A 55,418-nucleotide genomic window follows, 5' to 3' on the forward strand; every position below is an offset into this window, starting at 1 on the left:
GCCCAGCAAGCAAGCAGCAGGAGCGTCCCGCCGAGGTCAACGCCACACTCCTCGGCTTCCTCGCCCGCCTCGACGACTCCACATCCTCGGCTTCCTGAACGGCCGACCCACCCCAACCAGATGGAGGACACGACAATGTCGGAGCGCAATCCCATGGACAAGAACACGACATCGCGACAGCGGGCCCTGGTGGTCGGCCTCGGGATCAGCGGGACCGCCTCCGCGCTGCGACTGCATCGCGCGGGCTGGGACGTGGTGGTGCTGGAGAAGGCCCCCGAGCGGCGCCGCGGCGGATACTTCATCGCCCTGTTCGGGACCGGGCTCGCCGCCGCCGAACGGCTGGGCATCGCCGATGCGGTGCCGAATCGCTTCGCTCCGGAAGGCGTGAGCTACGACGTCGACCGCACGGGCCGGCGCCGCCGCGGTGTGGGCTACGCCGATGTGTTCGGCGGGTCTCGAATGGTGATGCGGGGCGACATCGAAGACGCGGCCTTCACCGCCCTGCCCGACGAGGTCGAGATCCGGTACTCGACCGTGCCGATCGCGCTGGACCAGTACCTCGACGGGGTGGACGTCGAGATCCGCGACCTGACGACGGAGACGACGACCGTCGAACGGTTCGACCTGGTGGTCGGGGCAGACGGACTGCGCTCGACGGTGCGCCGGCTTGCGTTCGAGCCCGAGCAGAGCCCGATCCGTCGGCTGAACTACATGATCGCCGTGTACAGCCTGCCCGAGCCGGTACCCGGCTACCGCCTACAGGACGGGCTGTACATGGCCGAGGCGGGCCGATCGGTGTGGGTGTTCTCGTTCGCCGACCGTCCGTCGTCGGTGCTGTTCTCCTACCGCACCGACGACGTGGACGCCGAGTTCACCCGGCCGGCCATCGACTCGCTGCGCGCCGCCTACGGCCCCGAGCCCACCGGCTCCACGCTCGGTTGGCTACTCGACCAGTTCGAGAAGGCCCCGGACCACCTGTTCGACTCCGCCGAGCAGGTGCACCTCGACCACTGGCACCGCGGCCGAGTCGTGCTCGTCGGCGACGCCGCGTGGTGCCTGACCGTTTACTCCGGCATGGGGGCATCCACCGGCCTGGCCGGGGCGGACCTGCTCGGCACCATGCTGGAACACCACCCGCACGACGTGCCACGAGCGCTGCAGGACTGGGAGGACCACCTGCGCCCGTTCATCGACCACCACCTCGGCAGCGGTGTGAGCATGCGCGGTTTCTTCACCCCAGGCAACCGCGCCGAGTTGCTGCTTCGGTCCGTGATGATCCGCCTCGCCCGGCTGCCGATCGCCAGCCGGCTGCTCGCCAAGATGATGACCAACAGGGCGCGGATGAAAAGTCTGGATATCGCCGCCGCTGCAGCGTGAGTGGAGTTCCTCGAATACAAGCGGGAGAACGAGGTCGTCTGGGCCCGCAACGACTTCGTCGAACGGATGCTCGGACGCAAGCCGCGCACTGAGGCTTTCCACGTAACGTCGTGTGACGGTGTGTGATCATCTTCCGGTCATGTGGTGCGGCCGTGTTCGTGGTGGAGCAGGACCAGGGCCGCAGCTGCGATGTCGCCGAGGCGCGGTAGCGGCGAAGCGCCTTAAAGGTGGTCTTGAGCAGGGAGTTGGCGCGTTCTCCCAGGCAGCGCAGGCCGCCGGGCGTTGTAGGCCTGCTGGTCGATGGTTAGTTGCCCGTCTTTGGGCTTCTTGAACGGGATCGTGAAGGTCTCGGGCGCGCCCTCGTAGCCCAGGTCCGCCAGCGCCGTCGCGCCGTCGCGGATCCAGTCGGCGATCCGGGCCGGCAGATCAGGGTCGGCACGGGCAGCGCTCATGTCATGCTCGCGACCGGGCCGCACGTCAGAGGTCCACAGCGGCTACCCGTCCGGGGCGGAGACGACCTGGATGTTCCCGCCGTGATGGCGGTGCTTGCCGCTCCATCACAAGTCCACCCCGCGGGAGGGGCCCGGCGTGGCGATCCGGTCGGTGCGGATCAGCGTGCCGTCCACGATCACATACGTGTGGCCGGCCGCTTTGGCCGCCAGCAGCGCGCCGTGCAGCGACGGCCGGCACGCGGCCAGGACCGCGATGCCCTCTAACTAATAACCCTGAGTTCAACTGGGCTTCTTTGGTCTCTGTAGCCCCAGGACCTGGCCCTATCTGCTGGCGCTCCGGCTTTTGCGAACGTTGATGAGACTTCGGGGATTCTGAAGGTCTATCGTCCTGTAGGTGTCGGCGACGTGGTGGTAGGCGATCCCGCCGGGCTTTCCGTACCGGACGCTGGTCTCGGCGAGCAGGTTGTTGAGGTAGGTGTCCATATGGGTGCCGTCGGCAGCCACAGTGGTGCCGTTGCCCCACACCCGCGACATGTCGAGCCGGGCGTGCGCGTTGACCACGTCCGCGATCGCCTCGTTCAGCTTGGAAATGGAGAAGTGCCGGTTGGCGGCCATGGACAGCTCGTGCCCGCTCACTCCGGGGATGTGCCGGGCGGCCTCGTACGGGCCCATGTTGGTGCCCTTGACGAACGTGGTGATCACGTACCGGCCGAACGGGTCGGCCAACTTGGGATCGCTGCCCGAGACCGGGCCGAAGCGGTGCCACCATTCGATCCAGTACGCGGTGCGGGCCACGATGCCCAGCAGCGAGCGTTCCGGCATCCGCGCCTTGATCGCCTGCTCCAGCTTGCGGGCCGAGGGCCGCTGCTCGTCGGCTCGGTGGGCGGCCAGCGTGGGCACGCCGGTCTTCGGGTCGATGAACAGGTCCTCGTTGCCGGGATAGCCACCGTCGGCCACGGCCGCCGCCGCGGTCAGCTTGGCGCGCAATTCGGCGGTGAAGGCGGCGGCGTCGAACGGCCGTACATCGCCAGCCTCGCGCAGGCCCACGTCCACCAGATACTGCGGCAGCTTGACCTCTACCGTCTCCCAGCTCAGCAGCTGCCGGCTCCAGTCGGCGTACTCCTCCGACCCGATCACCGCCACATCCCCGGTGCGCAGTTCCTCGGCCAGATAGCAAAACACCATCGCCTCGGGGTATGACGAGTATCCGAACGAAAAGTCCCGTTAGCAGAGCAGCGTTGAGCGGCTTGCCGTGACTTTCCGTTCGAATGCGTCTCGCCGAAGGGTTTCCGCAGGTCATGACCCATGCAGTCGGGTGGCCTGGACGGCTGTGACGCGGGCGGCGTACACCCGGTGCGCCTTGCGCTCGGCCGGGCCGCCATCGGCGAGGGCAGCGCTCTGCTCCAGCGCGGCGCAGTGGAGCGCAAGCGGGGCCACGATGCGCACCGAGTAGCCGTGGCCGCGGCGGATGGTCTGCCCGGAGGCGAGGGCCTGGCAGATGGCTTCGTCATTGGTGGTGCGCAGGTGATCGGCGAGCAGCCCGGGCAGATCAAGGGTCACATCCGGGTCCGGTGCGGGCGCGCTGCGCCGCTCACCGGTGTCAGCCGACGGCGCGTCGAGCTGGTCGGGCAGGTCGCGGGCGCCGGCGGCGTCCAGGACACGGCGGATGGTCTTGGGGGCGACCTGGTGCCGCCGGGCCAGGGCCTTGACGGCGGCACCCTGACGGTATTCCTCTACGACGGTGGCCGCCTTGCCCTGGTCGAGGGCGGCGGGGCGGCCGAGGGTCTTGCCAGCGGCCTTGGCGGCGGCGACGCCCTCGCGAGTGTTCTCGCCGATCATGTCGCGCTGGAACTCCAGCACGGCGGCCAGGACGGCCTTCGAGGAGGCTGAGTGCAGGGATTAGCGGTAGCGACCTGTGACTTCTTCGCCTGTTAGCGATCCGTGATCTGTTGATCAGTGAGTACGGCGGCGGGGTGCCAGGACCTCGGTGACCTTGGCGATGGCTTCGGCGCCGGGTTTGACGTAGCGCATGGCGGTGCGGGGGTTCTTGTGCCGGGTCTTGCCCATGATGAGCTGCAGCGGGATCTCGGCCTCGCCGAGGTGGGTGGCCGCGCTGTGGCGCAATTGGTGCAGGTCGAGGCCCGCGTACTTGTCCAGCAGGACGCGGGCGCGGTCGTAGCCAAGGCGGGCGCGGCCGGTGTGCGGGCAGATGTCGGCGGCCGCCGGTCGGCGGGCGGGCACGGGGCGGCGTTCGGACAGGAACAGCGGGCCGTGCGTACGGGGGCTGCCGTCGGGGAGCCGGAGGAGGCGGGGCAGCAGGTGGGCAGTGCCGCGGTCCCAGTAGACCCATTCGGTGGCGCCGCCCTTGGAGCGGACGGGCGCGCGCCGGTGCTCCAGGTCGAGGTCCTCGACGTTCAGCGCCAGGATCTCGGCCGCTCTGGCCGCCGTTTAATAGAGCATCCGCCACAGCGCCCGCTTCACGCAGGGGGATGTCACGGCGCGCCAGCCCCAGCACTCAGCTGACCTGCGGCTCAGCGCTTATCGAGAAGTCTCGCGAGAAGTCTCGTCGGAATATGACCACGACCTCGACATAGGCCGGATACCACATGTTGAACATGACGCCCTGACCGTCGATCTCGTAGAAGCGAGGCGTGAACGCCTGGGCGAAGACCCCATCGAGGTCTGCCGAGCGCCCGATCTGGTTCATGGGAAGCCCTTCTCGGGGGCCGCGACTGCGCCGGATGTCGGCGAGTTGTCGATCGCGGGGGCCGTGGTGGCGAGCAGCCTTGCCAGGTCAGCGGAACTACCCGACAAACGGGACGGCGGCGACCATTGACCATCGGATGTACTTCATACAATATATTGTCTATGGATCTGGAGCATTCAGTTACGTCAGCACGGGATGCGGCGTATGCGTACCTCCGCAGCGGGCTGGTAGAGGGACGCCTCCGCCCTGGGGAAATCCTCGACGACGCCACGATCGCCCAGGAGATCTCCATCAGCAGGACTCCGGTCCGAGAGGCGCTCATCCAGCTGGAGCGCGAAGGCATGGTGACCGCCGCGCCGCGTCGCAGGCCCAAGGTGGCCGGGGCCCAGCCGGATGACCTGGCATCGATCATCGCGCCGCTTGGCACGCTGCAGGCGCTGGCCGCTCAACTGGCCGCGCCGTACGCGACCGACGACGACGTGGTCGCTATGCGCAGCCACAACGACGAGCTGCTGCAGGCGATCGAGGACGAGGACACCCGCAGGGCACGCCTGGCGGACATGGCCTTTCATCGTGTGCTGGTGAGCAGGGCGGGCAACCGGTTCCTCACCTCCTATATCGACTCGCTGGAGATGCACACCAGCCGTGTCATGTCTCTGTATTTCCGCAACCGCGGACCTGATGGACAGTCCGCCCGCGAGCACGCCGAGATCATCCAGGCCGTTCTCGATCGTGACGCGGGCGCGGCAGCCAAGGCTACGCGCAGCAATTACCTGCGGGGGCTCAGCCTGGTCGGGGAGGAAGAATGACGGTTCGCTCAGTGATCAGGGTCGTCGAGGACTTGCGGGCCGATCGCCGCACTGACCCCGATGCCGTCAATCTATCCTCCGACACCCAGACCAGGCCGACCGGCGGCATGCGGCAGGCCATCGCGCAGGCGGTCGTCGGGGACGAGCAGACGCGCTCCGATCCGACGACTTTAGCCCTGGAGGAACGGGTCGCTGACCTGCTCGGCCATGAGGCGGCCGTCTTCCTGCCCTCGGGCACCATGTGCAACGAGATCGCGGTGCGGCTGCACGTGGGTCATGCGGGTGACGAAGTCCTGGCCGAGGCGTCGTCCCATCTGATCAACGCCGAAGCCGGCGGTCCGGCCGTGCTGTCGGGTGCGGTGCTCACTCCTGTTCAGGGTGAACGTGGCGTCTTCACTGGTGACCGATTGGCGAGCATGATCCGGCCGCCGGGCAACCGGTACGCGCCAGTCACTCGGTTGGTGTGCGTCGAGCAGACCGCCAACGCCGGTGGCGGGCGCGTCTGGCCGCTGGACGTCATGCGGCAGGTCGTCGAGGTCGCGAGGGAGCGCGGGATCGCCACCCACTTGGACGGTGCGCGCCTGCTGAACGCCTCAGTCGCCGACGGGGTCGACCCGCGCACATACGCGAGCCTCTTCGACACCGCCTGGATCGACTTCTCCAAGGGCCTGGGCGCGCCGGTGGGCGCGGTGCTCGCGGGCAGCGCGAGCCTCATCGAGCAGGCCTGGCGGTACAAGCAGATGTGGGGCGGCGCGCTTCGCCAGTCGGGCATGCTCGCCGCCGCGGCCCTGTACGCGCTCGATCACCATGTCGAGCGGCTGGCCGTGGACCACGCCAACGCCAAGGCGCTGGCCGAGGGGCTGGCCGGCATCGACGGCATCGACATTGACCCGGCACACGTGCAGACCAACATCGTGTATTTCGAGGTCGACGACGCCCCCGGCTTCGAGGCCGGGCTCGCCGCCCACGGTGTGCTCGTCGGAGCCAAGGGACCCCGCCGCGTCAGAGCCGTCACCCACCTCGACATCACGGCGGACGACATCGCCACCGCGATCGCGGCGGCCAGGAAAGTCATGGGAGAACGACGATGATGCACATGGCCCCGAGGCCGGATCCGGTGGCGAACCTGCCTCGCCTGTCCGCGCTGTTCGCGCAGGCGGGAGTGGACGCGCTGGTGGCCTCCAGCGTGGAGAACGTCATCTACCTCACCGGCTATGAACACTGGCCGCTGCACGTCTTCCGCGAGCATGACGTCTTCGCCGTGGTACGGGCCGACGGGCGCCGTGCCCTGATCGCGCCCCGCAACGCGGGCGAATACCTCGCCATGTGCCCGCCCGACGACTGCGACCTGTACACCTACGGCGACTTCTTCGTCGCGTCCGCCCCCTTCGAGGAGCTCTCGACGGTGGACCGGGCGCTGATGGCCGTCAGGCAGGAGCCACCGCACGACGACACGGCCGCCCTCGCACTCGCCCGAGCCCTGCGCGACCTGGGCGTGGACGGCCAGCGAGTGAGCATCGACGGCCAGGCCATGAGCGCGGCAGCGCGGGCCCGGCTGGCCGAAAGCCTCTCAGCGGTCTCCGAGGTCGACGGCAACGCGCTGATGCGCGCCGTACGGCGAGTCAAGACCGCGACCGAGATCGAGCGCCTGCGCGAGGTGGCGAGGGCCACCGAGGGCGCGATGCGCTCCATGCTGGAGAGCGCGCGCGTCGGCGACTCCGAGCCGGAACTGGTCCGCCGCTTCCGGCACGCGGCGCTGGAACGCGGCATCGAGCCGGGACACTGCGAGACCAACATCGGCGAGCGCGCGGGCGGCTGTTTCCCACCCGACCCCAACGTCAGGGTGCGTGAGGGAGTGGCGATCAGGTCCGACTGCGGCGGACGGTTGCGCGGCTACTGGGCCGACACCGGACGCAACTCCTTCGTCGGCGACGTGCCGAGCGAGCTGGTCAAGGCGCTGGACGCGACGCGAGCCGGCATGGAGACCCTGGCCGAACTGGTCAGGCCGGGCGCAGTCGTCTCGGAACTGGCGGCGGCGGGCATCGACGCCGTCCGCCGAGCGGGGCTCCCCGAATTCCGGCGTCACCACGTCGGGCACGGAATCGGCCTGGAGATGTACGAGCACCCCATCCTGAGCCCCCGGCCGGGCGGCGAACGCCATACCCTGATCGAGGGCGAGGTCATCAACCTCGAAGTGCCCTTCTACGCCGTCGGCATCGGCGGACTCCAACTGGAGGACACGGTGGTCGTCACCGCAAACGGCCCCGAGTTCCTCACCTCCGGGCCGAGCAGGTGGACGCCGTGAGCGGCCTGCCGTCCAGAGTCCTGCTCACCGGAGCCGCGGGCACCATCGGCACGTCACTGCGCGGAACCGTGCTCCGCGAGATCGCTCACGTCCGCCTCTCGGACCTCCGCCCCGTCGGCGCGACGGCGGCCCACGAGGAGTTCCTCCAGGCCGACCTCACCGACCTCGACCAGGTCAGGGCGGCTGTCCGCGGCATGGACGCGGTCATCCACCTCGGCGGCGTCGCCGACGAGACCGGTTTCGCCGCGATCAAGGGCCCGAACCTCGAAGGCGTCCGCAACGTGTTCGAGGCGTGCCGGCTGGAGCGGGTGCCACGGGTGATCAACGCCAGCTCCAACCGGGTCACCGGCTTCCACCCCGTGGACCGGACACTCGACGGGACGGAGGCCGTCCGCCCCGACGGCCTGTACGGCGCGGCCAAGGCATTCGGGGAAGCGCTCGCGAGCCTGTACGCCGACCGGTTCGGCCTCGACGTCGTCTCGGTGCGCATCGGCTCCTTCGAGGAGCGGCCCTCCGAACCGCGCCACCTGCATACCTGGTTCAGCCCCGCCGACGCGGCCAGCCTCTACGAGGCGTGCCTGGCGGCTCCGGCCGGGTTCGGCCACGTCATGATCTACGGGGTCTCACGCAACACGCGCTCGTGGTGGTCGCAGAACGCGGCCGCGAGGGCGCTCGGATACGAGCCGCAGGACGACGCGGAGCGCTTCGCGCACCTCCTGCAGCCGTACACCGAGCATCACCAGGGGGGTCAGTACACGCACTACGAATACGGAGGCTGGGCCGCCAGACCGGGCGCCGACTCCACTCTCTGATCGAAGGATCGCACCATGCTCACACCCCCCGCCCAACCCACTGCCACGCGTAAATCGCGGGTGATCGCCGCGGCTGCGGTCGGCACCATGCTGGAGTGGTACGACTTCTCCGTCTACGCCGCGCTGGCGACCTGGATCGCGGCCGCCTTCTTCCCCACCGGCACTCCCGGCGTCTCGCTGTTGAGCGCCCTGGCGGTGTTCGGCGTCGGCTTCCTGTTCCGCCCGCTCGGCGCCGTGGCCTTCGGCCACATCGGCGACCGGTACGGGCGCAAGGAGGCGCTCGCGCTGACCATCATCGTGATGGGCGTCTCCACCGCCCTGCTGGCCGTCGCCCCCACCCACGCGACCGCCGGCATCCTCGGACCCGTGGTGCTGGTCGTGGCCCGCTGCGGGCAAGGCTTCTCCGGCGGCGGCGAGTTCGCGGGCGGCGCCTCCTTCCTCATCGAGCACGCGCCGCAGGGCCGCCGGGGCTTCTACGGCGCCATCCACTACATGGCGCTCATCGGCGGCAACCTGGTCGGCGCCGGCATCGTGGCGGGACTGAGCTTCTCCCTCACCCAGGCGCAGATGGAGACCTGGGGATGGCGGGTGCCGTTCGTGATCGGGGCCGTCGCGGCCTTCGCCGGTGTCTACATCCGCCGCCGCCTGGGCGACACCCCGGTCATGGAGGGGGCCAAGAAGCAGGACGACATCCCCCGCTCACCCTTCATCGAGGCGCTGCGGAGCGACGGCCGCGCCGTCCTGCGCGGGATCGGCCTGGTCATCGGGTTCACCATCATGAGCTACACCTACGTCAACATGCAGTCCTACATCGTCACCGTCTCCGACCTGTCGCAGGGCGCGGCGGTGGCGCTCTACAGCCTCTCGCTGATCGTCCAGCTCGGGGTGATCGGCCTGTTCGGCCGCCTGTCCGACCGCATCGGCCGCAAGCCGGTGCTCATCGCGGGAGCGGCGCTGATGGTCGTGGCCACCTACCCGAGCTTCCTGCTCATCTCCTCGGGCTCCACCGGCTTGATCCTCGCCGGGCTGATGCTCATGGCGGTGGCGATCGCGGTCTACGCCGGCCCCTTCACCACCGTCATCACCGAGCTGATGTCCAGGCGCACCCGCTACACGGCTCTGGCGGTCAGCTACGGCTTCGCGGTGGCCGTCTTCGGCGGCACCGCCGGCTTCGTGGTCGCCTGGCTGCGGCAGGCGATGGGCTCCAGCCTCGCGCCCGCCCTGTTCGGCGTCGTGGCGGCGGTCATCACCCTCATCACCGCGCTCACCACCCGCGAGACCCGGTTCGCCCGGCTCGAAGACTAGGCAAGGCCCGCCATGACATCCGGATCGCCGGCCGGTGAGACGGTCATGACGATCGGTGGCCCCGTTCCCGCCGCCGACCTCGGCATCACCCTCATGCACGAGCACCTGTTCATCAACCAGATGCGGGAACAGCGGCGAGCGGGGCTCGTCAACGACCTGGACATGATCGTGCGTGAGGTCGGCAGGTTCGCCGGTGCGGGCGGCGGCACCATCGTCGAGCTGACCGTGGCGGAGCTGGCCGACGGCGCCGCTCCCGACCCGGCGGGCTCCCACAACCGCGAGGAGGCGGGCACCGGCTGCTCGTACGGCAGCGCCCGCCCCCTCGCCAACGTGACCGCGCTGGCCGAGGTCGCGGCCAGGACCGGCGTCCGCCTGGTGCTGGGAACGGGCCACTACCGCGACCCCTACCTGGACCGAGACTGGTTCGACCGGCACTGCGCCGACAGCATCGCCGACGAGCTCGTCCGGGACATCAAGGAGGGCATCCCGGGGACCGGCGGCGTACGCGCCGGCATCATCGGCGAGATCGGCGCCGACAAATGGTATCTGTCGGCCGCCGAGGAACGTTCCTTCCGCGCCGCGGCCCGGGCGCACCGCCGTACCGGTGTTCCGGTGACCACGCACGCCGCGCGGTGGCCGGTGGGCCTGGTCCAGCTCGACCTGCTGTGCGGGGAAGAGGGGGTGCCGCCGGAGCGGGTGATCATCGGTCACGTCGACACGGTGAAGGCGCCCCTGGAATACGCGCTTGAGCTGGCCGCCAGGGGAGCGTGGGTGCAATTCGACAACCTGCGCTCACGCCGCCCGCAGGACCTCGACCACCTGGCCTCCCGCGTCCTGGGCTTCGCCAGGTTCGGGCGGCTGGGCCGGCTGCTGCTCTCGCACGACCTGTGCACCACCGCCGACTGGCCGGACGAGGGCGGGGTCGGGCTCACCCACCTGCTCACCACCGTCCGACGGCACCTGGTCGCCGCGGGCCTGGAAGAAGAGGAGTTCGACCAGCTCATGATCGACAACCCGCGCCGCGCGCTGGCGGGCGCGTGATGGACGCCGCCACAACTGCCGTGTCCGCGCTGCGGGAGAACGGGGTCCAGGTCGAGACGGACGAGCGGCGGATCGCGGAGTACTCCTACGACGCGTCCAACTACCGCGTGCGGCCCGCCGCGGTCGCCTTCCCCCGCGACGCCGGCGAGGTGGCCCTGATCGCACGGCGGTGCCAGGCGGCGAACCTGCCCCTGACCGGCCGCGGCGGCGGCACGTCCATGGCGGGCAACGCGATCGGCCCCGGACTCGTCATCGACTTCTCCCGGCACCTGAACAGGATCCTGGAGATCGACGAACGGCAGGCGACCGCACGCGTGGAGGCCGGTGTCGTGCTCAGCGACCTGGCGCGCGAAGCGGAGGCCGCCACCGGCGGGCGGCTGACGTTCGCGCCCGATCCCTCCTCCAGGACCAGGGCGACCATCGGCGGCGCCGTCGGCAACGACGCCTGCGGCAACCGCTCCGTGCGGCACGGCAGGACGTCCGACCACGTGCTCTCGCTGGACGTGGTGACCGCCGACGGCCTGCGGCTGACCGCGCACCGCGGCGGCCTGACCGCGACCGACCCCGACGACACGGCGTCCGTGCGCAGGGCCGCCGAGCTGTCGGCCGGGCTCGGCGAGTTGGCCCGCCGCCACCTGGCCGCCCTACGCACCGAGCTGGGCCGGATCCCGCGCCAGGTGTCCGGCTTCCACCTGGGGCACCTGCTGCCGGAGAACGGCTTCGACGTGGCGCGCTCCCTGGTCGGCAGCGAGGGAGCGTGCGTGCTGGTGGTCGCCGCCACGGTCCGGCTGGTTCCGGTGGCGCCCGCGACACGGCTGCTGTGCCTGGGCTACCGGGACGTGGTGGAGGCGGCCATGGACGTCGAAACGATCTTGCGGTGCCGGCCCACCGCCGTGGAGGGCATGGACCAGGTGATCGTCGACACGATGCGGCGGCGGCGCGGGCACGAGTCGGTCAGCGGGCTGCCGGAGGGCGAGGCGTGGCTGTACGTCGAACTCGACGGCGACGACCTCGCCACCGTCGACAACTCCGCCGCCGACCTGATGCGCCGCCTGGCCGCGGCCGGCCGGCTCGTCGACGGGCGCGTGGTCGACAGCGCCGACGATCGCGCCTCGCTGTGGCGGGTGCGCGAGGACGGCGCCGGGCTGTCCAGCCGGCTGCCACCGCCGTCGCAAGACGAGCCGTCGCGGGATGAGTCGTGGCCCGGTGAGGAGTCATGGCCGGGGTGGGAGGACTCGGCCGTCGCACCGGAACGCCTGGCGGCCTACCTCGCCGATCTGCGCGAGTTGCTGTCCGAGCACGGGCTGCGAGGGGTGATGTACGGGCACTTCGGGGCCGGCTGCGTGCACATGCGGGTCACCTTCGACCAGCGCACGAGCCAAGGCAGGCGCGTGATGCGCGACTTCCTGCGCGCCGCGGCGGAGCTCGTCGTCTCCCACGGCGGCTCCCTGTCCGGTGAGCACGGCGACGGGCGGGCCCGATCCGAGCTGCTGCCGCTCATGTACTCCGCCGAGATGATCGCTGCCTTCGAGGAGTTCAAGGACCTCTGGGACCCCGACGGGCTGCTCAACCCCGGCACCATCGTGCGCGCGGGCAGCCCGACTGTCGGGCTCGTGCTCGCCGAGGTGCCGGACCGGCGCTGGGACACGGCTTTCGACTTCGCTCCCGCCCGCGGCGTCGCCCCCTTCGCCCATGCGGTCCAGAGCTGCGTGGGCGTGGGCCGCTGCCGTACCACCGGCGGGGGTTTCATGTGCCCGAGCTACCGCGCCACCCGCGACGAGAAGGACTCCACCCGCGGCAGGGCACGGGTCCTGCAGGAGATGCTCAGGGGAGGCACCGGCTGGCGCTCGGACGACGCGCGCGAGGCACTGGACCTGTGCTTGTCCTGCAAGGCATGCTCCAGCGACTGCCCCGCCGGGGTCGACATGGCGACCTACAAGGCCGAGTTCCTCCACCACTACTACCGGGGACGGCCACGCCCGGTCTCCCACTACAGCCTCGGCTGGCTCCCACGGTGGCTGCGTGTCACTGGACGGCTCGCGCCTGCGGTGAACGCGCTGCTGGCCACCCGGCTCGGACCCCACCTGGCCCGGCTCGGCGGCGTGGCGCCCGGCAGGGCCCTGCCCCGCTTCGCCGGAAAGCGAGAGCTGAGCCGCGCGCTCGGCCGGCCGGGCCCGTCCGGCGGGCGCGACGGGCTCGTGCTGGTCGTGGACAGCTTCACCAAGGGCTTCCGCCCGCACGTGGCCGGCGCGGCGGCGCGAGTGCTGCGCACCGCCGCGGACTCCGTCGAATGCCGGAGCGACGTATGCTGCGGCCTCACGTGGATCTCCACCGGCCAGTTGCGCGCCGCCGCCGAACGGCTCAGCCGGACGGTCGCGCTCCTCGACGACGGCACCGACCGGCCCATCATCGTGCTCGAACCGAGCTGCGCGGCGGCTCTGACCAAGGACCTGCCCGAGCTCGTCGGCACCGCAGCCGCCCGCAGGGTAGCCTCCCGCGTGCGCGGCTTCTCGGCGACGGTGACCGAGCTGGTCGCGGCAGGCTGGCGGCCCCGGCCCGCCGCCGACCGGGCGCCGGACGGCGTAGCGGTCCAGACCCACTGCCACGAGTACGCGATCCTCGGCGCAGCCCACCAGCGCCAGGCTCTCCAGGCGGCCGGCGTCACAATCGTGCAGGAGTCGGCCGGCTGCTGCGGCGTGGCGGGCAACTTCGGCTTCGAAGCCCAGCACTTCCAGATGAGCATGCGGGTCGCCGAGCAGTCCCTGGCCCCCGCCCTGCGCGCCACACCCGGCCTGCCGGTGCTGACCGACGGATTCAGCTGCCACATGCAGGTGCGCCAGCTCGACCCCGGCCGAACGGCCATGCACCTCGCCGAGCTGCTCGACCCCGCTCCAGAAGAAAGGCACCACCCATGACCACACACGGCCTGTTCATCGACGGCACGTGGGGCCCGTCCGCGTCCGGGCGGACCTTCGCCGTGGAGAACCCGGCGACCGGCGAGACCATCGCCATGGTCGCCGACGGCGACGGCACCGACGCCCGTCGCGCCATCGAGGTCGCGGGCGCACGGCAACTCGACTGGTCGCGGAGCGCACCGCGCGAGCGCGGAGAGATCCTACGCCGCACCTACGAGATCATCGTGGACCGCACAGACGAGCTGGCAGCCCTCATCACAGCCGAGATGGGCAAGCCTCTGGCCGAAGCGCGCGGCGAGGTGATGTACGGCGCCGAGTTCTTCCGATGGTTCGCCGAGGAAGCGGTCAGGATCGGGGGCGACCACACTCTCAGCGGAGACGGCCGCACCCGCATCCTGGTGACCAAGGGCCCGGTCGGGCCGTGCGTGCTGGTGACCCCGTGGAACTTCCCGCTCGCCATGGGCGCGCGCAAGATCGGCCCGGCCGTCGCCGCCGGTTGCACCATGGTGTTCAAGCCGGCCGAGCAGACGCCGCTCACCTCACTCGCCCTGACCCGCATCCTCACCGAGGCGGGACTGCCGGCGGGAGTGCTGAACGTCGTCACCACCTCCGGCCCCGGCGGCGTGGTCGGCCCGTGGATGCGCAGCGGCATCGCCCGGAAGATCAGCTTCACCGGGTCCACCGACGTCGGCAGGCTGCTGCTCGCCCAGGCCGCCGAGAACGTGATGCGCTCGTCCATGGAGCTGGGCGGCAACGCGCCCTTCCTCGTCTGCGAGGACGCTGCCCTCGACCGCGCCGTCGAGGGCGCCGTGACCGCGAAGATGCGCAACATGGGCGAGGCGTGCACGGCCGCCAACCGGTTCTTCGTCCACCAATCCGTGGCCGGCGAGTTCAGCGCCAAGCTGGGCGAGCGCATGTCGGCGCTCAAGGTCGCCGACGGCACGACCCGAGGAGCCGAGGTCGGGCCGCTCATCGACCGGGCCGGGCTGGAAAAGGTCGAACGGCTGGTGGACGACGCGGTACGCAGGGGCGCGTCGGTCGTCGTGGGCGGATCGCGGCTCAGCGGCCACGGCTACTTCTACGCCCCCACGGTGCTTGCCGACGTGCCCACGGACGCCTCGCTGATGTCCACCGAGATCTTCGGCCCCGTGGCGCCGATCATCCCGTTCGACGACGAGGACGAGGCCGTGCGGCTGGCCAACGACACCGACTGGGGATTGGTCGGCTATGTGTTCACCACGGACCTCGACCGCGCCTTCCGGCTCGGCGAGGCGCTGGACGTCGGCATGGTAGGTGTCAACACCGGCCTGGTCTCCAACCCTGCGGCCCCCTTCGGTGGTGTCAAACATTCCGGCCTGGGCAGAGAAGGCGGACGAGCCGGCATCGAGGAGTATCTGGAGAGCAAGTATCTGGCCATGCCCCGTTCCTGATGGCACCGTCAGACCGCTGCGAAGGAACACCCTCGAACAGCTAACAAGGCGAGCTGGGCTGGAACCGGGAAGCTGATTTCCCAGTTCAGGACCTATATGGCGGCTGGTGCCACGTTGGTTAACGACACCCCAACAAACACCTGGAACGCCCGCCGCGCCGCCGTACTGTCCTGGCTGGCCTGGTGCCGCGAGCACGGCCACACCGCACCAGCCGTACCCGCCTGGGCCAAGCGGCTGACCGCACCCGACAGCCAGACCCCCGCCCGCTCCAAGACCGCGATCGACCGGCTGATCATCCGCCGCGACGTCGGCGTCCGGGAGAAAACCCTCTACAGGCTCCTGTATGAGACGGCCGCCCGGGCCGAGGAAATCCTCACCCTCAACATCGAGGACCCGTGCCTGACGGCCCGCCAGGCACGGGTCAAGGCCAAGGGCGCCCACGCCAAGACCCGCCGCCGCGGTCAGGCCCGCGAGGACTTCGTGCTGGAGACCGTCTACTGGGACGCCGGCGCCGCTCGGCTGCTCCCTCGCCTGCTCAAAGGCCGCACCCGCGGCCCGGTCTTCGTCACCCACCGCCGCCCCGGCCCCGGCAAGGTCGTCAGCCCCCGCGACATCTGCCCCGACACCGGCCTGGCCCGCCTGTCCTACGGCCAGGCCCGCGCCCTGCTGGACGAGCACACCGCGCTGAACGGCCCCGGCACGGGGTGGGACCTGCACGAATTCCGCCACTCGGCGCTGACCCACCTGGGCGAGGCGGGCGCGAGCCTGCTGATGCTGATGGCCAAATCCCGGCACAAGAAACCGGAGAACCTGCGGCGCTACTTCAAGCCCTCACCGGACGCCATCGCCGAGATCACCAGCCTGCTCGCCCCTCGGACCAGCGGCTGACCCGCTCGACTTGCTCAACCAAGATCGCGATTGTGGGTTTTGGGCTTACCTTGGCTACACCCCTACTTGTCGTCTGAGGTTCTAAGCAACCGACGTTGACTATCGACGGCTAGTCAACTAGGGTTGCTTATATGCCGGTCGAAGACGTACCCGTTCCCAAGGATCCCGCCGACTCGCTGGCGGCCGTCGTGGCGCTGCGGCTCTTGGCCGATCGGCTGGAGGACGCCGCCGTGGAGCAGGCCATGCGCGCGGGCTGGAGCTGGCCGGATGTCGCCGAGGCCCTCGGCGTCACCCGCCAGGCGGTTCACAAGAAGCACGTCAAGCGGCTCATCGCCGCCGGAGTCGCGCTGAGGAGACGACAGTGAGTGCGATGGATCACTACATCAACGCGATCATGGAGCGGGGGGCGGCGGAGGCACAAGAGAATGGGTCCTCGGCGATCGAGGCCCACCATCTTCTGCTGGCGATCGCGGCCGACGAAGGCACCGCCACCCACCGCGTCCTGGCCGCTGCCGGGCTCGGGCGGCAGGCGATCCGGGACGCGCTCGACAGGGAGTTCGAGCACAGCCTGAGTGCGGTCGGCGTGAGCGTCGCCGCCTTAGACCTCCCCAAACCCGCCGCCACCCGCGAGCCTCCGAAGCTCGGCGCTTCGGCGCGGCTCGCGATCGAACGCGGCTTCACCGCCGCCACCGGCAAGAAGGACCTGCGGCCGGCGCATCTGCTGCTCGGCATCCTGGACACCGAGATCGGCACGGTCCCCCGCGCGCTCGCCCTGGCCGGTCTGGACCGGGTGGATCTGATGGCACGCGCTCGGGAGGCGCTCGCCGGGAACAGCTGGTAGGCCCACCGCCTCGCCTACCCGTCTGAACCGTCCTGTTCTGAACCGTCCCGTTCTGAACCGTCCCGGTCTGGCGTTCCCTTTCCCTATGGCCCGGCCTGGGCCGCAGCCGCCCGCGCAGCGACGCGGGCCGCTCGGCTCAGGCCGTGATCAGGCATGCCCTCGCAACGCCCCACACCGGCATGTGCGGCGAGGCCGAGGCGCTCAATCCACGAAGAAAGGTCATCTCATGACGACGAGTGACAAGGTCGTGCTCGACGTCGGCGGGCTGCACATGCGCTACGGCTCGGTCGACGTCCTGCACGACGTCACCTTCCACGCCCGCCACGGCGAGGTGCTGGCCCTGCTGGGCCCGAACGGCGCCGGCAAGACCACCACAATCGAGATCCTGGAGGGCTTCCGCACCCGCTCACGGGGCCAGGTCAAGGTGCTCGGCACCGACCCCGCGCACGGCGACGAGCGGTGGCGGGCCCGGCTCGGGGTCGTGCTGCAGTCCTGGCGCGATCATGGCAAATGGCGCGTACGCGAGTTCCTGACCCACCTCGGCACCTACTACGCCCCGTACACCACACCGCGGATACAGCGGCCCTGGCACCCCGACGAGCTGATCGAGGCGGTCGGCCTGACCGAGCACGCCGGCAAGAAGCTCAGGATGCTGTCCGGCGGACAGCGGCGCAGGCTGGACGTGGCGATCGGCCTGGTGGGCCGTCCCGAGCTGCTGTTCCTCGACGAGCCCACCGCCTCGTTCGACCCGCAGGCCAGACACGAGTTCCACGATCTGGTACGACGCGTCGTCGGCACCGGCGAGACCACCGTCCTGCTCACCACCCACGATCTGGACGAGGCCGAGAAGCTGGCCGACCGCATCCTCGTACTCAACGGCGGGCGGATCATCGCCGACGGCACGGCCGGCGAACTCGCGCAGCGGATCACCGGCGAGGACGAGGTGCGCTGGCTGCGCGGCGGGCAGCGCTTCACGGAGCGGACCACCGACTCGACCACGCTCGCCCGCGAGCTGTTCGCCCGATACGGCGACGACATCCACGAGCTCGAAGTCCACCGTGCCTCGCTGGAACAGATCTACCTCTCCCTGGTCCGCCAGGCCGAATCTCCCCAGGAGGCCACACGATGAACCCGGCCACGACCGTACTGCGCACCGGCTGGACCCGCGGCCGCATCGAGCTGCGACAGTCGTTCACCAACGGCGCCGATCTGTTCTCCCACTTCCTCTGGCCCGGACTGATGGTGGCCACCATGTTCTTCATCCGGGACCTGCCCTTCGGATCCAGCGGGCTCCTGCTGGGCATGCTGGCGCTGCCGAGCATCCTGGGCATGAACGCCGCGACCGGCATGATCAGTATGAGCCAGCAACTCACCGCCGACCGCGAGGACGGCACCCTGCTGCGCGCCAAGGCGACCCCGCACGGGATGCCCGCCTATCTCATCGGCAAGGTGATCTCGGTCTCCGGCAGTCTCTTAGCCGATCTGGTCATCTTCCTGGTGCCCGCCATGCTCCTCGTCGAGGGCCTGCGGATCGGCCCCGGCTCCTGGCCCACCCTGGCCTGGACGCTGGCGCTCGGCCTGGTCGCGACCCTGCCGCTCGGCGCGGTCCTGGGCTCGGTGTTCACCAGCGCACGCGCCCAAGGGCTCATCCAGCTACCGTTCCTGGCCGTGATCGGCATCTCCGGCATCTTCTACCCGATCACCGCGCTGCCCGAATGGCTGCAATGGATCGCCCAGACCTTCCCCATCTACTGGATGGGCCTGGGCATGCGGTCAGCCCTGCTGCCGGACTCGGCGACGGCCATCGAGATCGGCCAATCCTGGCGACACCTGGAGACCGTCGGCGTACTCGGTGCCTGGGCGGTGCTCGGCCTGCTCCTGGCGCCGGTGGTGCTGCGGAGGATGGCGCGCGGCGAGTCCGGCTCAACCATGACGGCGCGCCGCGAGCGCGCCCTGCAGCGGGTCGGATGACGCCATAACCGGCAACCGACCGAAGCGATAGAACCCCATGTGGCCGGGTATGCGGAGCTCATGGGGGAGCACAGCGAAGTCGAGTCGTTAGGCGACCACGGATAGCTCGCGCGCATCCGCCTCTTCGGAACGATCCCCTTAAACACACCCCCGGCATCGACGATGTACGACTCGGGGCGGTCATGCCGACGGCCCGCGAAAAGAGCAGCCCGCGAAAAAGAGCAGCCCGCGAAAAAGAGCAGCCCGTGAAAAGAGCAGGAGGTGGGCCCGTGACTGGGGTGACCAGCAGGGTGGCATTGGTGACAGGGTCCAGCAGCGGAATCGGTGCGGCCACCGCGCGCCTTCTGGCCGAGCGAGGGATGCGCGTAGTGGTCAACTACCTCCGCAGCGGCGCGGCAGCCGAGGAGATCGTGGCCGGCATCGAGGCCGCGGGCGGCCAGGCCATGGCCGTGCAGGCCGACGTACGCGAGGCGGCGGCGGTCGAGAGCCTGACCGAGCGGGTACGGGCGGCATGGGGCGGCATCGACGTGCTCGTGCACAACGCTCTCACCCCGTACGCGATCAAGCCGTTCCAGGACATGACATGGGAAGAACTGGGCGGCAAGCTCGACGACGAGATGCGCGCGGCGTACGTGATCACCAAAGCCGTCCTGCCCTCCATGGCCGAACAGGGCTGGGGACGCATCGTCTACATCGGTACCGGCCTCAGCCACCGGCCCCGGAAGAACATGATCGCACTGGGCACGGCCAAGGCCGCGCTGGTGCAGTTCGCCCGCTACCTCGCCCAGGAGCTGGGCCCGCGGGGCATCACGGTCAACGTCGTCGAGCCTGGCCCGGTGGAGGACACCCGCATTGCGGCGAAGGCGCTCGACGAGGAGCAGAAGAGGCAGCAACTGGCCGCCACTCCCCTGGGCCGCCTGGCACAGACAAGCGACGTCGCCCAAGTGGTCGCCTTCTACGCCAGCGAGGACAACGGCTTCATGACCGGCACGACGGCCGCGGTCGACGGCGGGATGTCCATGTAGTGACCCCAGTCTGGCCGGCATCCGGTACACCGTCACGGCACGCGCGGTGACACGATCAAGGAAAGACGTCCATGGACACGATCGATCTCACCTTCGTCGGGCGGGGCCTGCACGAGGAACTGGCCGCCTACATCGCCGACCAGCGGGACTACTATGCCGACGAGGGCGTCCACGTCGCGCTGCGCGACGGCTGCGCCTGGGACAACGAGCGGGTGCGCCACGGCGCCACCATCGGACTCGGCCGGGCACTGCTGACCCGGCTGACCGATGGCATCCCCTGGGTCGCACTCAATGTCAACACCCACCGCCCGCTGTTCTGGTTCCTCGCCCGCTCCGGCCTGACCTCCCTGGCCGACCTGGCCGGCCGGCGGCTGGCGATACACGCCCCCCACACCGCACCTGGCTGCTTCGCCCGGATCGTCCTGCGCCAGGCCGGCCTCGACCCGGACCGCGACATCCAGACCATCGTCCGCCCGCCCGGCGACTACGGCATGGACCTGCGCCGGCTGCGCGACGGAAAGATCGACGCCGCCTTGGTCGGCAGCACCATGGCGCCGGAGGCGGTAGCCGCCGAGAACGGTTGGCAGGTGCCGGCCTGGATCGGCGACCACTTCCAGATCCCCACCGTGGGCGTGGCCGTCGACCCCACCTACGTCCAGCCTGACGACCCCGCAGTCCAGGCGGTCGTACGAGCCCACCGGCGCGCCCTGGAGACGATCCGCAACGAACCCGACATCACGCTGCGGCACATGCAGACGTTCATCGGCCGACACACCGCGGACGAAGTCCGGGCCCACTACGAGACGTTCATCGCACCGTATTTCAGCCCCGACGGCCAAGTCGACCTCGACGTCGGCGCCACCGCGATCACCGCGGTCGCCGCCGAACTCGGCATCCCCGCCACCGTCACCGCGGCCGAGTTCTACCGCACCGCACCCTAGGAGCCCGGCGCTGGCTTACCTGGGCGAAGCAGGCGGGGCCGCGTGGTGGGAATGGTCTCTGTCCGCCCTATAGTTCATGACCGCCGACCCCGCTCATGATCGACGATTGAGGGCCGAATGATCATCTACACCCACGGCGTCCGCGTACTGGAACTGGACGAGTGCCGCGTTCGCCTGCGCGTGTTCCTGGCCGACTACGATCCGTCCCAGCCTCACAGCGATCTTCTTCCTCAGGGGCGGAGCTTCTTCTTCGGCGTGTTGTGGCAGGCCGCCGACGGGGAGGCGGGACGGCGGCGCGGCCCGCTCAACGGCCACGTCGCGCTTGAAGACACCCTCGACCCGGACTGGGTCGAAGCGAACGCCGGCCGCTTTATTGAGAGCGTGGAGAGAGTCAGCGCCCGGAACCTCCCTCCTGGCGATGAGCTTGCGGGCTTCTACGAAACCCACTACACGGAACTCGATGGGCGCCTCCACCGGTGGCATGAACGATGGGAACATGAGGACCTACTCGTCCAGGCCGACTACGACGTCGTCGTCACCGACGCGCGCTGGCTGGAGCCGCTTCGCGAGGGGCAGGGAATGGGCACCGGCTTCGCATCATGGGGCTGGACGGTGGCGGGCGGTCAGTTGGTGCGTCGCGGCCTGATCCTCACGGAGCGGGGCGACAGAGAAGGGGCGTCTGACGCGTTCCGGCGCGCGACCGCTGTCGACGACCCCGAGGCCACGGTGCGGGCGCAGCTGGCCCTTGACGATCTTGACATCGACCTCGAAGCCCTCCACTTCGGCGACCGGGTCGCCCACGAGGTGAGAGCTGCCTTGGAGCTCTGCGTCCGGCTCTCCGAGGAGGGCCGGGACGCGGAGGCGCGGGCCGCGTTCCTGCTCGTGCACTCGTTCGGAAGGCCGGAGTTCATGGGCGAGGCCCGAGAGCGCGCGGGTATGGTGTCCCCCGCCGAGCGCGCGCATCGGCTCATGAGCGAGGGTGACCGCTCCGGGGCGCTGAAGGAGTTGAGGCGGGCGTACGACGGCGGAGACGGGGTGATCGACTTCGCCGTGGCCCTTCTCGACGCCGACTTCGAGACCGCCGATGCGACGTGGCCCGGCGGCGACCTCGACCTCACACGGATGGCGCTGATCGCCGCCGATCTGGTATTCGTCCATGCCCGCGAGGGCGGCGACGACATAGTGGCTGCCCTGCTGGACTTGCGTGTGACGGCCGAGCTCGGGTCGACGATGTGGCGGTACGTGCTCGAAAGTAAGAACGCCTACCCGGAGGAGGTTGCCGCCGCCATCGGTGAGCGCCTGATGCGGACGGCGGTGGCCATGCACTTGCCCGAAGACGTGCGGTGTATCGCGGAAACGGCCGGTACCCGTTTCCCGGAGCTGGCGGCAGCCGCCTACGCCGAGCTCGGCGATCATTATGCGACCTTTGGCGAACCCGAGCAGGGCGAGGCCGCCTTACGGGTGGGTGAGATGCGAGGCGACCCCACCGCGCTTCGGCGCGCGGCCGATTCCGGTCACGCCGGGTTCGCCGAGCAGGCCCTGACACTTCTCAGCGAGCTGGGGCAGTAAAGGCGTGAATAGGGCTTGTTGTCCGAGCTTCACCTGGGCGACAGGACACGGCAAAAGCTGTCAGCCAGTCGCTCGTGCGTACCGCTCGGCGAGACGGCGCAGGTGCGTGCGGAGTTCCGGCGGCCCGGTGACGTCGAAGTCCGCGTCGAGCAGGCCCAGGTAGACGCCGAGGGTCTCGACCGTGTCCGCGCCGGTGTGCAAGACGCAGGTGCGTTCGTCGACGATTTCCACTGTTCCGACCGCCGGGCTGATCCGATCGGCGACGACCTCGGCCGGCGCGTGCACGGTGACCCGCGCCCGGTAACGCCAGGCGGCGGCGGATACCCGGCGTGACACGTATGCGGCGACGTCGTCGTCGGGCAGGTCGCGCGGGGCGAAGCGGGGGCCGGTCGGGGTGCGAGGTCGTATCCGGTCGACGCGGAAGGTGCGCCAGTCGTCCCCCTCCACGTCCCAGGCCAGCAGGTACCAGCGGCGTCCCCAGTTGACCAGCCGGTACGGCTCGACGGTGCGCACGGTGGCGGCGCCGGCGTGGTCGTGGTAGTCGAAGCGGAGCCGTTCCCGGTCGCGGCAGACCGCGCTCAGCGTGGTCAGGATCGACGGGTCGACGCTGGGACCGGGGTCGTCCCGGGGCACCGGCACCGTGTAGGTCTGCAGGGTGTTGACCCGGCGCCGCAGCCGTGACGGCAGCACCTGCTCCAGCTTGGCCAGCGCCCGCAAGGACGCCTCCTCGATCCCCGCGATGGCGCCACTCGTCGCGGTCCGCAGGCCGACCGTGACGGCGACCGCTTCCTCGTCGTCGAGCAGCAGCGGCGGCAGCGCGGCGCCGGCACCGAGACGGTAGCCGCCGGTGGCGCCGCGCGTGGCCAGCACTGGATAGCCGAGGCCGCGCAGGCGCTCCACGTCGGTCCGCACGGTCCGCCCGCTCACCCCGAGGCGCTCGGCGAGTTCGGTTCCGGTCCAGTCGCGTGGGGTTTGCAGGAGGGAGAGCAGTCGCAGGAGGCGGGCCGAGGTTTCCAACATTCCTCAAGGATCCCCGACAATTAGGAGTGATGTCTTCCTAATGGTCCGGCAGAGTCGATGACATGAACGAGATCCGCGATTTCCGCATCGACATCCCGCAGGCCGACCTGGACGATCTGACCGAGCGCCTGGCCAGGGTCCGCTGGGCCGACGAACTGCCCGACGCCGGCAGCGACTACGGCGTCTCGCTGCAGTACCTGCGAGGCCTTGTCCAGCGCTGGCGCGACGGGTACGACTGGCGCGCGTGGGAGGCGAAGCTCAACGCGTACCCGCAGTTCACCACCACCATCGACGGGCAGAACGTGCACTTCCTGCACGTCCGCTCACCCGAGCCGGACGCCACGCCATTGCTGCTCACGCACGGCTGGCCGACCACCATCGTGGAGTACCTGGATGTGCTCGGCCCGCTGAGCGACCCCCGAGCCCACGGCGGCGACCCGGCCGACGCCTTCCACCTGGTGATCCCCTCGGTGCCCGGTTTCGGCTTCTCCGGCCCCACCACCGAGCGGGGCTGGAACCGGTACCGGATCGCGAAGGCGTGGGCCGAGCTGATGCGCCGCCTCGGCTACGAGCGCTACGGCGCGCACGGCAACGACGGCGGCTCGCTCATCTCCCCCGAAGTGGGCCGCCACGATCCCGAGCACGTCATCGGCGTGCACGTCACCCAGGTCTTCTCCTTCCCCTCCGGCGACCCGGCCGAGCTGGCCGGCCTGTCCGAGGAGGACCAGAAGAAGGTCCAGTTCCTGCGGTGGTGGCTGGAGAACGGCGGCGCGTACGACAAGCTGCAGTCCACCGCGCCGCAGACCCTGGCACACGCGCTGGCCGACTCGCCCGTGGGACAGCTGGGCTGGAACGCGCAGTTGCTCGGCCCGAACCTCGACCCGGACTACGTGCTGACCAACACGATGATCTACTGGCTCACCAACACCGCCGCGTCATCGGCGCGCCTCTACTACGAGGACTTCCACGTGGTGGACAAGCCGACGGAACCCACGACCATGCCGCTCGGGCTGGCGAACTTCGCCTGGGACTTCCAGTCGATCCGCCCGTTCGCCGAACGCGACCACAAGAACATCGTGTCCTGGAACGTGTACGACACGGGTAGCCACTTCGCCGCGCACGACGCCCCCGACCTGCTGGTCGACGACATCCGCGGCTTCTTCCGCCAACTCCGCTGACCCCGGTCGGACCGGGCATGCCGGGCTTGCGCTCGCACGGACTCAGCGTGCCCGACCGGCGTTGTGAGGACGTTGTGGGCTCGTTGTGGGCGCTGGACTCGCCGCCGCGCCGTCGGCGCTACTGATCCAAGTGATCGTGGATCTTGGCGCGGATCCGGTCGGCGTCGGCGTGGCCGAGCTGTTCGAAGATGCCCAGTGCGCGGCGCCACGCATGGCCGGCCTGCCGGTCGTGACCGGCGGCATGGTGGGCGTCGCCGAGATACCGCTTCGGGCGCCGCGTACCGAGACAGCGATTCTTATGATCCTTTAACATGTAGGAGTCTAAAGTACTAGCAGGCTAGATAAATGGAGAAGCCAGTGATCGAGTTCCATCTGGACGGCAGGTCGGGTGTTTCGCCGTACCTGCAGTTGGTCCAGCAGGTACGGCATGCGCTACGGCTCGGACTGCTGCGCGAGGGCGACCAACTACCGACCGTCAAGGAGGTGGTGGCGCACCTGGCGATCAACGCCAACACCGTCCTGAAGGCCTACCGGGAACTCGAGCACGAGGGCCTGGTGGCCGCCCGGCCAGGGGTGGGGACATTCGTGACGGCGACGCTCACCGACACCTCCCTGGCCGCGCACGGCCCGCTGCGGATGGAACTGCGGCGCTGGCTGGCCAAGGCCCGCCGGGCCGGCCTCGACGAGGAAAGCATCGAGGCCCTCTTCATGACCACCTTTCGGACCACCGCTCAGGAGGACATAGCGTGAACGCTGTCCTGCAGGCCCAAGGCCTGGGCAAGAAATACGGCAAGCGCTGGGCGCTGCGCGAGTGCACCATCGACATCCCGGCGGGCCACGTCGTCGGACTGGTGGGGCCCAACGGGGCCGGTAAGACCACGCTGCTGAAGCTGGCCGGCGGCCAGCTGGAGCCGACGGCGGGCGGCATCACCGTGCTCGGCGGCCGGCCCGCGGCCACGCCCGCGCAGCTGGCCAGGGTCGGCTTCGTCGCCCAGGACACCCCTGTCTACGCGGGACTGACCGTCGCCGATCACCTGCGGTTAGGGACACGGCTCAACCCTCGCTGGGACGCCACCATGGCGCGAGAGCGTATCGCGCGACTCGGTCTCGATCCCGGCCATCGGGCGGGCAAGCTGTCCGGCGGGCAACGCGCTCAGCTCGCCCTCACCCTGGGCCTGGCCAAGCGACCTGAGCTGCTGATCCTGGACGAGCCGGTCGCCTCGCTCGACCCGCTGGCCCGCCGCGAGTTTCTGCAGAGCCTGATGGAGGCCACGGTCGAGCACAAGTTCAGCGTGCTGCTCTCCTCCCACCTGGTCTCCGACCTGGAACGGGTCTGCGACTTCCTGATCGTGCTCGTCGACTCCCGCGTCCAGGTCGCCGGGGAGGTCGACGAGCTGCTGGCCACCCATCACCGGCTCGTCGGCCCACGCCGCGATCCCGACCGGCTCCCCGCCGGCCAGCAAGTCATCTCCGCGCGCCACACCGACCGGCAGAGCACGTTCATCATCCGTACCGACGCCCCGATCCACGACCCCGCCTGGACGGTCAGCCAGCTCAGCCTGGAGGACCTCGTCCTCGCCTACATGGAGAAGCGCACCGCCGAGAACCGAGTCGCCCTGGAGGTGCAGCGATGATCTGGCTGACCTGGCGCCAGCTGCGCGGCTCGGCCGCGATGTTGGCCGCCCTGCTCGTCATCCTCGCTACTGCCCTGGCTCTGACCGGCCCGGACCTGGCCTCCGACTACTCCACCGGTATCGCCGCTTGCATTCAGGACGACACCTGCGTCCGCTTCTACGACCGGTTCTTCGGCGCGCACGACATGCCCTTCATGGCCGTCAGCCTCGTCGTGCTGCTCCTGCCCGCTGTCGTCGGGCTCTTCTGGGGAGCACCGTTGATCACCCGCGAGCTGGAGACCGGCACGCACCTGCTGGTGTGGAACCAGACTGTCACTCGCGGCCGCTGGCTGGCGGTCAAGCTCGGGTTCACCGGCCTGGTCGCCATGGCCGCCGCCGGCCTGTGCGGCCTCGCGGTGACCTGGTGGTCTGATCCCCTGGACAAGTCGGCCCCGGGCGACCTGGCCTTGATGGCTCCCCTGGTGTTCGGCGCGCGCGGCATCGCCCCGATGGGGTACGCGGCGTTCGCCTTCGTCCTGGGCGTGACCGTGGGCATGCTGGTGCGCCGCACACTGCCCGCGATGGCCCTCACGCTGGCCGTCTTCGCCGCGATCCAGCTCGCTATGCCGCTGCTGGTCCGGCCCCACCTGATGCCCCCGGTCACGGGGACCTTCGAGCTCAGCGAGACGAACGTGGACGGCATCGGCATAAACCGTAACCAAGGCGGACAAGTGGAGATTCGCCTGAATGCGGCTATTCCCGGCCAGGCGGGCGCCTGGGTCCTGTCCAGCGGTCTCGTCGATCCGTCCGGACGTCCGGCTGCCGGTCCCGAGCCCGGAATCGGGATCGTCAAGATCTCGACGACGTCGGGACCCTGCGCACCGTCGTCATCGACAATGGGCGCCTGCCCGACGGAGATCAACCGGCTCGGCTACCGGCAGAAGGCGACCTACCAGCCCCTCGACCGCTTCTGGCCCTTCCAGTGGATCGAGACCGGGATCTACGCTCTGCTCACCCTCGGCCTCACCTGGCTCTCCTTCTGGTGGATCCGCAGGCGCCTGTCATGACCGCCATCAAGATCGCGACCGCCGGGCTCGCCCTCCTGCTGGCTTCGGCCTGCACGGCGCCGGCGCCACCGCGCAGCCAGGCGAGCGCGGCAGCCAGTACGGTCTGCGCGGCGCCCCAGGGACCCCCCGGGGCGGAGACGGCCACCACGATCGACGTCATCGAGCAGGCCTACTTCTGCATCCTCGGCAACTACTACAGCGGCCCCACCCTCGACGCCCGCGCGCTGCTGGCCGCCGGATTCGTCGCACTGACCCAAGAGCTCAACCGCAACGGCCGCGACCTGCCCGAGGCCACCATGCCCGCGCTGACGGGCGACCGCAAAGCCGACTGGACCGCCTTCGAGACCGCCTACCGCAAGATCACCGACCAGGTCCCCGACCTCCGCGACAAGCTGGCGATCGTCACCCTCGAGGCCATCGTGGCCGCCCTCGGCGACAACCACGCCCGCTGGACACACGACGCCAAGCGGCCGCCCGACTACCACGACGGCGACGGCTACGGCCTGGGTCTGCAAGCGAACGTCGAACGCTCTCAGGTGGAGGGCGACCCCGGCGTCGCCCTTCCCCCGCTGTTCGTCACCACCGTGCAGGGCGGCGCGGCGCAGGCCGCCGGGCTGCACGGTGGTGACATCATCGAATCGATCAACGGCTCGGCGCCCTTCATCGACGGCAAGCCCACCCCCGCGATCGCCGCCCTCAACCCGCAATACCCCGAAGCGCGCCCGGTCCGGCTGCGGCTCCTGCGCCAGAGCACCGGCCGCCGCTGGAGCATGACGCTCAAGCCCGGCCTCTACCAACGGGACCTGGCCGCCCTGCAAGTGGTGCAGTCCAAACTGCTGGACGACAGCATCGCCTACGTACGGCTGCGCGGGTTCGCCCCCGACTCCGCCGACCGGGTCCTCAAAGCGATCTCCAGGCTGCGCACCGGCCGCACCCTCACCGGCGTCGTACTGGACGTGCGCGGCAACGGCGGCGGCAGCCCCACCGAGGCGACCCGGCTGGTGAGCGCGTTCGGCCACGGCAAGGTCACCGCCTACCAGTGCACCGTGGACGGCAAGTGCGAGACCGCGCGGACCGACGACACCGTCGAGCTGGTCAACCTGCCGCTGATGGTGCTCACCGACCGCGGCTGCGCCTCGGCGTGTGAGCATTTCAGCTCCGCGGTCAAGGACCATCGCCTTGGCCGGCTGGTCGGCACCAGAACCGCCGGGGTCATCTCCGGGCCGGCGCAGTCACACCTGCTCGGCAACAACACCCTGCTGGGCTTCCCCACCAGGCACCACCTGGGGCCCGATCGCGAGGTGATCGACCGGATCGGAGTGCCGCCCGATCACTTCGTGCTCCTGAGCCCCGAGGACGCGGCCGCCGGGCGTGACCCCGCCCTGGCCAAGGCCCTGACCTTGCTGCACACTTGAACGGACCTCGCGATGAGACACCCTTTGGCAGTCGCCGCAGCACTGACCGTCCTGGCCACGTCCGCCTGCACGGCACCCGCGCCACCCCGTTCCGCCGCCCCCTCGGCCACACCGACCGGCCCCACCACCCTGCCCGCCCCCACCGGCGCCCACCCGGTCGGCACCACCGCCCTGTATCTGAAGGACACCTCCCGCCCCGATCCGTGGAACCTCGATGTCAACGCCAGGGAGCTCAAGGTCACCCTGTGGTATCCGGCCAAGCAGCGGGACGGGAAGCGTGCGCCGTACATGACACCGAAGGAATCGGAGCTCGCCATAAGGCGCTATGGGGTCGCGGGCGTCCCGGACGACACGCTGAACAAGACCCGCACGAACGCCATCAAAGACGCGAAACCCGCAGGGGGAAAGCTTCCGCTGGTGGTGCTGTCCCCCGGCTTCACCAATCCGATGAGCACGCTCACGTCGCTGGCCGAGGACCTGGCCAGCCGAGGGTACGTCGTGGCCGGCATCGACCACACCTACGAAAGCTACGCCACGACCCTGGCCGACGGGCGGGTCGCCGAATGCCTCGCCTGTGACAGCGACACCGACCCGGGCTTCGGCACGGGAGTGGTCCAGGGCCGGGCGGCCGACGTCTCCTTCGTACTCGACCAGTTGCCCTCGAAATGGGACGGCGCCAGCGTGATCGACCGCTCCAGAATCGCCATGGTCGGCCAGTCGATCGGCGGGGCCAGCGCCATGGCCGCCATGCTCAAGGACCCCCGCGTGCGGGCCGGAATCGACATGGACGGCACCACCTACGCCCGGATCCCCAAGAGCGGGTTCACCCGGCCGTTCATGTTCCTGGGCTCGGCGCAGCACGTCCCCGGAGGCCGCGACACTTCGTGGGATCGCGACTGGAAGCTGTTGACCGGGTGGAAGCGCTGGCTCGTGGTGACCGGCGCGGAACACTCGACCTTCACCGACGCCTCGCTGCTGGCGGGCGCCCTCGGCATCAAGCCCGCCTACGGCGTTCCTCCTGCGGCGCGCGCCGCCGAGCTCACCCGCACATACGTGGCGGCCTTCCTCGACCAGCACCTGAAGTCCAAGCGGCAGCCCCTCCTGGACAAGCCGTCATCGCGCTACCCCGAGGTCAAATTCTGCCCCGCGACCTGCGCTCAATCCTGAGGCCTGGCACGTTCGCCGAAGCCATCGGGAATGCTGACCACAGCTCGCCCATCTCGGTGGTGGCCGCACGCTGGTCGGGTCGAGGAGGCACTGCACCTGCAGACCGTCGATCAACGCCACGAGATCCGATTCGGCACCCGCGATGCTCGTCCCCGGCCGCACGAGTCCTCGGGCGTGGAGTTCCTCGAGCGCATCGCGAAGATACCGTTCCCAGGTTGACAACGGACGGTCGAATCCAACACCCTTTCACTATTCGAATAGTGAAAGGGTGCTTTCGGTTGATCGAGTTCAACCTGGACCGCAGCTCGGGGGTTTCGACGTACCTGCAGCTCGTTCACCAGGTCAAACAGGCGCTCCGGCTCGGTACGCTGCGGCCCGGCGACCAGTTGCCGACCGCTCGCGAGGTGGTCGAGACCTTGGCCATCAACCCCAACACCGTGCTCAAGGCGTACCGGGAACTGGAGCGCGAAGGGCTGGTCGAGGGACGTCCGGGGATGGGGACGTTCGTCCGGCAGGGCATCGCGGGTGCGACGCTCGCCGAGCACACGCGGCTGCGGCGCGGTCTGGAGGCGTGGGCGCGCGAGGCCCGCGGGGCCGGGCTCGATCAGGAGGACCTGCGGGCGCTGTTCAATGTGGTCCTGGCCGACGTCGCGAAGGAGGGTGTGGCATGAGTCCCAGGCTGGAGGCCACCGGGCTGGGAGTCCGCTATCGCCGTACGTGGGCGTTGCGCGACTGCTCGCTGGCCGTGCCCACGGGACGTGTGGCGGCGCTCGTCGGGCCCAACGGCGCGGGCAAGACCACGCTCATGCACGCGGCCGTCGGCCTGCTGCGACCCGCGCTGGGAAGCGTCCGCGTGGCCGGCGAGGCGGCGTTCGTGGCGCAGGACAAACCGCTGTACGACAGCTTCACCGTCGCCGAGATGCTCACCTTCGGCCGCCGCATGAACACCCGCTGGGACGCCGCCGCCGCTGCCGGGCGGCTCGCCGGGCTGGGCATCCCGCTGGAGCGGAAGGTGAGCGGCCTGTCGGGCGGGCAGCAGGCGCAGGTGGCGGTCACGCTGGCGCTGGCCTGCCGGCCCGACCTGCTCGTGCTGGACGAACCGCTGGCCAACCTCGACCCCCTGGCCCGCCACGAGGTGATGCGCTCGATCATGGCGGAGGTGGCCGAGCGGGAGCTGACCGTACTGCTGTCCTCGCATGTCGTCTCCGACCTGGAGGAGACGTGCGACTGGCTGATCGTGCTGAACGGAGGCCGGCTGCAGGTCAGCGGTGACATCGAGGACCTGCTCGACGGGCATCTCGTGCTCACCGGGCCGGAGGAGGCGTCGGCGGCGGGGACACGGGTGGTAGGCGCGAGCCGTACCGGCAGGCAGGTCAGCATGCTGATCAGGGGCGCGCCCCCGCTCGATCCGCGCTGGCAGGCGCGGCGCCCCGGACTGGAAGAACTCGTCATGGGCTACCTGCGCAGCCCCGAGTCGGCGGCACTGCCGGGCCTGACGGGGGTGGGCGCGTGATCTGGGTGACGTGGCGCCAGCACCGGGCACAGCTCCTCGTGACGGCGGGCTTCCTGGCGCTGCTGGGAGTGTTGCTGCTGGGTTCGGCGCTGGAGGCGAGCCGGTACGTGGCCGAGCACGCCCCGCCCGGCTGCCCGGGGCCCGCCGTGGCGTGCGGGGACCTGGCGGTGGCCCTCGGGCAGCGTTACGACGCGGCCTACTCGGTGTTCGGCTGGATGCCGCTGGTGGCGCCGGCGCTGATCGGGGCGTTCTGGGGCGCGCCGCTGCTCGGCCGCGAGTACGAGCGCGGCACCCACCGCCTGGCCTGGACCCAGTCCGTGTCCGTGTGGCGGTGGCTGGCGGTCAAGCTGTCGATCCTGGGCGGGGCGGTCGTGGCCGGGGGGCTGCTGCTGTCGCTCATGGTGAGCCTGTGGCGGCCGGTGTTCAGGGCGGGCGTCGACTCCACGTTCGGCAACATCGGCGTGTTCAACATGGTCGGGGTGGAGCCGGCGGCGTGGTGGCTGTACGCCTTCGCTCTCGGCACCGCGGCCGGCACCCTGTTCCGGCGTACGCTGCCGGCGATGGCGTTGGTCGTGGCCGGTGTGGTGGTCACGATGGTCACGCTGTTCCAGCTGAGCGACCACTACGCCGAGCCGACGCGTACCGAGTTGTCCGGCACGGTGCTGCTGGACGATACCGACGCCCGGCTGGTGAGCGCCGCCTGGGTGGAGCCGTCCGGGAGAGAGGTCGCCGAGCCGGTCGGCAGCGGCTGCCCGCGGCGGGTGGATGTGGGGCAGAGCGACAAGAACGCCAGGGCGTGGCAGGCGTGCCTGTTCGGCAAGGGTTACCGGTACGCGGTCTACTACCATCCGTCGTCCAGGTTCTGGCGCTTCCAGTGGACCGAGGCGGCGATCCTGACGCTCGCGTCGGCGGCCCTCGGCGGTCTGGCCGTACGCCGCACCCTTCGCCGCCCCGGCTGACAGGGCTCCTCTGTCAGCGGCGGCGATCCAGTGGCAGTCAGGATGGCTGGACCTGGTCGAAGAGGGCGAGGGCTTCGGCGGGGTCCGGGCTCACGAGGCGTTCCAGACCGGCCGTCGTGATCTTCGCCCACTTGCCGGCCCGTGCCCACATCTGTTCCTCGAAGGCGCGGACGACCTCGTCCAGGTCGCCGGGGGCGGCGGCGATGGACTCGGCGAGTTCGGCGCCTTCCAGCATCGCGAGGTTCGCGCCGACCCCCAAGGGGGGCATCAGGTGGGCGGCGTCGCCCAGCAGCGTAACCCCGGGGACGTGGTCCCAGGTGTGGGACACGGGCAGGACGTAGAAGGGGCGGTGAACGAAAGCGGTGCCGTGGCGGAGGAGGTCGAGGACAGGAGCGGCCCAGCCGTCGAACAGAGCCAGCAGGCACGATCGCATGGCCTCGACGTCGGCCGGGTCCAGGTTCGTGTGCCAGTCCAGCGGCGCGCGGAATTTGGTGTAGACCTTGACGTGGCCGCCGCTGTTGCGCTGGGCGACGAGGGAGCGGTTCACGCCGTACACGGCCACCGAACCGTCGCCGATCAACCGGGCGAGGTCGGGGTGGCGGGTGTCGACGTCGTCCAGGGAGGTCTCGACCGAGCTGACGCCGGTGTAGTGCGGCGTCACCGGCGAGAGCGCCGGGCGGACCCGGGACCAGGCGCCGTCCGCGCCGACCACGAGGTCGAACGCCTCCTGTCGCCCGTCCGCGAAATGGACCAGCACGCCATCCGGGGTCCCCGGCACCACCTTCGCCACGCCCCGCCCCCACTGAACCTCCAGGGGGCCGAGCAGCAGGTCACGGAGTTGCCCGCGGTCGATCTCGGGATTGGCCCGCTCATCCGGACCGGGTCGCCAGTCGCGCAGGACGGTCCCGTCCGTGTCCAGGATGCGCATGGCCTGCCCCTCGGGACGGGACAGCGCCTGGTACTCCCCCAGCAGCCCCGCCTTGTCCAGTGCACGCTGGCCCAGCCCTTCGTGCAGGTCCAGCGTGCCGCCCGGGGGGCGGGCGTCGGGGGCGGGATCGCGTTCGAAGACGGTGGCGGGGTGATCGTGGCGGTGCAGGACACGGGCGAAGGTAAGGCCGGCGGGGCCTCCCCCAATCACGGCGATACGATGTCTCATGTCGATACACTGTATTTGACAATTACAGCGTATCGCAACAGTACGATGTACCCATGACTGTGTGGGACCGGCCGGAGCCGCCGACACGACCCGTGCCGCTCGACCGGGAGCGAATCGTCGCCGCCGCCATCGCGCTGGCCGACGAGGGCGGGCTGGAAGCGGTGTCGTTGCGCAAGGTCGCCGCCCGACTGGACGCCGGCCCGATGCGGCTGTACGGATACATCTCCACCAAGGAGGAGCTGTTCGACCTCATGGTGGACGAGGTCCACGCCGAGATCCTCCCCGAGGAGCAGCCCGCTGACTGGCGGGAGGCGCTGCGCGTCCGCGCCCACCGCACCAGGCAGGCCACCCGCCGTCACGAATGGCTGGCCGACCTGCTCGGCGGCCGTCCGGCCCTGGGCCCGAACGCCCTCGCCGTGACCGAGGCCACGCTGGCCGCCCTCGACGGCCTCGCCGACGTCGACACCGTCAGGCGCGCTGTGGAGACCGTCAGCGCCTACTTCACCGGCGCGATCAGGCGCGAGATCGCGGACGTGCGGGCCGAGCGCGCCACGGGCCTGTCCAAGCGCGACTGGCAGCGCGCCTCCGGCCCGCATGTGCGCAGGATGCTGGCCACGGGCCGCTTCCCGACGCTGGCCAAGGCCGTGCGCGACGGCGCCGAGGTGGATGCCGAGGAGTCCTTCGCGACCGGCCTCGACTGGGTCCTCGACGCCGTGGCCGCCAAACTCGCCCGGCCGCCGGCGTGACGCTCAGGATTTCCAGGTGCCATCCGTGGCGCCCGCATCGGTGGTCAGTTCGGGGTTCCGTTGCCCTTGCAACCCGTGTCGATCCGGCCCGTCTCGAAGTACTTCACCACGTCGGCGGCGCACTCGGGCACCCGAGTGGCCGAGACGTGCACGTCGTCGGCGATCGTGTAGACGGTGCCGCCGATGGCGCGCCGCGTCTGCAACGTCCAGTCATAGACGGACATGAACTCATACAGGTGCCCCGCCAGCACCAGTGACCCGCTCCCCCGCTTCAACGTCGGCTGCTGTACGGGCAGCGGCCACCCCTGGCACAGGGCACCCCCGAATCCCCCGGACCGGCCGGTCGCCGGATGGCGCTTCACGAGCTGCTGGTAGGCACGCCAGGCGGTGCCGAAAGCGGGCCGGCTGCTGTCCTCGTTGCACTTGACCGCCCAGTTCATGGTCATGTTCAGCATTTCAGGCGCGCCAGGCAGGGGGGTGCCCATCATCTGACCGCCGCTGAGCATCTCCTTGACGGTGGGCGGGGCGGTGGTGCCCGTCGCCGTCCGCAGTTCGGCCAGTGCCTTGCCCGCGCGTGCCCACTCGGTCGAGATGCGCTTGGCCAGGTCGGCGACGGCCGAGCCGTCGATGGGCCGCGGCAGGTCGGTGTACGTCTTGGGGCTCTTGTCGTAGTCGCGCACCAGCTTGGCCACCTGCTCGCGCACCTCCCGGGCGGTGGCGCCGAGACCGTAGGTGTCGTCGCGGCGGCTCAGCCAGGTGGCCATGCGCCCGAAGTTACGTTCGGCCGCCTGCGCGCTGCCTTTGGTGTGCTTCATGAGATTGGTCCACGGCGGCGCCACGCTGTCCAGGAAGGCCCGTCCAGTGTGCTCGGGGAACAGGCTGCGGTACACCATACCCAAAGAGCTGCCCCAGGACAGGCCGAGCAGGTTGAGCTCGCGCTCACCCAGCGCGGCCCGCACCAGGTCCAGGTCCTTGGCCGCGTTGTCGGTGGTGAGCTGACCGAGGAAAGCGGGGTCGGAGCGTCCGCACTTCTGGTTGGCCGCCACCTGGCCGTCGTACACCTTCCTGGCCGCCTCCTTGGTCAGCGCGCCCGGCTCCTGCGGGCCTCCTGGCGAGAGAGGGCAGTCGACCTTGGTGCTGTAGCCCACTCCGCGCGGGTCGAAGCCGATGATGTCGTATCGCTCGTTGAGCGCTGCCGCCTCCTTGTTGAGCACGGTCCGCACCGGGTCCAGGTAGCCGCTTTGGCCGGGCCCTCCCGGCAGGACGGCGAGGGCGCCGAGCCGGTGGGCCTTGTCGGTGGCGGCCAGCCGGGTAACCGCGATGTCGATCTTCCGCCCGCCGGGGTCGCGGTGGTTCAGCGGGACGCCGACCGTCCCGCACTCCAGGCGCTTCATCAGCGTACGGAAGGCCGGAACCTGCTCCTGCGTCACACGCAGGCTCCGGATCACCTCATCGGAGTAGTCCGGGCAGGATTTCCACTGAACGGACGACGTACCGGAGCTCGGGCCGGCATGTACGGCGGCCGTCGCGGGTGCGGGCAGGCTCAACGCCAGTACCGCGCCTGCCAGCCCGGCCAGGCCCATATTCATGGTCATGATTTCTCTTTCGGGGATTTCACTACCGGCCGGCCGGCACCGATCAACGGCCTGCCGTCGGTGGATGGCGTCGGCTATTGGCCGGGGCAGAGGACGGCCTTCGCGGCCTGGGTGACGGCGTCACCGACGGCCATGGCCTGCTCGTTATCGATCTTCAGCGTGACGGCCACCGCGAACTGAGTCCGGCCGTCGGTCGAGGAGAAGGTGGTGGAGCTGATTCCGGGCATGCCGCCCGAGGCCGCGGAGACCGTTCCGCCGCACAGTTCGGGGAAGGGCCGTGGCATCTGTCGTTGCAGGTCCGCAGGCAGCAGCTTGCCCTGGTTGAGCGCGCGGTAGTAGGCGCTGACGTCGTGCGCGGTGGAGATCGCGCCTTCGGCGCCGATGGTGGCGTTGAGCCGGTCGACGTCGCGTGGCCTGCCCTTGGCGTCGGGGTAGTAGCCGTGTCCGTGCGGGCCCTTGATCTGGTCGGAGACCTTGGTGGCCAGATAGGTGTGCTTCATGCCGAGCGGGGCGAACAGCCGCCGCTTGAACTCGCCGGCCCGGTCGTGGCCGGTCAGCTTCTCGATGATCATGCCGAGGAGGACGTAGTTGGTGGTGGAGTAGAGGTACTGTCCCGGCTCGCCCTCGCGGGGGACGGTCCGTGCGGCCTTGACCAGGTCGATCGGCTTGTAGGAGGTGGTGAAGTCGAAGACGTCGAACTTCCCGCTCTCCATGAAGTCGGGAATGCCCGAGGTGTGACGGATCAGCTGCTGCACAGTGATCTCACGGGCCCGATCCACATAGTCGTGTTCGGCCATCTCGGGCAGGACGTCGCTGAGCTTGTCCTCCAGCTTGAGCTTGCCTTCCCCGACCAACTGCAGGATGACCGTGGCCTCCATGAGCTTGGTCTGGGACGCGATGCGGTAACGGGAACCCGGGGGGATGCGGCCGCCCTTGCCGTCGAGCAGCCGCGAACCCGCCGTACCCTGGGCCGCCCGTTTGCCGTCGACGTACACCTCGCCGATGACGCCCACCACGCCGGCGGTCTTCGCCACGTTCCCTATCGCCTGCTGGACGTCGCCCAGCGTGACCTTGTCGTCGGCGGTCGCGGGTGCTTGGACGCTCAACGCCAGCATGGCGGACGCCAGCGCGGTCATGCCGACCGTTCGTGCACGGCTCATTTCCGGTGATCCTCTCTACGAGACTTCGAGGGTGATCACATCTACCGGCCGACGCCTATCGGCGGGCGATCGGCGGACCATATGTCTTCCATATGCGGGCGTTGGGATACTGCCCGGATGCGTGTGCTCTTGGTCGAGGACGAGCGGCCCCTCGTCGGCTACATCCAGGCCGGGCTGCGTAAGCACGGCTTCACCGTCGACGTCGCCCTGGACGGCCAGAGCGCGCTGGACAAGTGCGAGATCACCCCGTACGAGGTCGTGGTCCTGGACCGGGACCTGCCCGTCGTGCACGGCGACGCGGTGTGCCGCCGGCTCGTCCAGCGGGGCGAGTCGCGGGTGCTGATGCTGACCGCGTCCGATGAGGTGGAGGACCGGGTCGGCGGGCTGATGCTGGGCGCGGACGACTACCTGGGCAAGCCGTTCGCGTTCTCCGAGCTGGTCGCCCGGGTGCACGCCCTGGTACGGCGCAGCGCACCGGCCCGCCCGCCGGTGCTGCGCGCCGCGGGAGTGGTCCTGGATCCGGCCCGGCGCGGCGCCGAGCGGGACGGGCGGCTGCTGCGTCTGACGCCCAAGGAGTTCGGCGTGCTGGAGCGGCTGCTGGCCGCCGGCGGTGACGTGGTCAGCGCGGAGACGTTGCTGGAGAAGGTGTGGGACGAGTACGCGGACCCGTTCACCAACGCGGTCCGGATCACCGTCGGCACGCTGCGCCGCAAGCTCGGCGACCCGCCGCTGATCGAGACCGTCATCGGCGCCGGCTACCGGATCAGCGGGTGAGGATGGTCCGGCTGACCGCGCGGGCCAGGCTCGCTCTATTGCAGACCGCCCTCGTACTGACCGCCGGCGCCGCGCTGACCGGGCTGACCTACCTGCTGATGCGGCGCCGCGCGCTCTTCACCTACCTGGACCCGACCGGCTCCGACCCACCGGAGGTCAAGGACCTGCACGCCGTTGTCGACCGGGTGCAGGCCGACACCCTGTCAGCGCTGCTGCCCCAGGCCGGTCTGGCGCTCGTCGTGGTGACCGCGCTGGCCGCCGTGCTGAGCTGGGCGGTGGCCGGACGGGTGCTGCGGCCGATCCGCGCGATCTCCTCCGCCGCCCGGCGCCTGTCGGCCGAGAACCTCACAGAGAGGGTCCCGGTCACCACCCCGGCCGACGAGCTGTCGGCGCTGGCGGGCACGGTCAACGACATGCTGGACCGCATCCAGCGCGGCATCGCCGAGCGCGACCGGATCCTGGACAGCCAGCGGCTGTTCACCGCCAACGCCGCCCACGAGCTGCGTACCCCGCTGACCACCGCCCGCGCCGCGATCGATGTCACCCTCGACGGACACCCCAGCCGCGCCGAGCTGCTCGCGATGGCCGGCGACGTACGCGAGGCCGTCGAGCACATGCGACGCGTCCTGAACGGGCTGCTGCTGCTGGCCCGCAGCCAAGCCGGCCTCGCGGCGCGGCAACCGGCCGACCTGACCGCCATCGCGGCCGCCGCCCTCGACGCCGTCCAAGCGCGAGCGGCAGCCGCCGGCATCACGGTACGGCCTCGGCTCCGGCCGGCACCGGTCACCGGCGAACCCGTCCTGCTGGAACGGATGATCGGCAACCTGGTCGACAACGCGATCCGCTACAACCGGGCGGGCGGCCACCTGGCCGTCGACACCGACACCGCGGGCGGACGCGCCGTCCTGCGGATCTCCAACACCGGCCGGCAGATCCCGCCCGAGGAGGCGGAGACACTACTGGAACCGTTCGTGCACGGACAAGGCACCCGCGTCCGCACCCACGGCCTGGGGCTGGGACTGACGATCGTCCGCGCGATCACCCTCGCCCACCAGGGACGCATCGCGGTCACCGCCCAGCCCCGGCGGCGGCCTCGACATCACCGTCGACCTCCCGCGCGACCCGACGGCGACGGCGGATCGGCCGGCACGATGACGCGATGCCGGGCTGGAAGCACGCATGGGTCACGAGCGGGCGGCCTGGGACGTCGGGTCGGGCCGTGGCCGCGCGTCAGCCGCCGCCTGGTGGGTTGACCGGCGCGCCGGTGACGGCCTCAGCCTCCCGCAGGCAGATGTCCAGTATTGGCGCGCCATCGCAGTTGCTGAGGATGACGCCGACCCAGCCGGTGTCCCGGTAGATGCTCCAGTTGGCGCCGATGCCACCGGCCCCGCCGCCGCGCCCGATCACCCACTGGCCGTTGATGATGCTGATCGGCATCGTGTACGCCCCGTAAGACGTGGGCTCCGGGCCGGGGAGCTTGGCCCCGGCGAACAAATCGGCGTAGGGCCGCTCCAGCACCGTGCCGTCGCGCAGCGCTTCGGCGAACCGGACCAGGTCCGGCGCGGTGGCGAAGCCGTCGCCCGAGGCGTGACCGATGAAAGCGCGGCCCGGATTCCTGCCTTGTGTGTTCGGGTCCAGGCTGCCCTTGTCCAGGTTGCGGACGGCGTCCACCAGGCTGCCGTCGGCTTGCAGCATGTACGGGTGCGCGATGTGCTTGTCGGTGAGCCACTGTTCCCTGGTGTAGAACGCCGAGCCGCTCATGCCGGAGCGCCCGAAGACATGCTTATGCACGTAGTCCCAGAACGTCATGCCGGACACCGCCTCCACGATCAGCGCCGCCATGGCCAGGCCGACGCCGCCGCCGGGAAGGTGGCCGTTGGACCCCGCGCCGGGGACCCCCACCAGCGTCGCCTGCCGGGCCCACTGCTCCTTGTACTCGTGCACCTCCTCCCGGCTGTGGAAGACGCGTTGCCAGTCCGGCATCGGGGCGTCCAGCCCGGAGGTGCTGGTGAGCAGGTGGTGGATGGTCACCTTCTCGGCGATCTCCTTGGGAAAGCCCGTCAGGTGTTCGCCCACCGGGTCCGACAGAGCCACCCTGCCCTGCTGCACCAACTGCAAGACGGCCACCGATAAGAAAGGCTGGCTCCCCGAAGAGAGGTTGAACGCTACGCCCTCGTGATTGCGAATCCCCTTCTCCTTGTCGGCCATGCCGTAGCTGCGGGACAGCACCGTCCGGCCCTGGTACGACAGCAGCACAACGCCGGAGAACTTGTCCTCGGCGGCCAGCTTCGCCACATACCGGTCGTAGGCCCCGCCGGGCCGGGTATCCGGTGGGATCCGATCGTCCCCGGACGGGTCGGCGTGGCTGGGCTGGGCGCCTACCAACGGCGCGCCGGCCGCCACCAAGCCGGCGGCGGCGAGCCCGCCCCATTTGACAAGCCGCCGCCGGTCGATGCCACCTACCGAATCGGAGTCCATGATCACAATCCTTCCCGGGTCGACAAACCTGGCGCTGACAGTGATGCGCTGTGGTCGATGCTCACTGAAGACGAATCGCTGTTGCTGTGGCGTATGCGATTTTCGATACGCCCGCGATACAGCGGCGCGTTCGCGTACACGGCAAGGACGACACGACGGAGGGATCAGAATTGGATGTTGGTCATCGTGTACCACGTCGGAACGAATGTCAGCAGGACCACTGCGCCAAGGACCGCGAACGACCTGAGTGCGCGTGAGGTGGTGAGGATCGCGGGCGCGACGGGCCTCAGTTTCCCTCGTCCGACCATGACGAACGCCGCGACGCCGCCCAGCAAGAGATTCGCGGGCACCAATGCGTATTCGCCGCGGATGATGTGAAAACCAGCCGCGAGGATCATCGTCAGTGTCAGGCCGGCGGCGGCGAGCGGTGTCAGCTTCGGTTTGACCCTCGCCATCGCCGGCAGGATCAGGCCGACGCCGCCCAGTACTTCACAGATCCCGATGAAGACGATCAGGGGCTGCGGCACTGCGGCGTACCAAGCCACGGCCCGGGGCGCTGCCGCATACAGGGCTCCGTCGTACAACAGCACTTTGCCGAAACCGCTGCCGGCGAAGAAGAAGCCGAACAACGCTTGAAGCGACCAGAGCGCGCCGTTGAGCGTGAACCTCATTCCGCGCCCCTTGGGCTGCTGCTCAATGTCCTTGACTCCGAGCGGGTTGTCGCTGACGTGCCGCTCGTACTGGCTGGTTTCGATGCTGGTCATGGCAAATCTCCCTGAGGACCCTGATGTACTCGATCTTGCGAGGGCGCTGACGGTCCTCTTCTCGCCGTGGGTGAGCGGGTGCTCGCGGCGACGTCGGCGTTCATCGGTCTTCAAGCAGTCCGAGGACGTTGCCGTCGGGGTCGGTGACGGTGGCCACCAGACGGCCGCCGCCGACGTCGTGCAGGGGCTCCCTCACGACGGCCCCCGCGGCGGTCACCTCGGCCAGCTTCGCCTCGAGGTCCGGCACGTGCCAGTAGACCACCGGCGAGGTCATGCCCTGGGGTCCACCGCCCGGCACCAGCCCGATGTGCTGGCCCTCGGCCTCGAAGCCGACGTAGTAGGACGAGTCGCTCTGTGGCGCGATACCGAGCAGGGCCGCGTACACCGCCTTGGCCTTCGCCAGGTCGGACACGGGGTGCAGCACGGTCTTGATGCCTTGGGTGGAAGAGCTGGTCATGGTCGCTCCTGTAGTCGTGGGTCATATCGACCCGCTGTGTGCGTGTGCACAGCTTCTCCTCCGGCCTGGCCGGTCCACATCCGTGGTGACCACGGAACCGCACACGGATCGACGACACGGATCGCGTACGGCGGCCATCACGGAGGGGAGCACGGAAGGGATGCGGCAAACTTGCACAGTGGTGACAGAAGTGGAGATCTCGCCTCGGGAAGCCGAGGTGCTGGAATTGGTCGGAGCCCATCTCAGCAACGCCGAGATCGCGGCACGGCTGTGCATCTCGGTACGTACGGTGGAGAGTCATGTCTCCTCGCTGCTGCGCAAACTGGAGGTGCCGGATCGGCGGGCGCTCGCCCAGCGCGCGCCCCAGCCGGCCGGTACGGGCCCGGCTCAACCGGCACCGGTGCTGCCGGACCCGCTGACCTCGTTCATCGGCCGGGTGAGTGAGCGGGCAGTGCTGAGCGAGAAGATCAAGACCTACCGCCAGGTGACCGCGCTCGGTCCCGGCGGAGTGGGCAAGACCCGGCTCGCGCTGGCGGTGGCCACGCAGGCGGCCGGCGATTACGGCGACGGGGTGTGGTTCGTCGACCTGGTCCCGGTCACCGATCCGGGCATGATCGCGACCGCGGTCGCCGGGGCGCTCGGCCTCGGTGAGCCGCCCGGCCGCGACATGACCGCGTCCGTGGTCGCCGCGCTGGCCGACCGCCATACTCTGCTGATCCTGGACAACTGCGAGCATGTGGTGGACGGGGTCGCGCTGTTCCTGGAGCGGCTGCTGGTGGCCTGCCCGCGCTTGACGGTGCTGGCGACCAGCCGGACGCGGCTGATGGTGCCGTTCGAACGGGTGTATCCGGTTCCGCCGCTGTCGCTGACCGTCGATGGCGGGTCGGACGCGGTCGCGCTGTTCATGGAACGGGCGGCGGCGGCCGGCCGGCCGCTCGACCCGCCGCCGCTCGACCAGGTCGTCTCGATCTGCGAGCGGCTGGACGGCATGGCGCTGGCGATCGAGCTGGCCGCCGCCCGGTATCCCGCGCTCGGGCTGGACGGAATCGCCGCCGCTCTGTCCCACCCGCTCCGGATGCTCACCGGCGGCTCCCGCGCCGACGAACGGCACCGTTCGGTACGCGCTGCGCTCGACTGGAGCCATGCCCTGCTGGAGCCGGCCGACCGGGCACTGCTGCGCCGGGTGTCGGTGTTCGTGGCGCCGTTCACCTCGGCCGCCGCGGCCGAGGTGACCGGGTCCGAGGAGGGCCTCGTCGCCGACGGGCTGGCCCGGCTGACCGAACAAAGCCTACTGACGGTGACGGCGTCCCCCGGCGGGACCGAGTACCGCGCGCTGGAGACCATCCGCCAGTACGGCATGGAGCGGCTCGCCGAGGCCGGCGAGCTGGTCGACGCTCGATCCCGGCACCTTCGCTGGTGCCTCACCAGGGCCGCCGGGCTGGAGGCGGTACAAGCAGACTGGCGGGCCCGTTTCGACCTGGTGGCCGACGACCTCCGCGCGGCCCTGGCGTGGGCGGCCGACCTGCCGGAGCAGCGCGCGGACGCGTACCAGCTCGCCCGGCACCTGGCGGAACTGACCTTCACCCGCAACCTCGTCGGAGAGTCCCAGCGGCACTATGAGCAGGCGGCCGCGCTCGCGACCGACCCCACCGCCACCGCGTCGTTGCTCCGGCAGGCCTCAGCCGTGGCGGGCTGCCGGACGATCGGTGATGACATGTACCGTCTGCGCCGCGCGGCCGCGGACGCCGCCCGCGCCGGCGGTGACACCGCCGGCGCCGCCTCGGACCTGGCGAGCGCCGCCACCATCGCATTCCGGTTCTCGCCCACGTTCTTGCGGCTCCCGCCCCGGGAGGAGGCGCTCGCGCTGATCGCCGAGGCGCGAGAGTCGGCCGGCGACGATCCGGCCGCGCAGGCCGCGGTCGCACTGGCCGAGGCCGCGGTGGTCGCTGACGCGTTCGGCGCCGCCCAAGGGCCGCCCGGCAATGCCGTACCGGAGACGATCGCGCGCGCCGAGCGCGCGGTCGAGCTCGCCCGCCGGACCGGCGACCCACTCGCCGAGTCGGCCGCACTCGACGCGCTCACCGGCGCTCAGAGCTGGGCCGGCGACACGTTCGCCCCCGCGACCACGGCCCGGCGCCGGATCACGATCCTGTCATCCCTGCCGATCACGCCGGCCGGCACCCACGAGCTGATCGACGCGCTCGGCATCGTCGCCGAGGCTGATCTCGGCACCGGGGATGTGCCAGGCGCCCGCCGATGGGCGCGCCAACTGGCCGACCACCCATCGCTGGCGGAGGCCGGTGACCGCGCCACGTGCCGGCTGCTGATGGTTGACGCGCTGGCGGGCAACGTCGACGAGGTGCTCACCGGCGGCGTCCGGTTCCTCGACGCGTGGCGGCGGGCAGGCAGCTCCGCCTGGTCGCTCCTTCGCCCGGCGGTGGCCGGGGTGGCGATGATCCACGGCCTCCGCGGTGATCAGGACGCCCGGCGCGAATGGCAGGAGATCCTGGATCAGCTCGACACCCCACCGGAGCGTGCTTACGGCTACGGGGCGGTCTTCGACGCGATACTTCTGCTGCACCGCGGTCAAGCACCCGAGGCGCTGGAGCGGATGGCCCCCGAGCCCAGGCAGGTGTGGAAGTGGGTCACCTGGATCTGGCACCACTGGTATGTCGCGCTGCGTGCCGAGGCCGCCGTGCTCGCCGGAACCCCCGACGCTCGCGACCGTGCGGCCGAGGCCCGGACCATCGTAGCCGGCAACCCCGTCTCCGCCGCCATCGTGGAGCGAGCCGAAGCCCTGCTCAACGGCGATCAAAAGGCACTGCTCGCCACAGCGGACGCGTTTGACGCGGCCGGCTGCCGCTACCAGTCCGCACGGACCATGGTGCTCGCCGGCGGCCGGCATGCCGAGCGCGGCGCGGCGCTGCTCGCCGACCTGGGCCTCGCCCCGATGGCCCCTGCCCCGGCACACCACTGGTGACCTCAGGAGGATGTAGTCGTCGCTCACCTCGTCGCTGAACAGCTGCAGGTTCCAGGCCAGCTGGCCGGCCGGGGAGTCGGCGAGCGCGTGCGCCAGGGTCTGCGGCTGCGTGGACTGGAGGCTGAGGTAGGAACCGACGTCGTTGTCATGCGCGCCGTAACGCGCGTAACCGAGCCGGCGCATCAGCTCCGCCCACGCCGCGGCGGCGCGGCGGCGACGCGGCGGCGGTTCCAGCCCGGCTCACGCGGTACGCCGGAGAACCCGAAGCGGGCACTGAGGGGATGACGAGGTGGAAGGCGTCGCTCAGCCGTTCGATCAGCGCAGGTGCCGGACGCGGTCGGCGGGCACGCCGCGGCCGGGCAGCGGGCGGGTGAAGCGGGTCGTGGCCAGCCGGGCGGCCAGGTCGTCCAGGCTCTCTTGCGCGATCTTCACCCGGTACGGGCGCATCATGACCGGGCCACCTCGTCCAGCACCCGAGCCAGCGACTCCGGTTCGGTGATCATCGGCCAGTGCCCGGCGTCCAGCGTGATCACCTCCAGGCCCGGCAGGCGCGGCGGGCCGCCCGGGTCACCTGTGCAGGCGATGTAGGTGCGGGGCAGTCGTTGTGCCGCGCTGAGGTCGGCCGGCGCCGGGTCCTGGTAGGTGCCGATCGGCTGACCGACGCCGCGCGCCCGCAGCCAGGCCCGGTGGTCAGCAGCGGCGCGAGGCGCTCCCAGGCCCATGATCGAGTCGGCCAGGCGTGTATCGCGGACGTATGGAAAATCGCATACGCCACCGCAACGGCCTTCCGGCTTCGATGGGGGCATGAACCACAGCGAATCCCGGTCAGCACCGTTGCGCCGTAGGCGCAGGATCGTGCTCCTGAGTCTGGCGATCCTCGGCCTGGCGTGCGCCGCGTTCGTGGTGCGGCGGCCGCTCATGATGTCCGCTCCGCGGTGCATGGCCGGGCGGTGGCACGGCTGCTTCGACACCGAGAACGGTGTGGTGCTCATGACGCTGGTCGCGCTGCCATTGGCCGCGCTGGTGGTGTGGGCTCTGGCGCGCCGCCGGTGTGCCGCCGGCGTCCGATCGGCGTGGCGGATGTCGCTGGCCGAGGTGGGGATGGTCTACGGGACGGTGCCGTTCGTATGGATGACCATGATGCCGGGTCCGGGGGCCGGCATCGTCCCCGGTCGGGTGAGCCTGGTTCCGCTGCGGGACCTGCTCACGATGGGATTTTTCGGGATCGGCGCCAACCTGCTGATCTTCGCGGCGCTGGGGTTCTTCGCGCCGATGCGTTTCGCGGCGCTGGCGTCCGTGCCACGAATCCTGGCGCTCGGGGCGAGCTGCTCGGTCCTGGTCGAAACCGCACAGTACGTCCTGCGGCTGGACCGGGTGTCCTCGGTGGATGACGTACTGGTCAACGCCGCCGGCGCCGCGCTGGCCGCGCTGGCCTCGCGCCACTGGTGGCGCATCACGACGGAGGTGCCGTCGGACCAGTCTCGCCTCGTGCCGGCACCGGCAGGCTGATTCCAGTGTGGTCATAGTCTTCAGGCATGCGCGTACTGATCGTCGAGGACGAACCCTACCTGGCAGAAGCCGTCCGTGACGGTCTGCGGCTGGAGGCGATCGCCGCCGACATCGCCGGCGACGGCGACACCGCGCTGGAACTGCTGGGCGTCAACGCCTACGACATCGTGGTCCTTGACCGCGACATCCCGGGCCCCTCCGGCGACGAGATCGCCACCCGCATCGTCGCCTCCGGCAGCGGCATGCCCATCCTCATGCTCACCGCTGCCGACCGGATCGACGACAAGGCCTCGGGATTCGAACTCGGCGCCGACGACTACCTCACGAAGCCCTTCGAGCTCCAAGAGCTTGTGCTCCGTATCAGGGCGCTCGACCGCAGGCGCGCCCACAGCAGGCCACCCGTGCGGGAGATCGCGGGTCTGCGTCTGGATCCGTTCCGCCGCGAGGTCTACCGCGACGGCCGCTACGTCGCGCTCACCCGGAAGCAGTTCGCCGTACTCGAGGTTCTCGTCGCCGCCGAAGGGGGTGTCGTCAGCGCCGAAGAACTCTTGGCGCGGGCATGGGACGAGAACGCGGACCCGTTCACCAACGCCGTGCGCATCACTGTTTCGGCACTGCGCAAACGGCTCGGCGAAGCCGGGATCATCGCGACGGTGGCCGGGGTCGGCTACCGCATCGACGCAGCAGCCGGCACCGCACGCGAGGGAGGAGGCCGTGAATAGGGCGCCTGGCTTGAGTGTCCGCCTCAAACTCACCCTCAGCTACGCCGGATTCCTCATGCTCGCGGGTGTCCTCCTACTTGCCACCGTGTGGGTGTTCCTCCTGCGCTACGTGCCCGACCCACCACGTGGAAGTCTCGGCCCCAACCCACTCGGATCCCACATACCACTCCTTCGAAATCCCACCCGCGACGACCTCCTGCAGGCCTTCGCTCCGCGGGCGGCCCAAGTGCTGGTGTTCCTGCTGGTGTTCGGGCTCGTGGGAGGGTGGATTCTCGCCGGCCGCATGCTCGCACCACTCACACAGATCACGGACGCGGCACGGATGGCCGCAAACGGGTCACTGTCCCACCGGATTCGCATGAAGGGCCGCCAGGACGAATTCCGTGAACACTCCGACGCGTTCGACTCGATGCTCGAACAACTCGAGTCACACGTCGCCGAGCAGCAGAGGTTCGCCGCGAACGCCTCCCACGAACTGCGTACCCCGCTGGCGATCTCGCGGACGATGCTCGACGTCGCCCGCAAGGATCCCACTCAGGACCGGGACCAACTCATCGAACGCCTGCACACCGCCAATACGCGGGCGATCGACCTTACCGAGGCCCTCCTGCTGCTCAGCCGCGGCGGCCGCGGAAATTTCACCCGCGTGAGCGTAGACCTCTCCCTCATCGCTGAAGAAGCCGCCGAAACGTTGCTCCCCCTCGCCGAACAGCGCCGGATCACGCTGGACGTCACCGGCGGGGCGGCCCAGACCAGCGGCTCCGCCGAGCTCCTGTCGCGGATGGTGACGAACCTTGTCCAGAACGCCATCGTCCACAACTTGCCCGCCGACGGCGCCGTGACGGTCCACACCGAGGCGCACGGCGACACCAGCGTGCTGCGGGTCGAGAACACGGGTCGCCCGCTCCCACCGGAACTCATACCGACCCTTATCCAACCTTTCCAGCGTGGAACGGAACGCGTACGCACCGACGAGCACGTCGGCGTCGGCCTCGGCCTGGCCATCGTGCACACCATCGTCCGCGCCCACGACGGGACCCTCGACCTCGCCCCCAGCCCCAACGGCGGTCTCTTGGTCACGGTCCGGCTTCCCGGCACGCCGTAGGATCGCGTTCGGGCCGGCGCCGTTCTTGGCGATCAGGTCGAGTGCGGGCCAGGCATCAGCCCGCGCGCAGCTCCGCCGCGACCGCCCGCTCCCGCAGCTGGGTGGCCTCCGCCCGAGCCGCCTCCAGCTGAACACGGGCGTCCTCCAGCCGAGCCCGCTCCAGCCGTAGTTCCCCCCGCAACCGATCCCGCTCCTCCACCGCACCCTCCGCCGTCTCGCGCGCCTGGGCGATCTCCGCGGCGGCCAGTTCCCGAGCCTTCGCCGCATCGTTCAGGGCGACGGCGCGGTCTCGTTGCGCCTCGGCCGCGGCACGTTCGGCCGTCTCCGCTCGGGCGACGGCCCGTTCCCGCTCCTGTCCGGCCGCCTCCGCCCTGGCCTCGGCCGCGGCCAAGTCCCGCTCGGCCAGCTGCCTGGCCCGCCTGGCTTCCGCCGCCTCCTCACGTGCGCGATCACTCTCCGCCCGCGCCGCCGCCGCCTCCTTCCGGGCCTGTTCGGCTCGCGCCTCCCCGTCCTTTTCCGCCCGTACGGCGCGGGCTTCGGCTTCCTTCCGCCCTTGTACGATCTGCGCCTGCGCCTCCTTCTCGGCGCGTACCACCCGAGCCTCTGCCGCTGTCTCAGCCCGTACGGCCTGCGCTTCCGCCTCAGCGGCCCGCCCATCGGCGGCCTCGACCCGCTCCGCCAGCTCCTGGAGCGCCTGATCCCTGGCCCGCTCGGTCAGCTCCGCCCGCCGTACCGCCTCATCGGCCTGCCGCTCGGCCAGATCGGCCCGGCGCCCGGCCTCCTCGGCCGACTGCAGGGCCTGCCGCTCGGTGCTGGCCGCCTCCCGCAACGCGGCCAGCGCCTGCTCGCGAGCCCGCTCACCGTCAGCCTGCGCCGTATCCCGCTCGGCCTCGGCCTCCTCCACGCGCAGCCGCATCACGCCGGCCTCCCTGCGCGCGTGCTCGGCGGCTTCTCGCGACAGCCGTACCTGCTCGAATGCCTGCTCCCGCTCGGTACGCGCGATGGCGACCCGCGTGTGCGCCTCAGCCTGTACGGCGCTCAGCTTCGCCTCGACGCCGGCCGGACTCAGTTCCTGGGCCAGCGCCCTGGCCAGCGGCTCGATGGCGGCGGCCAGCCCGTTCTCCATCCGGTCGTACAGCTGCTCGGCCCGCGCCAGCGCCCCCTCCAGCCCGGGGGTCGCGCGCCGCATCTCCCGCTCACGCTTGGCGGCGGCCTGGCAGTCGCCTTCCGGGCAGTACGCCTTGGGCCGCCCCCTCCCCCGCCGCTGCTCGATCGGGGCACCACAGTGCAAACACGGCGTAACCACTGTGGCTTCTGTGCTGCTCCGTCGAGCGCTGCCCTGCCGCTCGCCCTGTGTATCCGGGATGGTCACTGGTCTTGCCTTCTCATGTGAGGTGACGGATTTCGCGGAACGAGACGTCGGCTGCGGCCTTGCGCGCAGAATCACGCGATTTCACGACGCCGCACGTCATCTGGCGCGTCGGGCGCGTCGGGCGCAAGGCGCTCGCGCCAGGGATGCGTGGTGTGCTCGGTCTCCAGCGCCTCGTCCAGCCAGCGCCGCTCCCCCTCGCTCAACAGCGGCAGGACCGCCTCGAAATCGGCCTCGTCCTTCGGCCGCAGTCCCCTGGACTTGTAGAGCAATTGCACCTCCGGGACGATCCTCCGGAAACCATCCTGCTCGACAGTCAATCCGGCCAGCGGGCGGCGGATCCGAGGATCACGCCGGAAGATCCATTCCTGCTCGTCGGCCTCGTCCAGCATGAGCTGGAACCGCCAGGGGCCGTCCGGATGCTCGCGTATCCAGATGTCGTGCGCCTGCTCGGGCAGGACCTCGCCAAGCGCCCATGGCCGCAGCGTCTGGGGCACGACCGCAGCGTGTACGTCCCAGCCGTCCAGTAGCCGCCGCACCGCGAGTTGGTCCCGGCGCAGCAGCGCGATATCGACGTCCCCGTGCTCGCGGTACGCATGACCCACGGCCAGCTCGATGGCGTAGCCGCCGGCCACCCACCACGGCGCCGCCAGCCCGCGCATCAGCGCGACGACCTCGCCAAGCGGCGCGGCCTCCCAGGGACCCCACGGTGTCTCGATCCTCATCATCGGCACATCATCCGCTATCACCGCCTCCGTCGTCAGCGCTCGTGGCGCCGCGCCACGCCAACGGCACGCAACGCTCCACTCGGCGTGCGCGGCTTCTAGGGAGACCGGACATCACGCGGTCATCGTCTCCGCTTCGGATGCGAGCCCCGCACAGCCGCTACGTCCGCCCATCTCAGTCGTCACGCTCAGACTCTAGCATTTTCGATTTTCTAGAAATTCAAATTCAATAATTAAGATCTGTTGCGTCGCGACGGATCTTGGTAACTTGCGAGAAGGTGAAATTCCCGCAAGTTTCGGCTGACTGGATCTCCCCGGGCGACCATGCGTGTGTCCTGTGACGCGCGGGCTGGATGTCAGTGGAAACTGGGACTAGCCACTTAAATTTCCCGGGCGTTCGTCACAGGGTTTCAGCGCATTGGTCACATAATTGCAGCGCCCACATCGTGACAAAGTCGCCCACAATGCTTGTTCCTGCCCTTTATGATCTTCGCGTCTGCGCTCCCCACGTCTGCCTGAGCTGGCCGGGCCGCCGCCCGGGCGGCGAACAGGGCGGCCATCTTGGGACGTGGCGGGACAGGTAGAACGGACAGGCCCTGCGCGCCGGGGACGGCGGCCATCGCGTTGCGGGCTCGCACAAGTGCGCGGTCGGTTGTCAGTGCCGACGGGCGTCCGGCTTGCATCAGCAGGCCCATGTAGTAGGTCAGCAGGCGGGGCGGCAGGTCCTGACCCATGCGCGCGCCCGCCGACGAATTCGCAAGATGGCTCACCGCTACTTTGCGGCTCGCCGCAGCTTCGGGAGTCCCAGGCCAGATAGGGGGCGAGCTGGGCGGCGGTGATGCTCCAGCCCTCGGAGATGTCCAGGGTGTTGTGGAAGACCACCAGGCTGGCCAGCAGAGTGTTGAACTTGATCAGTTTCTCCTGCTCCTCGGGGTCGTTGTCGGCCAGCACGCCGCCGAAGCCGAGCCACTTGGAAAGCCCGTTGTAGGACTCGACCTTGTTGCTCACCGCTGTGATCCGGGCCCGCAGCGCCGGGTCGGCCAGATACCGCAGCAGGCGCGTTCCTCTCAACCGGGGGCGGCAGCGGTATGAAGTCTCGCCGAGCGCCTGGACCTTCCCGGCGTTACCGGCGCACGATCACCGCCTCCATGGCCGCGCCACCGCCTCGCGTCCGGCAGCTGAGGTAACGGAACGCCACTGTTGTGTTCCAATAGTGGGAGGAGCCCGACGATGAAATTCCTCTACGACGACGAGTCCTTCTCCTTCGAGGCACTGCGTGCCGCGGGCTACGCTGCCTATGCCGGCGCCGACCTCGGAGAGGTCCTGGTCACCTGTCGGCAGATCCCAGAGGGAGACGAGGAGGCCTGGTCGGCCCACTGGGCCGCGACGGCGGCGCGCATCGAGCGCATCGGCCGGGACGCGCTGGCCTCCGATCACCGAGTCAGCGCCCGGGAGGCGCTGCTGCGCGCGTCCAACTACTACCGGACCGCCGACTTCTACCGCCGCGAGAATCCCGCCGCTGACGCCGAGTCGGCGCGGCTCGCCAAAGCCTCCCAGCAGACGTTCGCCGACGCGGCCGCCCTGCTCGACACTCCGGCCCGCGCCCTGCGCATCCCGTACGAGAACACCACCCTGCCCGGCTACCTGTTCCTCGCCGACGATTCGGGCACCCCGCGCCCGACCGTGCTCTTCCACGGCGGGTACGACTCCACCCTCGAGGAGGACTACTTTGCGCTGGCCGCAGGCGCGCTGCGGCGCGGCTACAACGTCATCGCGTTCGACGGCCCCGGCCAGGGCAGCACCGTCCGCGAGCAGGGCCTGCACTTCCGGCCGGACTGGGAGGCCGTGGTCACCCCGGTCGTCGACTTCGCGCTCACCGTGCCCGAGGTGGACGCCGAGCCACTCGTGCTGATCGGCATGAGTCTTGGCGGCTACCTCGCCGCGAGGGCGGCCGCCTTCGAGCACCGCGTCGCCGCCTGCGTGCTGTACGACGGCGTCTACGACTTCCACGCGGTCACCGCCGCAACCGCCGGCCGTGCCGCTTCGATGCCAGGCGGCATGGAGGCGTTGATGGCGCAGAACACCATGGTGCGATGGGTGGTGCGCAACGGCCGGTGGACCTTCGGCGTGTCCGACATCGACGAGCTGGTCAAGGCGACCGAGGCGTACACGATGGCGGATATCGCCGACCGCATCACCTGCCCGACGCTCGTGCTCGAAGCCGAGAACGACCAGTTCTTCAAGGGGCAGCCGCAGCGGCTGTTCGACGAGCTGACCTGCCAGAAGGAGCTGATCACCTTCCGTGAGGACGAAGGCGCAGGCGAGCACTGCCACGAGGGTGCGATGTTCCTGTTCCACCAGCGCACCTTCGACTGGCTCGACACCGTGCTCGCCGGTTGACCTCGCCGGCTGGCCGTGCAGGTCGTGTCGAGGGCTTGCTGGAGCGAATGCGAGGTGTGGTCGGCGACTGCGGCGTGGCGGTCGGCCGACAGCGGCAACCCGGCGCGAGGCAGCCCGCCGCCCGGACGCCCATCTCCGCTGAAGAGAGCAAAGGAAATGACGGCTATGCAGACTCCCCCGCCCCTTCCTGGGTCGTGGGCGAGGTCAATGTCCATCGCGTCGGCGAGATCCATCGAAACACGTGAAGCGCTAGTCGAAGACGCGGTCGACGACGGCGACTTGCTCGGCCGTGCCAGCGCGGAAATACCGAGCCGAGGTGTCGAGGGAGGCGTGGCCGAGGAGGGCCTGGACCTGAGCGACGTCGGCACCGCCTTCGCGGAGCCGGGTGGCGTAGGCGTGGCGGAGCCGATGGGGGCGCAGGCCGGGGAGCTTGGCGTCGGCGCCGACGGCCAGTACGACCTGGACGATCCCGGGGGTGAGGAACCGGCGGACAGCCGTTGGCGCTGAGAAGGATCTTGGTCGCAGCGAGTGAGGTCGCTCTTGGTCGTGAAGGTTCTTCAGCGCGTTGCCCGGTCGCGGCGTCGGCGGGCGGCGCGGATCTCGGCGTCGGCGACCTTATCGTCGAGCAACGCGTACAGCTGGGTGGTTTCGGTGGAGGCGTGGCCGAGGCGGCGGCGGACGGCCTCGATGGACACCCCGGCGTTGATGAGTTCGGTGGCGTGGGCGTGGCGCAGCTGGTGGATGTCGATCTCGACGCGTGCGGCGGTGCAGTAGCCCTGCCAGCGGTGGTGGGCGGCGTCGTAGGACAGGGGCCCGCCGTAGCCGTTGATGGAGGCGCGAAACAGCGGCCCGGCGGTGTAGTCGGCGCGGGCTAGGTAGAGCTTGAGCAGGGCGACGTAGCCGCGGTCGTCCAACAGGACGGTGCGCACGCTGCCGCCTTTGCCGTGGATGCGGACGTGTTCGTCGTCCATACGCAGGTCGAGGTCTTCGACGTACAGGCCGCACACTTCGGCGGCGCGGGCGCCGCAGACGTAGGCGGTCTCGAACAGCGCCCGGTCGCGCAGCCGGTCCAGTGGCAGGTCCTTGCGCGGCCGCCGCGAGCAGATCGCGGCCAGGACCTTGGCGACGTCGGCGGCCGCGGCCGGGCGGGGCAGCGTCTTGGGCACCTTGATGGTGTCGATGCGGTCCATGGGGTTGGCGTCGAGCAGGTCGTGCCTGACGGCCCAGCGGCAGAAGGAGGCGATCGCGGCCCGCTTGCGCTTGCGGGTGGCGGCCGACAACTGGCCGAGGTCGGCGAGGAAGGCCCGGATGGGCGCGGCGCTCAGCTCGCCGAGCTCGCCGTCGCAGTAGGCGGTGAACTGCAGGAGGTCGCCGCGGTAGGCGCGGATCGTCTGGCCGGAGGCGCCGGCGTTGCGCTTGTCGGTGAGGAAGTCGTCCAGGTGCGTGGCGAGTGGATGGCCGCGGCCGAGCTGCTCGGCGATCACCTCGTTCACGCCGTCGTCCTCCATCGCCTGTGTAGTTGCCAGATAACCGGGAAACGAAGCCTGAGTGCCGGAAGCGCTCCGCCCAGCTCGCGCCTGGTCTGTGATCGCTATCTTGCCAGATAACAAAGGTTATCCCGCAATCATTGGTCTCCATCCTGCTGATTCGCACCGCAAGGCCCGCTCGCATAGAGCAACCGGCTGAGGGTCGCTGCGGACGCCGGCGGTGAAGAACATCACACGCCAAGCGTGACGGTGAACGTCTGGCGCCTCTGGAAGGCGTCTTGGCGTACGTGGTGTGACGGACGCAGCGCTGGTGCCGCGCTCGCAAGGCACCCTCAGGTGATTGCGGTCGATGAGGCCGGTCGGCTTGGCCGGGATGGCTGCATGAGCAGGCCGTCGATACGACGAGTCAGCGTGTCGTGGGCGGGCACGGTGGGGCGGTGTCCGAGCAGGGCGAGTGAGGTCAGCCCTTCGACGAGTGGCAGGAGGGTCTCGGCCTCCAGGTCGGCGTCGAGGTCGTCGCGGAACTCGCCGGTTCGCTGGCCATAGCGGATCAGCCAGACCAGCAGGTCGCGCGTTTTGGCGTGGGCCTGGCGCAGGATTTCCGCCAGGGACGGGATGGCCGTGGCGTGGGCGGTGAAGGCCGCCAGGATCCTGGCGTCGCGTCGCTGGTGCGGCTCGATCAGGGTGAGCGTACGCAGGGTGGCGGTGAGCAGGGTCACCGCCGACTCCTTGGCGGCGGAGGCGTCGATCTCCTCCTGGCCCTGCGCGGTGATGCGTTCGGTGATGTGGTGCAGTGCGAAGGCGAGCATCTCGTCCTTGGTGGCGAAGCATCGCTGCACTGCTCCCATGGACACCCCAGCCTGCTGCGCCACGTCCCGGAGGGTCGCGCCTTCGGGGCCGTGCCGGTCGATCAGGTCGCAGACCGCTTCGGCGATGTGGCGGCGTCGCGTCTCGTAGTCGACCTGCTTGGGCATGGGGTTCCTTCCGACAGCATTTCGATGCGGTTGCATCGTATCAACTTTTCCGGTTTATTTGATGCGTACGCATCGGAACAAGGGAGGACGCCATGAGTCGTTCGCAAACACGCAACCGCACAGCCGATAAGGCGCTGTGGCTGGCCGGAGCTCTGTTCACCGTGCAGGGGTTCGGCTCGGCGATCACCGAGGCGCAGTGGGACACCAGCTTCGGAATCGCCGGCATCCTGCGCGCCGTCGGCGTCCCCGGCTGGGCCGATCTCGCCCTGGGCACCCTCGGAGCCGCGTTCCTGCTCATCGCGACGTATCGGGCGGTGCGCCGATGAGACCCCGAGGAACGGCGCGCAGGACGGCGCGCGTGCGGCTGGTCACGGCGGTGGCCGGTCTGTCCGTCGTCGCGGCCTGCGCGAGCGCCACCGGCCCCGCATCGAGCTCGCGCCAGTCTGTCGCGCACACCTCGTCCGGCGCCGTCACCGGCGCTCACATCGGCCGGGACGTGCAGCGGTTCAACGCCATCCCCTATGCCGCGCCACCGACCGGAACGCTGCGCTGGCAGCCGCCCCAGCCCGTCCAAGCGTGGAAAGGCGTCAAGGACGGCACCCGCACGGCCCCGCGCTGCCCGCAGAACGCCAATCCCGCCGACTCCAACCCGGCCAGCACCACCGAGGACTGCCTGTACCTGAACGTCACCGCCCCC

The 55,418-nt window shown here is 70.0% G+C and carries 56 protein-coding genes and 2 pseudogenes (1 of these 58 only partly in view); 37 read left to right on the forward strand and 21 right to left on the reverse strand.

The genetic code is table 11. The annotated features are described in order from the left end of the window. The first annotated feature begins 120 nt into the window (after positions 1–120). Positions 121–1,377, forward strand: a complete 1,257-nt coding sequence (locus AB0L53_RS49990) for an FAD-dependent monooxygenase (protein WP_364011093.1) — start codon at positions 121–123, stop codon at positions 1,375–1,377. A 137-nt stretch (positions 1,378–1,514) separates the two neighbouring features. On the opposite strand, the pseudogene AB0L53_RS49995 reads toward AB0L53_RS49990, so the two are convergent. The 5 genes and pseudogenes from AB0L53_RS49995 to AB0L53_RS50015 all read right to left on the reverse strand — a co-directional run. Next, positions 1,515–2,090: pseudogene (locus tag AB0L53_RS49995) on the reverse strand (transposase family protein); the annotation flags it as partial. A 60-nt stretch (positions 2,091–2,150) separates the two neighbouring features. After that, the gene (locus tag AB0L53_RS50000) at positions 2,151–3,014 is read right to left on the reverse strand and encodes a Tn3 family transposase (protein ID WP_364011096.1); all 864 of its coding nucleotides are present in this window, start codon (positions 3,012–3,014) and stop codon (positions 2,151–2,153) included. A gap of 111 nt (positions 3,015–3,125) precedes the next feature. After that, the gene (locus AB0L53_RS50005) at positions 3,126–3,689 is read right to left on the reverse strand and encodes a helix-turn-helix domain-containing protein (RefSeq protein ID WP_364011099.1); all 564 of its coding nucleotides are present in this window, start codon (positions 3,687–3,689) and stop codon (positions 3,126–3,128) included. Between the two features lie 93 nt (positions 3,690–3,782). After that, positions 3,783–4,265 (reverse strand): annotated as a pseudogene (locus tag AB0L53_RS50010) (site-specific integrase); the annotation flags it as partial. 79 nt (positions 4,266–4,344) lie between these two features. After that, the gene (locus AB0L53_RS50015) at positions 4,345–4,536 is read right to left on the reverse strand and encodes a hypothetical protein (RefSeq protein ID WP_358449242.1); all 192 of its coding nucleotides are present in this window, start codon (positions 4,534–4,536) and stop codon (positions 4,345–4,347) included. Between the two features lie 161 nt (positions 4,537–4,697). Here AB0L53_RS50015 and AB0L53_RS50020 point away from each other — a divergent pair, with 161 nt between their 5' ends. From AB0L53_RS50020 to AB0L53_RS50095, 16 genes are all read left to right on the forward strand, one after another. Continuing rightward, positions 4,698–5,345: a GntR family transcriptional regulator gene (locus tag AB0L53_RS50020; RefSeq protein ID WP_358449240.1), complete on the forward strand. Its 648-nt coding sequence runs from the start codon at positions 4,698–4,700 to the stop codon at positions 5,343–5,345. After that, positions 5,342–6,436: a threonine aldolase family protein gene (locus AB0L53_RS50025; protein ID WP_364011103.1), complete on the forward strand. Its 1,095-nt coding sequence runs from the start codon at positions 5,342–5,344 to the stop codon at positions 6,434–6,436. The genes AB0L53_RS50020 and AB0L53_RS50025 overlap by 4 nt, the downstream gene beginning before the upstream one ends. Before the next feature lie 5 nt (positions 6,437–6,441). After that, on the forward strand, positions 6,442–7,650 hold the full coding sequence (locus tag AB0L53_RS50030; RefSeq protein ID WP_364011106.1) for a Xaa-Pro peptidase family protein: 1,209 nt from the start codon (positions 6,442–6,444) through the stop codon (positions 7,648–7,650). Then, on the forward strand, positions 7,647–8,462 hold the full coding sequence (locus tag AB0L53_RS50035; protein ID WP_364011109.1) for an NAD(P)-dependent oxidoreductase: 816 nt from the start codon (positions 7,647–7,649) through the stop codon (positions 8,460–8,462). The genes AB0L53_RS50030 and AB0L53_RS50035 overlap by 4 nt, the downstream gene beginning before the upstream one ends. A gap of 15 nt (positions 8,463–8,477) precedes the next feature. Further along, positions 8,478–9,767 carry an MFS transporter gene (locus AB0L53_RS50040; protein WP_364011111.1) on the forward strand — a complete coding sequence of 430 codons (1,290 nt, stop codon included), beginning with the start codon at positions 8,478–8,480 and terminating at the stop codon, positions 9,765–9,767. Between the two features lie 45 nt (positions 9,768–9,812). Next, complete coding sequence (locus AB0L53_RS50045) at positions 9,813–10,808, forward strand: hypothetical protein (RefSeq protein WP_364011114.1); 996 nt, start codon at positions 9,813–9,815, stop codon at positions 10,806–10,808. Next, positions 10,808–13,723: an FAD-binding and (Fe-S)-binding domain-containing protein gene (locus AB0L53_RS50050; RefSeq protein WP_364011117.1), complete on the forward strand. Its 2,916-nt coding sequence runs from the start codon at positions 10,808–10,810 to the stop codon at positions 13,721–13,723. Before AB0L53_RS50045 ends, AB0L53_RS50050 begins: the two co-directional genes overlap by 1 nt. Beyond that, positions 13,720–15,153 carry an NAD-dependent succinate-semialdehyde dehydrogenase gene (locus tag AB0L53_RS50055; protein ID WP_364011120.1) on the forward strand — a complete coding sequence of 478 codons (1,434 nt, stop codon included), beginning with the start codon at positions 13,720–13,722 and terminating at the stop codon, positions 15,151–15,153. The genes AB0L53_RS50050 and AB0L53_RS50055 overlap by 4 nt, the downstream gene beginning before the upstream one ends. Before the next feature lie 114 nt (positions 15,154–15,267). Further along, a complete protein-coding gene (locus AB0L53_RS50060; RefSeq protein ID WP_364011123.1) occupies positions 15,268–16,041 on the forward strand; it encodes a site-specific integrase in 774 nt (257 codons plus the stop codon). A gap of 131 nt (positions 16,042–16,172) precedes the next feature. Next, positions 16,173–16,406 (forward strand): winged helix-turn-helix domain-containing protein, encoded by a 234-nt coding sequence (locus AB0L53_RS50065; protein ID WP_357955340.1) that lies wholly within the window; start codon positions 16,173–16,175, stop codon positions 16,404–16,406. A 5-nt stretch (positions 16,407–16,411) separates the two neighbouring features. Further along, positions 16,412–16,882 carry a Clp protease N-terminal domain-containing protein gene (locus AB0L53_RS50070; protein ID WP_364011272.1) on the forward strand — a complete coding sequence of 157 codons (471 nt, stop codon included), beginning with the start codon at positions 16,412–16,414 and terminating at the stop codon, positions 16,880–16,882. 226 nt (positions 16,883–17,108) lie between these two features. Then, positions 17,109–18,011, forward strand: coding sequence for an ABC transporter ATP-binding protein (locus AB0L53_RS50075; protein ID WP_364011127.1), 903 nt, complete (start codon positions 17,109–17,111; stop codon positions 18,009–18,011). After that, the gene (locus AB0L53_RS50080; RefSeq protein ID WP_364011130.1) at positions 18,008–18,853 is read left to right on the forward strand and encodes an ABC transporter permease; all 846 of its coding nucleotides are present in this window, start codon (positions 18,008–18,010) and stop codon (positions 18,851–18,853) included. The genes AB0L53_RS50075 and AB0L53_RS50080 overlap by 4 nt, the downstream gene beginning before the upstream one ends. A gap of 269 nt (positions 18,854–19,122) precedes the next feature. Continuing rightward, positions 19,123–19,878 carry an SDR family oxidoreductase gene (locus AB0L53_RS50085; RefSeq protein WP_364011133.1) on the forward strand — a complete coding sequence of 252 codons (756 nt, stop codon included), beginning with the start codon at positions 19,123–19,125 and terminating at the stop codon, positions 19,876–19,878. Positions 19,879–19,949: 71 nt separating this feature from the next. Further along, positions 19,950–20,819, forward strand: coding sequence for an ABC transporter substrate-binding protein (locus AB0L53_RS50090; protein ID WP_364011136.1), 870 nt, complete (start codon positions 19,950–19,952; stop codon positions 20,817–20,819). 117 nt (positions 20,820–20,936) lie between these two features. After that, entirely contained in the window at positions 20,937–22,388 is a 1,452-nt protein-coding gene (locus tag AB0L53_RS50095) for a hypothetical protein (protein WP_364011139.1), read from the forward strand. A gap of 60 nt (positions 22,389–22,448) precedes the next feature. Here AB0L53_RS50095 and AB0L53_RS50100 read toward each other — a convergent pair whose 3' ends face one another. Then, positions 22,449–23,408 (reverse strand): YafY family protein, encoded by a 960-nt coding sequence (locus AB0L53_RS50100; RefSeq protein WP_364011142.1) that lies wholly within the window; start codon positions 23,406–23,408, stop codon positions 22,449–22,451. A gap of 62 nt (positions 23,409–23,470) precedes the next feature. Between AB0L53_RS50100 and AB0L53_RS50105 the strand changes: the two genes are divergently transcribed. The 7 genes from AB0L53_RS50105 to AB0L53_RS50135 all read left to right on the forward strand — a co-directional run bounded on the left by AB0L53_RS50105 (position 23,471) and on the right by AB0L53_RS50135 (position 29,848). Continuing rightward, entirely contained in the window at positions 23,471–24,586 is a 1,116-nt protein-coding gene (locus AB0L53_RS50105; protein WP_364011145.1) for an epoxide hydrolase family protein, read from the forward strand. An 85-nt stretch (positions 24,587–24,671) separates the two neighbouring features. Beyond that, the gene (locus tag AB0L53_RS50110) at positions 24,672–24,896 is read left to right on the forward strand and encodes a hypothetical protein (RefSeq protein ID WP_364011148.1); all 225 of its coding nucleotides are present in this window, start codon (positions 24,672–24,674) and stop codon (positions 24,894–24,896) included. 35 nt (positions 24,897–24,931) lie between these two features. After that, on the forward strand, positions 24,932–25,336 hold the full coding sequence (locus AB0L53_RS50115; RefSeq protein ID WP_358548033.1) for a GntR family transcriptional regulator: 405 nt from the start codon (positions 24,932–24,934) through the stop codon (positions 25,334–25,336). Beyond that, on the forward strand, positions 25,333–26,220 hold the full coding sequence (locus AB0L53_RS50120; protein WP_364011151.1) for an ABC transporter ATP-binding protein: 888 nt from the start codon (positions 25,333–25,335) through the stop codon (positions 26,218–26,220). Before AB0L53_RS50115 ends, AB0L53_RS50120 begins: the two co-directional genes overlap by 4 nt. Beyond that, positions 26,217–27,266, forward strand: coding sequence for an ABC transporter permease (locus AB0L53_RS50125; protein WP_364011154.1), 1,050 nt, complete (start codon positions 26,217–26,219; stop codon positions 27,264–27,266). The genes AB0L53_RS50120 and AB0L53_RS50125 overlap by 4 nt, the downstream gene beginning before the upstream one ends. Continuing rightward, positions 27,263–28,681 (forward strand): S41 family peptidase, encoded by a 1,419-nt coding sequence (locus tag AB0L53_RS50130; RefSeq protein WP_364011157.1) that lies wholly within the window; start codon positions 27,263–27,265, stop codon positions 28,679–28,681. Before AB0L53_RS50125 ends, AB0L53_RS50130 begins: the two co-directional genes overlap by 4 nt. 12 nt (positions 28,682–28,693) lie before the next feature. Then, positions 28,694–29,848, forward strand: a complete 1,155-nt coding sequence (locus tag AB0L53_RS50135; RefSeq protein ID WP_364011160.1) for an alpha/beta hydrolase — start codon at positions 28,694–28,696, stop codon at positions 29,846–29,848. Here the strand turns inward: AB0L53_RS50135 and AB0L53_RS50140 are convergent. After that, positions 29,795–30,070, reverse strand: a complete 276-nt coding sequence (locus tag AB0L53_RS50140) for a TetR family transcriptional regulator C-terminal domain-containing protein (protein ID WP_364011163.1) — start codon at positions 30,068–30,070, stop codon at positions 29,795–29,797. The two genes, AB0L53_RS50135 and AB0L53_RS50140, sit on opposite strands and share 54 nt — an antisense overlap. Positions 30,071–30,126: 56 nt before the next feature. Here AB0L53_RS50140 and AB0L53_RS50145 point away from each other — a divergent pair, with 56 nt between their 5' ends. The 3 genes from AB0L53_RS50145 to AB0L53_RS50155 are packed head-to-tail and all read left to right on the forward strand — an operon-like array spanning position 30,127 to position 32,320. Beyond that, positions 30,127–30,519, forward strand: coding sequence for a GntR family transcriptional regulator (locus AB0L53_RS50145; RefSeq protein WP_364011166.1), 393 nt, complete (start codon positions 30,127–30,129; stop codon positions 30,517–30,519). Further along, positions 30,516–31,361 carry an ABC transporter ATP-binding protein gene (locus AB0L53_RS50150; protein ID WP_364011169.1) on the forward strand — a complete coding sequence of 282 codons (846 nt, stop codon included), beginning with the start codon at positions 30,516–30,518 and terminating at the stop codon, positions 31,359–31,361. The genes AB0L53_RS50145 and AB0L53_RS50150 overlap by 4 nt, the downstream gene beginning before the upstream one ends. Beyond that, positions 31,358–32,320, forward strand: a complete 963-nt coding sequence (locus AB0L53_RS50155) for a hypothetical protein (protein WP_364011172.1) — start codon at positions 31,358–31,360, stop codon at positions 32,318–32,320. The genes AB0L53_RS50150 and AB0L53_RS50155 overlap by 4 nt, the downstream gene beginning before the upstream one ends. Before the next feature lie 37 nt (positions 32,321–32,357). On the opposite strand, the gene AB0L53_RS50160 is transcribed toward AB0L53_RS50155, so the two are convergent. Beyond that, complete coding sequence (locus AB0L53_RS50160; RefSeq protein WP_364011175.1) at positions 32,358–33,476, reverse strand: NAD(P)/FAD-dependent oxidoreductase; 1,119 nt, start codon at positions 33,474–33,476, stop codon at positions 32,358–32,360. Between the two features lie 53 nt (positions 33,477–33,529). Between AB0L53_RS50160 and AB0L53_RS50165 the strand changes: the two genes are divergently transcribed. Continuing rightward, on the forward strand, positions 33,530–34,222 hold the full coding sequence (locus tag AB0L53_RS50165; RefSeq protein WP_364011177.1) for a TetR/AcrR family transcriptional regulator C-terminal domain-containing protein: 693 nt from the start codon (positions 33,530–33,532) through the stop codon (positions 34,220–34,222). A 44-nt stretch (positions 34,223–34,266) separates the two neighbouring features. Here the strand turns inward: AB0L53_RS50165 and AB0L53_RS50170 are convergent, their stop codons facing one another. Further along, positions 34,267–35,817 (reverse strand): alpha/beta fold hydrolase, encoded by a 1,551-nt coding sequence (locus AB0L53_RS50170; RefSeq protein WP_364011180.1) that lies wholly within the window; start codon positions 35,815–35,817, stop codon positions 34,267–34,269. Between the two features lie 74 nt (positions 35,818–35,891). Continuing rightward, positions 35,892–36,977 carry a serine hydrolase domain-containing protein gene (locus AB0L53_RS50175; protein ID WP_364011183.1) on the reverse strand — a complete coding sequence of 362 codons (1,086 nt, stop codon included), beginning with the start codon at positions 36,975–36,977 and terminating at the stop codon, positions 35,892–35,894. A 117-nt stretch (positions 36,978–37,094) separates the two neighbouring features. On the opposite strand from AB0L53_RS50175, the gene AB0L53_RS50180 reads away from it, so the two are divergent. Together AB0L53_RS50180 and AB0L53_RS50185 are read left to right on the forward strand one after the other, a co-directional pair. Continuing rightward, on the forward strand, positions 37,095–37,751 hold the full coding sequence (locus AB0L53_RS50180) for a response regulator transcription factor (RefSeq protein WP_364011186.1): 657 nt from the start codon (positions 37,095–37,097) through the stop codon (positions 37,749–37,751). 2 nt (positions 37,752–37,753) lie between these two features. Beyond that, positions 37,754–39,004, forward strand: a complete 1,251-nt coding sequence (locus tag AB0L53_RS50185) for an ATP-binding protein (protein WP_364011275.1) — start codon at positions 37,754–37,756, stop codon at positions 39,002–39,004. Here AB0L53_RS50185 and AB0L53_RS50190 read toward each other — a convergent pair. From AB0L53_RS50190 to AB0L53_RS50200, 3 genes are all read right to left on the reverse strand, one after another. Further along, positions 38,982–40,229, reverse strand: coding sequence for a serine hydrolase domain-containing protein (locus AB0L53_RS50190; RefSeq protein ID WP_364011189.1), 1,248 nt, complete (start codon positions 40,227–40,229; stop codon positions 38,982–38,984). The two genes, AB0L53_RS50185 and AB0L53_RS50190, sit on opposite strands and share 23 nt — an antisense overlap. 164 nt (positions 40,230–40,393) lie before the next feature. Next, complete coding sequence (locus tag AB0L53_RS50195) at positions 40,394–40,993, reverse strand: DoxX family protein (protein ID WP_364011192.1); 600 nt, start codon at positions 40,991–40,993, stop codon at positions 40,394–40,396. 100 nt (positions 40,994–41,093) lie between these two features. Then, positions 41,094–41,450 (reverse strand): VOC family protein, encoded by a 357-nt coding sequence (locus AB0L53_RS50200; protein ID WP_364011195.1) that lies wholly within the window; start codon positions 41,448–41,450, stop codon positions 41,094–41,096. Positions 41,451–41,628: 178 nt separating this feature from the next. Here AB0L53_RS50200 and AB0L53_RS50205 point away from each other — a divergent pair, with 178 nt between their 5' ends. Further along, positions 41,629–44,430 carry a LuxR C-terminal-related transcriptional regulator gene (locus AB0L53_RS50205; protein WP_364011198.1) on the forward strand — a complete coding sequence of 934 codons (2,802 nt, stop codon included), beginning with the start codon at positions 41,629–41,631 and terminating at the stop codon, positions 44,428–44,430. Between the two features lie 315 nt (positions 44,431–44,745). Here AB0L53_RS50205 and AB0L53_RS50210 read toward each other — a convergent pair whose 3' ends face one another. Both AB0L53_RS50210 and AB0L53_RS50215 read right to left on the reverse strand, forming a co-directional pair. Further along, positions 44,746–44,880, reverse strand: a complete 135-nt coding sequence (locus AB0L53_RS50210) for a hypothetical protein (protein ID WP_364011201.1) — start codon at positions 44,878–44,880, stop codon at positions 44,746–44,748. Next, positions 44,877–45,152 carry a hypothetical protein gene (locus AB0L53_RS50215; RefSeq protein ID WP_364011204.1) on the reverse strand — a complete coding sequence of 92 codons (276 nt, stop codon included), beginning with the start codon at positions 45,150–45,152 and terminating at the stop codon, positions 44,877–44,879. The genes AB0L53_RS50210 and AB0L53_RS50215 overlap by 4 nt, the downstream gene beginning before the upstream one ends. A 133-nt stretch (positions 45,153–45,285) precedes the next feature. On the opposite strand from AB0L53_RS50215, the gene AB0L53_RS50220 reads away from it, so the two are divergent. The 3 genes from AB0L53_RS50220 to AB0L53_RS50230 are packed head-to-tail and all read left to right on the forward strand — an operon-like array spanning position 45,286 to position 47,766. Continuing rightward, entirely contained in the window at positions 45,286–45,939 is a 654-nt protein-coding gene (locus AB0L53_RS50220; RefSeq protein ID WP_364011207.1) for a VanZ family protein, read from the forward strand. 26 nt (positions 45,940–45,965) lie between these two features. Then, a complete protein-coding gene (locus AB0L53_RS50225; RefSeq protein WP_364011210.1) occupies positions 45,966–46,661 on the forward strand; it encodes a response regulator transcription factor in 696 nt (231 codons plus the stop codon). Positions 46,662–46,671: 10 nt separating this feature from the next. After that, complete coding sequence (locus AB0L53_RS50230) at positions 46,672–47,766, forward strand: HAMP domain-containing sensor histidine kinase (protein ID WP_364011212.1); 1,095 nt, start codon at positions 46,672–46,674, stop codon at positions 47,764–47,766. 55 nt (positions 47,767–47,821) lie between these two features. On the opposite strand, the gene AB0L53_RS50235 is transcribed toward AB0L53_RS50230, so the two are convergent. The 3 genes from AB0L53_RS50235 to AB0L53_RS50245 form a co-directional block, all read right to left on the reverse strand. Beyond that, on the reverse strand, positions 47,822–49,057 hold the full coding sequence (locus AB0L53_RS50235; protein ID WP_364011215.1) for a hypothetical protein: 1,236 nt from the start codon (positions 49,055–49,057) through the stop codon (positions 47,822–47,824). A gap of 152 nt (positions 49,058–49,209) precedes the next feature. Beyond that, positions 49,210–49,863, reverse strand: a complete 654-nt coding sequence (locus AB0L53_RS50240; protein WP_364011218.1) for an amino acid transporter — start codon at positions 49,861–49,863, stop codon at positions 49,210–49,212. Positions 49,864–50,232: 369 nt separating this feature from the next. After that, entirely contained in the window at positions 50,233–50,931 is a 699-nt protein-coding gene (locus AB0L53_RS50245; RefSeq protein ID WP_364011221.1) for a Tn3 family transposase, read from the reverse strand. A 159-nt stretch (positions 50,932–51,090) separates the two neighbouring features. On the opposite strand from AB0L53_RS50245, the gene AB0L53_RS50250 reads away from it, so the two are divergent. Beyond that, positions 51,091–52,260, forward strand: coding sequence for an alpha/beta fold hydrolase (locus AB0L53_RS50250; RefSeq protein WP_364011224.1), 1,170 nt, complete (start codon positions 51,091–51,093; stop codon positions 52,258–52,260). 249 nt (positions 52,261–52,509) lie between these two features. On the opposite strand, the gene AB0L53_RS50255 is transcribed toward AB0L53_RS50250, so the two are convergent. The 3 genes from AB0L53_RS50255 to AB0L53_RS50265 all read right to left on the reverse strand — a co-directional run bounded on the left by AB0L53_RS50255 (position 52,510) and on the right by AB0L53_RS50265 (position 54,721). After that, positions 52,510–52,821, reverse strand: a complete 312-nt coding sequence (locus AB0L53_RS50255; protein ID WP_364011278.1) for a site-specific integrase — start codon at positions 52,819–52,821, stop codon at positions 52,510–52,512. Continuing rightward, a complete protein-coding gene (locus AB0L53_RS50260) occupies positions 52,818–53,753 on the reverse strand; it encodes a tyrosine-type recombinase/integrase (protein WP_358342091.1) in 936 nt (311 codons plus the stop codon). Before AB0L53_RS50260 ends, AB0L53_RS50255 begins: the two co-directional genes overlap by 4 nt. 326 nt (positions 53,754–54,079) lie before the next feature. Then, entirely contained in the window at positions 54,080–54,721 is a 642-nt protein-coding gene (locus AB0L53_RS50265) for a TetR/AcrR family transcriptional regulator (protein ID WP_357955414.1), read from the reverse strand. A 92-nt stretch (positions 54,722–54,813) separates the two neighbouring features. Between AB0L53_RS50265 and AB0L53_RS50270 the strand changes: the two genes are divergently transcribed. Both AB0L53_RS50270 and AB0L53_RS50275 read left to right on the forward strand, forming a co-directional pair. Then, on the forward strand, positions 54,814–55,047 hold the full coding sequence (locus tag AB0L53_RS50270) for a hypothetical protein (protein WP_225302423.1): 234 nt from the start codon (positions 54,814–54,816) through the stop codon (positions 55,045–55,047). Beyond that, a protein-coding gene (locus AB0L53_RS50275) for a carboxylesterase family protein (RefSeq protein ID WP_364011229.1) crosses the window boundary here: on the forward strand, positions 55,044–55,418 show its start. 1,254 nt of this gene lie beyond the right edge of the window; the window shows 375 of its 1,629 coding nt (coding positions 1–375); the start codon lies at positions 55,044–55,046; the stop codon falls past the right edge of the window. The genes AB0L53_RS50270 and AB0L53_RS50275 overlap by 4 nt, the downstream gene beginning before the upstream one ends.

It is taken from the genome of Nonomuraea sp. NPDC052129, from assembly GCF_040680095.1.
Lineage (GTDB): Bacteria > Actinomycetota > Actinomycetes > Streptosporangiales > Streptosporangiaceae > Nonomuraea.

What these genes read in the sequence shown, in the direction of transcription:
- AB0L53_RS49990 (WP_364011093.1), top strand. Translation starts at nt 121, where the DNA reads ATGGAGGACACGACAATGTCGGAGCGCAATCCCATGGACAAGAACACG.
- AB0L53_RS50000 (WP_364011096.1), bottom strand. Translation starts at nt 3,014, where the DNA reads ATGGTGTTTTGCTATCTGGCCGAGGAACTGCGCACCGGGGATGTGGCG.
- AB0L53_RS50015 (WP_358449242.1), bottom strand. Translation starts at nt 4,536, where the DNA reads ATGAACCAGATCGGGCGCTCGGCAGACCTCGATGGGGTCTTCGCCCAG.
- AB0L53_RS50020 (WP_358449240.1), top strand. Translation starts at nt 4,698, where the DNA reads ATGGATCTGGAGCATTCAGTTACGTCAGCACGGGATGCGGCGTATGCG.
- AB0L53_RS50025 (WP_364011103.1), top strand. Translation starts at nt 5,342, where the DNA reads ATGACGGTTCGCTCAGTGATCAGGGTCGTCGAGGACTTGCGGGCCGAT.
- AB0L53_RS50030 (WP_364011106.1), top strand. Translation starts at nt 6,442, where the DNA reads ATGGCCCCGAGGCCGGATCCGGTGGCGAACCTGCCTCGCCTGTCCGCG.
- AB0L53_RS50040 (WP_364011111.1), top strand. Translation starts at nt 8,478, where the DNA reads ATGCTCACACCCCCCGCCCAACCCACTGCCACGCGTAAATCGCGGGTG.
- AB0L53_RS50045 (WP_364011114.1), top strand. Translation starts at nt 9,813, where the DNA reads ATGACGATCGGTGGCCCCGTTCCCGCCGCCGACCTCGGCATCACCCTC.
- AB0L53_RS50050 (WP_364011117.1), top strand. Translation starts at nt 10,808, where the DNA reads ATGGACGCCGCCACAACTGCCGTGTCCGCGCTGCGGGAGAACGGGGTC.
- AB0L53_RS50055 (WP_364011120.1), top strand. Translation starts at nt 13,720, where the DNA reads ATGACCACACACGGCCTGTTCATCGACGGCACGTGGGGCCCGTCCGCG.
- AB0L53_RS50065 (WP_357955340.1), top strand. Translation starts at nt 16,173, where the DNA reads ATGCCGGTCGAAGACGTACCCGTTCCCAAGGATCCCGCCGACTCGCTG.
- AB0L53_RS50070 (WP_364011272.1), top strand. Translation starts at nt 16,412, where the DNA reads ATGGATCACTACATCAACGCGATCATGGAGCGGGGGGCGGCGGAGGCA.
- AB0L53_RS50075 (WP_364011127.1), top strand. Translation starts at nt 17,109, where the DNA reads ATGACGACGAGTGACAAGGTCGTGCTCGACGTCGGCGGGCTGCACATG.
- AB0L53_RS50080 (WP_364011130.1), top strand. Translation starts at nt 18,008, where the DNA reads ATGAACCCGGCCACGACCGTACTGCGCACCGGCTGGACCCGCGGCCGC.
- AB0L53_RS50090 (WP_364011136.1), top strand. Translation starts at nt 19,950, where the DNA reads ATGGACACGATCGATCTCACCTTCGTCGGGCGGGGCCTGCACGAGGAA.
- AB0L53_RS50095 (WP_364011139.1), top strand. Translation starts at nt 20,937, where the DNA reads ATGATCATCTACACCCACGGCGTCCGCGTACTGGAACTGGACGAGTGC.
- AB0L53_RS50100 (WP_364011142.1), bottom strand. Translation starts at nt 23,408, where the DNA reads ATGTTGGAAACCTCGGCCCGCCTCCTGCGACTGCTCTCCCTCCTGCAA.
- AB0L53_RS50105 (WP_364011145.1), top strand. Translation starts at nt 23,471, where the DNA reads ATGAACGAGATCCGCGATTTCCGCATCGACATCCCGCAGGCCGACCTG.
- AB0L53_RS50115 (WP_358548033.1), top strand. Translation starts at nt 24,932, where the DNA reads ATGGAGAAGCCAGTGATCGAGTTCCATCTGGACGGCAGGTCGGGTGTT.
- AB0L53_RS50125 (WP_364011154.1), top strand. Translation starts at nt 26,217, where the DNA reads ATGATCTGGCTGACCTGGCGCCAGCTGCGCGGCTCGGCCGCGATGTTG.
- AB0L53_RS50130 (WP_364011157.1), top strand. Translation starts at nt 27,263, where the DNA reads ATGACCGCCATCAAGATCGCGACCGCCGGGCTCGCCCTCCTGCTGGCT.
- AB0L53_RS50135 (WP_364011160.1), top strand. Translation starts at nt 28,694, where the DNA reads ATGAGACACCCTTTGGCAGTCGCCGCAGCACTGACCGTCCTGGCCACG.
- AB0L53_RS50150 (WP_364011169.1), top strand. Translation starts at nt 30,516, where the DNA reads ATGAGTCCCAGGCTGGAGGCCACCGGGCTGGGAGTCCGCTATCGCCGT.
- AB0L53_RS50160 (WP_364011175.1), bottom strand. Translation starts at nt 33,476, where the DNA reads ATGAGACATCGTATCGCCGTGATTGGGGGAGGCCCCGCCGGCCTTACC.
- AB0L53_RS50165 (WP_364011177.1), top strand. Translation starts at nt 33,530, where the DNA reads ATGACTGTGTGGGACCGGCCGGAGCCGCCGACACGACCCGTGCCGCTC.
- AB0L53_RS50170 (WP_364011180.1), bottom strand. Translation starts at nt 35,817, where the DNA reads ATGACCATGAATATGGGCCTGGCCGGGCTGGCAGGCGCGGTACTGGCG.
- AB0L53_RS50175 (WP_364011183.1), bottom strand. Translation starts at nt 36,977, where the DNA reads ATGAGCCGTGCACGAACGGTCGGCATGACCGCGCTGGCGTCCGCCATG.
- AB0L53_RS50180 (WP_364011186.1), top strand. Translation starts at nt 37,095, where the DNA reads ATGCGTGTGCTCTTGGTCGAGGACGAGCGGCCCCTCGTCGGCTACATC.
- AB0L53_RS50185 (WP_364011275.1), top strand. Translation starts at nt 37,754, where the DNA reads ATGGTCCGGCTGACCGCGCGGGCCAGGCTCGCTCTATTGCAGACCGCC.
- AB0L53_RS50190 (WP_364011189.1), bottom strand. Translation starts at nt 40,229, where the DNA reads ATGGACTCCGATTCGGTAGGTGGCATCGACCGGCGGCGGCTTGTCAAA.
- AB0L53_RS50195 (WP_364011192.1), bottom strand. Translation starts at nt 40,993, where the DNA reads ATGACCAGCATCGAAACCAGCCAGTACGAGCGGCACGTCAGCGACAAC.
- AB0L53_RS50200 (WP_364011195.1), bottom strand. Translation starts at nt 41,450, where the DNA reads ATGACCAGCTCTTCCACCCAAGGCATCAAGACCGTGCTGCACCCCGTG.
- AB0L53_RS50210 (WP_364011201.1), bottom strand. Translation starts at nt 44,880, where the DNA reads ATGATGCGCCCGTACCGGGTGAAGATCGCGCAAGAGAGCCTGGACGAC.
- AB0L53_RS50215 (WP_364011204.1), bottom strand. Translation starts at nt 45,152, where the DNA reads ATGGGCCTGGGAGCGCCTCGCGCCGCTGCTGACCACCGGGCCTGGCTG.
- AB0L53_RS50225 (WP_364011210.1), top strand. Translation starts at nt 45,966, where the DNA reads ATGCGCGTACTGATCGTCGAGGACGAACCCTACCTGGCAGAAGCCGTC.
- AB0L53_RS50240 (WP_364011218.1), bottom strand. Translation starts at nt 49,863, where the DNA reads ATGATGAGGATCGAGACACCGTGGGGTCCCTGGGAGGCCGCGCCGCTT.
- AB0L53_RS50250 (WP_364011224.1), top strand. Translation starts at nt 51,091, where the DNA reads ATGAAATTCCTCTACGACGACGAGTCCTTCTCCTTCGAGGCACTGCGT.
- AB0L53_RS50265 (WP_357955414.1), bottom strand. Translation starts at nt 54,721, where the DNA reads ATGCCCAAGCAGGTCGACTACGAGACGCGACGCCGCCACATCGCCGAA.
- AB0L53_RS50270 (WP_225302423.1), top strand. Translation starts at nt 54,814, where the DNA reads ATGAGTCGTTCGCAAACACGCAACCGCACAGCCGATAAGGCGCTGTGG.